44 protein-coding genes and 2 pseudogenes (1 of these 46 running past the window's edge) are annotated in these 51,157 nt (G+C 62.4%); 31 read left to right on the top strand and 15 right to left on the bottom strand.

The window, feature by feature from the left end; translation table 11 throughout:
* Window positions 1-179 precede the first annotated feature (179 nt).
* From pyrH to lpxB, 11 genes are all read left to right on the top strand, one after another.
* A complete protein-coding gene (pyrH, locus tag NKI47_RS22225) occupies window positions 180-902 on the top strand; it encodes a UMP kinase (RefSeq protein WP_023674934.1) in 723 nt (240 codons plus the stop codon).
* A gap of 91 nt (window positions 903-993) precedes the next feature.
* Complete coding sequence (gene frr, locus NKI47_RS22220; protein ID WP_084640965.1) at window positions 994-1,548, top strand: ribosome recycling factor; 555 nt, start codon at window positions 994-996, stop codon at window positions 1,546-1,548.
* Between the two features lie 32 nt (window positions 1,549-1,580).
* Window positions 1,581-2,303, top strand: a complete 723-nt coding sequence (locus tag NKI47_RS22215) for an isoprenyl transferase (protein ID WP_352448819.1) — start codon at window positions 1,581-1,583, stop codon at window positions 2,301-2,303.
* A gap of 3 nt (window positions 2,304-2,306) precedes the next feature.
* Window positions 2,307-3,140, top strand: coding sequence for a phosphatidate cytidylyltransferase (locus NKI47_RS22210; protein WP_352448820.1), 834 nt, complete (start codon window positions 2,307-2,309; stop codon window positions 3,138-3,140).
* Between the two features lie 104 nt (window positions 3,141-3,244).
* Entirely contained in the window at window positions 3,245-4,387 is a 1,143-nt protein-coding gene (rseP, locus tag NKI47_RS22205) for an RIP metalloprotease RseP (protein WP_352593679.1), read from the top strand.
* A gap of 217 nt (window positions 4,388-4,604) precedes the next feature.
* Window positions 4,605-6,959, top strand: a complete 2,355-nt coding sequence (bamA, locus tag NKI47_RS22200; RefSeq protein ID WP_352593677.1) for an outer membrane protein assembly factor BamA — start codon at window positions 4,605-4,607, stop codon at window positions 6,957-6,959.
* Between the two features lie 179 nt (window positions 6,960-7,138).
* Window positions 7,139-8,197, top strand: coding sequence for a UDP-3-O-(3-hydroxymyristoyl)glucosamine N-acyltransferase (gene lpxD, locus NKI47_RS22195; RefSeq protein ID WP_352593675.1), 1,059 nt, complete (start codon window positions 7,139-7,141; stop codon window positions 8,195-8,197).
* A complete protein-coding gene (gene fabZ / locus NKI47_RS22190; RefSeq protein ID WP_023674942.1) occupies window positions 8,190-8,654 on the top strand; it encodes a 3-hydroxyacyl-ACP dehydratase FabZ in 465 nt (154 codons plus the stop codon). The genes lpxD and fabZ overlap by 8 nt, the downstream gene beginning before the upstream one ends.
* Window positions 8,655-8,667: 13 nt before the next feature.
* Window positions 8,668-9,501 (top strand): acyl-ACP--UDP-N-acetylglucosamine O-acyltransferase, encoded by an 834-nt coding sequence (lpxA, locus tag NKI47_RS22185; RefSeq protein WP_352593673.1) that lies wholly within the window; start codon window positions 8,668-8,670, stop codon window positions 9,499-9,501.
* A gap of 6 nt (window positions 9,502-9,507) precedes the next feature.
* The gene (locus NKI47_RS22180) at window positions 9,508-10,410 is read left to right on the top strand and encodes an LpxI family protein (protein ID WP_352448825.1); all 903 of its coding nucleotides are present in this window, start codon (window positions 9,508-9,510) and stop codon (window positions 10,408-10,410) included.
* Window positions 10,400-11,566, top strand: a complete 1,167-nt coding sequence (gene lpxB / locus NKI47_RS22175) for a lipid-A-disaccharide synthase (RefSeq protein ID WP_352593671.1) — start codon at window positions 10,400-10,402, stop codon at window positions 11,564-11,566. The genes NKI47_RS22180 and lpxB overlap by 11 nt, the downstream gene beginning before the upstream one ends.
* 92 nt (window positions 11,567-11,658) lie before the next feature.
* Here the strand turns inward: lpxB and gltA are convergent, their stop codons facing one another.
* Entirely contained in the window at window positions 11,659-12,987 is a 1,329-nt protein-coding gene (gene gltA / locus NKI47_RS22170; RefSeq protein ID WP_352568691.1) for a citrate synthase, read from the bottom strand.
* Window positions 12,988-13,166: 179 nt separating this feature from the next.
* Window positions 13,167-14,588, bottom strand: coding sequence for a glutamate--tRNA ligase (gltX, locus tag NKI47_RS22165; protein WP_352593669.1), 1,422 nt, complete (start codon window positions 14,586-14,588; stop codon window positions 13,167-13,169).
* A gap of 96 nt (window positions 14,589-14,684) precedes the next feature.
* Here gltX and NKI47_RS22160 point away from each other — a divergent pair, with 96 nt between their 5' ends.
* Window positions 14,685-17,150, top strand: a complete 2,466-nt coding sequence (locus NKI47_RS22160; RefSeq protein ID WP_352593667.1) for a ComEC/Rec2 family competence protein — start codon at window positions 14,685-14,687, stop codon at window positions 17,148-17,150.
* Here the strand turns inward: NKI47_RS22160 and lexA are convergent.
* Window positions 17,144-17,878 (bottom strand): transcriptional repressor LexA, encoded by a 735-nt coding sequence (gene lexA, locus NKI47_RS22155; protein WP_023674949.1) that lies wholly within the window; start codon window positions 17,876-17,878, stop codon window positions 17,144-17,146. The genes NKI47_RS22160 and lexA overlap by 7 nt on opposite strands.
* A gap of 448 nt (window positions 17,879-18,326) precedes the next feature.
* Between lexA and kynU the strand changes: the two genes are divergently transcribed.
* The gene (gene kynU, locus NKI47_RS22150) at window positions 18,327-19,574 is read left to right on the top strand and encodes a kynureninase (protein WP_023674950.1); all 1,248 of its coding nucleotides are present in this window, start codon (window positions 18,327-18,329) and stop codon (window positions 19,572-19,574) included.
* Window positions 19,575-19,669: 95 nt separating this feature from the next.
* Window positions 19,670-20,499, top strand: a pseudogene (locus NKI47_RS22145) (hormone-sensitive lipase).
* A 7-nt stretch (window positions 20,500-20,506) separates the two neighbouring features.
* On the opposite strand, the gene NKI47_RS22140 reads toward NKI47_RS22145, so the two are convergent.
* From NKI47_RS22140 to NKI47_RS22120, 5 genes are read right to left on the bottom strand one after another with little or no spacing between them, the layout of a single operon-like run.
* Window positions 20,507-21,712: a molybdopterin molybdotransferase MoeA gene (locus NKI47_RS22140; protein ID WP_352593665.1), complete on the bottom strand. Its 1,206-nt coding sequence runs from the start codon at window positions 21,710-21,712 to the stop codon at window positions 20,507-20,509.
* Window positions 21,712-22,218: a cyclic pyranopterin monophosphate synthase MoaC gene (moaC, locus tag NKI47_RS22135; protein ID WP_023674953.1), complete on the bottom strand. Its 507-nt coding sequence runs from the start codon at window positions 22,216-22,218 to the stop codon at window positions 21,712-21,714. Before moaC ends, NKI47_RS22140 begins: the two co-directional genes overlap by 1 nt.
* 2 nt (window positions 22,219-22,220) lie before the next feature.
* Window positions 22,221-23,033 carry an indole-3-glycerol phosphate synthase TrpC gene (gene trpC, locus NKI47_RS22130; RefSeq protein WP_023674954.1) on the bottom strand — a complete coding sequence of 271 codons (813 nt, stop codon included), beginning with the start codon at window positions 23,031-23,033 and terminating at the stop codon, window positions 22,221-22,223.
* A 4-nt stretch (window positions 23,034-23,037) separates the two neighbouring features.
* Window positions 23,038-24,048, bottom strand: coding sequence for an anthranilate phosphoribosyltransferase (gene trpD, locus NKI47_RS22125; RefSeq protein ID WP_023674955.1), 1,011 nt, complete (start codon window positions 24,046-24,048; stop codon window positions 23,038-23,040).
* On the bottom strand, window positions 24,045-25,937 hold the full coding sequence (locus NKI47_RS22120) for a SurA N-terminal domain-containing protein (protein WP_352593663.1): 1,893 nt from the start codon (window positions 25,935-25,937) through the stop codon (window positions 24,045-24,047). The genes trpD and NKI47_RS22120 overlap by 4 nt, the downstream gene beginning before the upstream one ends.
* Before the next feature lie 142 nt (window positions 25,938-26,079).
* On the opposite strand from NKI47_RS22120, the gene tpiA reads away from it, so the two are divergent.
* From tpiA to NKI47_RS22095, 5 genes are all read left to right on the top strand, one after another.
* Entirely contained in the window at window positions 26,080-26,847 is a 768-nt protein-coding gene (tpiA, locus tag NKI47_RS22115; RefSeq protein ID WP_023674957.1) for a triose-phosphate isomerase, read from the top strand.
* Window positions 26,848-27,010: 163 nt separating this feature from the next.
* Window positions 27,011-27,463, top strand: a complete 453-nt coding sequence (secG, locus tag NKI47_RS22110; RefSeq protein WP_254817294.1) for a preprotein translocase subunit SecG — start codon at window positions 27,011-27,013, stop codon at window positions 27,461-27,463.
* A gap of 199 nt (window positions 27,464-27,662) precedes the next feature.
* Window positions 27,663-28,784, top strand: coding sequence for a L,D-transpeptidase (locus tag NKI47_RS22105; RefSeq protein WP_023674959.1), 1,122 nt, complete (start codon window positions 27,663-27,665; stop codon window positions 28,782-28,784).
* A gap of 147 nt (window positions 28,785-28,931) precedes the next feature.
* Window positions 28,932-30,560, top strand: coding sequence for a CTP synthase (gene pyrG, locus NKI47_RS22100; RefSeq protein ID WP_023674960.1), 1,629 nt, complete (start codon window positions 28,932-28,934; stop codon window positions 30,558-30,560).
* Between the two features lie 11 nt (window positions 30,561-30,571).
* A complete protein-coding gene (locus NKI47_RS22095; RefSeq protein WP_352593661.1) occupies window positions 30,572-31,111 on the top strand; it encodes a DUF1697 domain-containing protein in 540 nt (179 codons plus the stop codon).
* 30 nt (window positions 31,112-31,141) lie between these two features.
* Here the strand turns inward: NKI47_RS22095 and NKI47_RS22090 are convergent.
* From NKI47_RS22090 to NKI47_RS22080, 3 genes and pseudogenes are all read right to left on the bottom strand, one after another.
* A pseudogene (locus tag NKI47_RS22090) lies at window positions 31,142-32,257 on the bottom strand (cytosine permease); the annotation flags it as partial.
* A gap of 200 nt (window positions 32,258-32,457) precedes the next feature.
* Window positions 32,458-32,850 carry an MmcQ/YjbR family DNA-binding protein gene (locus NKI47_RS22085; RefSeq protein ID WP_352474256.1) on the bottom strand — a complete coding sequence of 131 codons (393 nt, stop codon included), beginning with the start codon at window positions 32,848-32,850 and terminating at the stop codon, window positions 32,458-32,460.
* Window positions 32,851-32,877: 27 nt separating this feature from the next.
* Entirely contained in the window at window positions 32,878-33,561 is a 684-nt protein-coding gene (locus tag NKI47_RS22080) for a TetR/AcrR family transcriptional regulator (RefSeq protein ID WP_502898068.1), read from the bottom strand.
* Window positions 33,562-33,706: 145 nt separating this feature from the next.
* Here NKI47_RS22080 and NKI47_RS22075 point away from each other — a divergent pair, with 145 nt between their 5' ends.
* The 3 genes from NKI47_RS22075 to NKI47_RS22065 are packed head-to-tail and all read left to right on the top strand — an operon-like array spanning window position 33,707 to window position 36,633.
* Window positions 33,707-34,717 (top strand): efflux RND transporter periplasmic adaptor subunit, encoded by a 1,011-nt coding sequence (locus NKI47_RS22075; RefSeq protein ID WP_502898067.1) that lies wholly within the window; start codon window positions 33,707-33,709, stop codon window positions 34,715-34,717.
* 6 nt (window positions 34,718-34,723) lie between these two features.
* Window positions 34,724-35,965 carry an ABC transporter permease gene (locus tag NKI47_RS22070; RefSeq protein ID WP_352593659.1) on the top strand — a complete coding sequence of 414 codons (1,242 nt, stop codon included), beginning with the start codon at window positions 34,724-34,726 and terminating at the stop codon, window positions 35,963-35,965.
* Window positions 35,962-36,633, top strand: a complete 672-nt coding sequence (locus tag NKI47_RS22065; RefSeq protein ID WP_352593657.1) for an ABC transporter ATP-binding protein — start codon at window positions 35,962-35,964, stop codon at window positions 36,631-36,633. Before NKI47_RS22070 ends, NKI47_RS22065 begins: the two co-directional genes overlap by 4 nt.
* Window positions 36,634-36,650: 17 nt before the next feature.
* Here the strand turns inward: NKI47_RS22065 and otsB are convergent, their stop codons facing one another.
* The 4 genes from otsB to NKI47_RS22045 form a co-directional block, all read right to left on the bottom strand.
* A complete protein-coding gene (gene otsB, locus NKI47_RS22060; RefSeq protein WP_352593655.1) occupies window positions 36,651-37,412 on the bottom strand; it encodes a trehalose-phosphatase in 762 nt (253 codons plus the stop codon).
* Window positions 37,409-39,190, bottom strand: a complete 1,782-nt coding sequence (locus NKI47_RS22055; protein ID WP_352593652.1) for an alpha,alpha-trehalose-phosphate synthase (UDP-forming) — start codon at window positions 39,188-39,190, stop codon at window positions 37,409-37,411. The genes otsB and NKI47_RS22055 overlap by 4 nt, the downstream gene beginning before the upstream one ends.
* Before the next feature lie 179 nt (window positions 39,191-39,369).
* Window positions 39,370-41,532 (bottom strand): amylo-alpha-1,6-glucosidase, encoded by a 2,163-nt coding sequence (locus NKI47_RS22050; protein WP_023674970.1) that lies wholly within the window; start codon window positions 41,530-41,532, stop codon window positions 39,370-39,372.
* Window positions 41,533-41,579: 47 nt separating this feature from the next.
* A complete protein-coding gene (locus NKI47_RS22045; RefSeq protein ID WP_352568676.1) occupies window positions 41,580-42,641 on the bottom strand; it encodes a glycosyltransferase family 4 protein in 1,062 nt (353 codons plus the stop codon).
* Here NKI47_RS22045 and NKI47_RS35185 point away from each other — a divergent pair.
* The 9 genes from NKI47_RS35185 to NKI47_RS22000 form a co-directional block, all read left to right on the top strand.
* Entirely contained in the window at window positions 42,531-43,199 is a 669-nt protein-coding gene (locus NKI47_RS35185; RefSeq protein ID WP_502898066.1) for a DUF982 domain-containing protein, read from the top strand. The two genes, NKI47_RS22045 and NKI47_RS35185, sit on opposite strands and share 111 nt — an antisense overlap.
* Window positions 43,200-44,369: 1,170 nt before the next feature.
* Complete coding sequence (locus tag NKI47_RS22035; protein WP_352593649.1) at window positions 44,370-44,537, top strand: hypothetical protein; 168 nt, start codon at window positions 44,370-44,372, stop codon at window positions 44,535-44,537.
* A gap of 263 nt (window positions 44,538-44,800) precedes the next feature.
* Window positions 44,801-45,025: a hypothetical protein gene (locus tag NKI47_RS22030; protein WP_023674975.1), complete on the top strand. Its 225-nt coding sequence runs from the start codon at window positions 44,801-44,803 to the stop codon at window positions 45,023-45,025.
* Window positions 45,026-45,138: 113 nt separating this feature from the next.
* Window positions 45,139-45,393 carry a DUF6894 family protein gene (locus NKI47_RS22025; RefSeq protein WP_023674976.1) on the top strand — a complete coding sequence of 85 codons (255 nt, stop codon included), beginning with the start codon at window positions 45,139-45,141 and terminating at the stop codon, window positions 45,391-45,393.
* Between the two features lie 465 nt (window positions 45,394-45,858).
* Window positions 45,859-46,401 carry a class I SAM-dependent methyltransferase gene (locus tag NKI47_RS22020; RefSeq protein WP_352568671.1) on the top strand — a complete coding sequence of 181 codons (543 nt, stop codon included), beginning with the start codon at window positions 45,859-45,861 and terminating at the stop codon, window positions 46,399-46,401.
* Between the two features lie 237 nt (window positions 46,402-46,638).
* On the top strand, window positions 46,639-48,426 hold the full coding sequence (locus NKI47_RS22015; protein WP_198023529.1) for an ABC transporter ATP-binding protein: 1,788 nt from the start codon (window positions 46,639-46,641) through the stop codon (window positions 48,424-48,426).
* 6 nt (window positions 48,427-48,432) lie between these two features.
* Window positions 48,433-49,614, top strand: coding sequence for a glycosyltransferase family 9 protein (locus NKI47_RS22010; protein WP_352593646.1), 1,182 nt, complete (start codon window positions 48,433-48,435; stop codon window positions 49,612-49,614).
* Between the two features lie 9 nt (window positions 49,615-49,623).
* Window positions 49,624-50,808 (top strand): glycosyltransferase family 9 protein, encoded by a 1,185-nt coding sequence (locus NKI47_RS22005; protein ID WP_352593643.1) that lies wholly within the window; start codon window positions 49,624-49,626, stop codon window positions 50,806-50,808.
* On the top strand, window positions 50,798-51,157 hold the 5' portion of the coding sequence (locus NKI47_RS22000) for a glycosyltransferase family 9 protein (protein ID WP_352593640.1). Its footprint extends 927 nt past the window's final position; 360 of the gene's 1,287 nt are visible here — the first part of the coding sequence; it begins with the start codon at window positions 50,798-50,800; the stop codon falls past the right edge of the window. The genes NKI47_RS22005 and NKI47_RS22000 overlap by 11 nt, the downstream gene beginning before the upstream one ends.

Raw genomic sequence — 51,157 nt, 5'->3', positions numbered from 1 at the left:
ATCGCCCGTATCTCCTCAGCCGACCCAATTTGCCGGGGTTTTGCTGAGCTCTATCGCGGACCACCAACTAAAATTTCCGGCGGGGGCGCCGGTTCAAACCGGGGCCCCCTTCGTGTATCGGAACGCCCAGTGTTTCGGGGCGCACCGAAACGCGTCACACGCACGATGACGAGGACCAGATGACGGTGAAGCCCCTCTACCGACGTGTCTTGCTGAAAGCGTCGGGCGAAGCGTTGATGGGCGAGCAGCATTTCGGCATCGACGTATCGGTGGTCGACCGCATCGCCGCCGACATCGCCGAGGCCCGCGCATTGGGCATCGAAGTCGGTGTCGTCATAGGCGGCGGCAACATCTTCCGTGGCGTCGCGGTTGCGTCAAAAGGCGGAGACCGCGTCACCGGCGACCATATGGGCATGCTTGCCACGGTTATCAATTCGCTGGCGCTGCGCACCTCGCTCAACAAGATCGGCGTCGACGCCGTGGTGCTGTCGGCGATCGCCATGCCCGAGCTTTGCGAAAGTTTTTCGCAGCGTCAGGCGACCGCCTACATGAACCAGGGCAAGGTCGTCATCTTCGCCGGCGGCACCGGCAATCCGTTCTTCACCACCGATTCGGCTGCAGCCCTTCGCGCCGCCGAGATCGGCGCCGATGCTCTGTTCAAGGGCACCCAGGTCGATGGTGTCTATTCGGCTGATCCCAAGAAGGACCCGCATGCGACACGTTTCGAGCGGATCAGCCATGACGAAGTCATCAAACGCGGGCTTTCGATCATGGATACGGCGGCGATTGCACTTGCGCGCGAAAACAACATTCCGATAATCGTCTATTCGATCCACGAGAAGGGTGGCTTCGGCGATATCCTGAGGGGCGGCGGCCGTTGCACGGTTGTCGCAGACGATTGACCGGACCATGAACCCGAAAGGGACCGGTTGCGGATGAGGCTCGAACAGGGCCTAAGCAGTGAACCCGGGTTAACGGGTCGAGGAGACGATGATGAGTGGCGAGTACGACGATCTCAAACGGCGCATGGACGGGGCGATCGCCGCGTTCAAGCATGATCTGGCTTCGCTGCGCACCGGCCGCGCGTCGAGCAACCTGCTCGATGCCGTCCAGGTGCAGGCCTATGGCACCACCATGCCGATCAACCAGGTGGCAACAGTGTCGGTGCCGGAACCGCGCATGATTTCGGTTTCGGTCTGGGACAAGTCGATGGTCAGCGCAGTCGACCGCGCCATCCGTGAAGCCAATCTCGGCTTCAATCCTATCGTCGACGGTACCAATCTCAGGATTCCGCTGCCCGAGCTCAACGAACAGCGCCGCAAGGAACTGGTCAAGATCTCGCACGGTTATGCCGAGAATGCCCGCGTCGCCGCACGCCACGTTCGCCGGGACGGCATGGACTTTCTGAAAAAGGCGGAAAAGGACGGCGACATCAGTGAGGACGACCACCGCAAACGGGCCGACCAGGTTCAGAAACTGACCGACGAGACAATCAGCACCATCGACCACCTGCTTTCCGACAAGGAAGCGGAAATCATGCAGGTCTAGGGTCTGGCCACGCCTGGCCCGGAAGCGAGAATATGGCAACGCCCGCGCATGTCGCGATCATCATGGACGGAAACGGACGCTGGGCCAAGGCGCGCGGCTTACCGCGGCTGGCCGGTCACCGCGCCGGCGTCGAGGCGCTGCGCAAGACAGTGCGCGCCGCCCCCGGCCTCGGCATCTCCTTCCTGACCGTCTACGCTTTTTCGTCGGAAAACTGGTCACGGCCGAAATCCGAAGTCAGCGACCTCATGGGCCTGCTTAAGCTTTTCATCCGACGTGACCTCGCCGAGCTGCACCAGAGTGGGGTGCGGATCAGGGTCATCGGTGACAGGGCAGGGCTGCAGCCCGACATAAGGGGGCTGCTCGAGGAAGCCGAAACGCTCACTCTCGGCAACGAGGCGCTGACACTGGTCATTGCCTTCAATTACGGCGGGCGCGACGAGATCGTGCGCACCGCGCGCAAGCTCGCAGCGGCGGTGGCGCGCGGTGAGATCGAGAGCGAGGCGATCACGGCCGATTCCTTTGCCAGCTCGCTCGATACAGAGGGCATTCCGGACCCGGAACTGGTCATCCGCACCAGCGGCGAGCTTCGGCTGTCCAACTTCCTGTTATGGCAGGCCGCCTATAGCGAACTCGTTTTCCTGCCTTGCTACTGGCCCGACTTCAGTCGCGAGCACCTGTCCGATGCACTGCGCGATTTCGCCGGCCGCGAGCGCCGCTTCGGCGGACTTGCCGCCCAAGATGTCGCCTCAGGCTGAGGAATGAGCAACCTCCAACTCCGGGTCATTTCGGCCGTCGTGCTTGCCATCGTCACGCTTGCCCTGACCTGGCTCGGCGGACTGTCCTTCCGGTTGCTTTGCGCCGCCATGGCGGCGGTGATCTTCTACGAGTGGACGCGTATGAGCCGCCCCGTTGCCCCGGCAGGTGCTGGTGCTACGGCAGGTCTCGGCTTTCTGCCCGAGGCGCTGATCGTGGTCTTTATTGGTGCCCTCGTCGCCGGCCTGCCTGCGTCTTTGCTGCTGCCGCTCGTCGCGGCTCTGGTTGCTGTCACTGCCGTCGCTTCTTCCATGCGCAGGGCAGGACCGTGGGAAGCATCCGGCCTTGCCTATGCGGCCGTGTCCGGCTTGTCGCTGGCCTTCTTGCGTGACGGCGACCATTCAGGGCTGCTGGCCATTCTGTTCCTATTCGCCGTGGTTTGGGCGACCGATATCTTTGCCTATTTCGTCGGCCGCTCCATCGGTGGTCCAAGGCTGGCGCCGTCGATCTCGCCGGGCAAGACGCGGAGCGGGGCGCTCGGTGGGTTGGTCGGCGGCGTAGTGGCCGGGCTGCTTCTGGCCGCCGTAGCCGGAACGGGCAACCTCGTCGTGCTTGGCGTGGTCGCACTGGTGCTTTCGATTGTCGCGCAGGCCGGCGACCTGTTCGAATCATGGGTCAAGCGACGCCACGGCCGTAAAGATTCCGGCACGCTGATACCCGGCCATGGCGGCATCATGGATCGGGTAGATGGGCTTGTCGCGGCGGCTTTCGCCCTATACGTCATCGGCTGGATTTCCGCGACCGCCGACCATCCGGCACAGGGGCTGTTTCCGGTTTGAACGGCATCGTCGGTGGGCCGACGCGGGGCTGCGTCATGGATTCGCCTGGATTGATGTCACAGTCGCGGCGTGATCTGTGCCGTGGATGAATTTGAGGGCATGAATTGAACGAGATTTTTCACGCGGTTTTCAGCACAGAGGGCTTTGTCCTCGGCACGCTGGTGCCTTTCCTGTTCGTGCTGACCGTGGTCGTTTTTGTCCACGAAATGGGCCATTACCTCGTCGGGCGCTGGTGCGGTATCGGCGCAAAAGCCTTTTCGATCGGTTTCGGCCCAGAGATCATCGGCTTCAACGATAGCCGCGGCACGCGCTGGAAGCTTTGCGCCATACCGCTCGGCGGCTACGTCAAGTTCGTCGGCGACATGAACGCGACGTCGAGCCAGCCCAGCTCGGAGGAGATCGAGGCGCTGAGCGAGGAGGAACGCAAGGTCGCCTTCCACACGCAGCCGATCTGGAAGCGCGCGGCGACCGTCGTGGCGGGGCCGCTGTTCAACTTCCTGCTGACGATCGCCGTCTTTGCCGTGCTGTTTTCCGTCCATGGCCGGCCCGTGCTGGAGCCGATGGTGGCTGAGGTCACCGTCGGCAGTCCGGCCGCCGCGGCCGGCATTATGCCCGGCGACCGATTCGTCAGCGTCGACGGCAGCAAGGTCGAGACCTTTGCCGACGTCCAGCGTCTGGTCTCTGGCCGCGCCGGCGACAGCATCACCTTCGTCATGCTACGCGCCGGCAAGGAAATCACCGTCACGGCGACGCCGCGCTTGATGGAACAACAAGACGCACTGGGCAATAAGGTCCAGGTGGCCGTGATCGGCGTCGTCAACAACAAGGAACTCGGCCAGCCACGGCTGATCACCTATAGTCCGGCCGGGGCGGTCGGGGCAGCGGTCCAGGAAACCGGACACGTCATCCAGCGTACCGGCCAGTTCCTGCAACGTTTCGTTGTCGGCCGCGAGGACAAGTGCCAGCTGGGCGGCCCCATCAAGATCGCCAAGATGTCGGGTCAGGCGGCAAAGCTCGGCTTTGAATGGCTCGTGCAGCTTGTTGCATTCCTGTCAGTCGGGATAGGGATTCTCAACCTTTTGCCGATTCCCCCCCTCGACGGAGGGCATCTTCTGTTCTACGGCGTGGAGGCTGTCATCCGGCGGCCGGTGTCCGAACGCATGATGGAAATGGCTTACCGAAGCGGCCTCATATTGGTGCTCGGGTTCATGGGCTTTGTTTTCTGGAACGATCTGTTTGGGTGCTGAAATCATGAAGGAATTTGGCTTCGGCACGAGCAATGTTGAGACGCCGTTTACCATGCGTGGGGATATGCGTGACGCGAAAGCCACGCCGCAGGGTTAAGTAAATACAAATTAACCAGAAGCCTTGCGTGTAGGGAAAATCCGGTTAATACGGTAGGGGAAATTACCGCACGTCCGGTTTTCTCGCCGTGGGGACTTCGAGAAAAGGTACAAAAGCCCGATGAAGGCAGCATCCAAGTTTCTGAGCGCCGCGTCCGCGGTGGCTATGTCCGCCGCTCTGGTTGTACCAGGCGCGCTCGCAGTGCAGTTCGTTGCCACATCGGCCGCCGAGGCGGCTGTCGTCTCCAGAGTCGAAGTCACCGGCAATCAGCGTGTCGACGCGGACACCATCCGCAATTACGTGACGATCAAGCCCGGCAAGGCGTTTTCCAGTTCGGATATCGACGATGCGGTCAAGGCGCTGTTTGGCACCGGGCTGTTTTCGGATGTGCAGATCAACCAGGTCGGATCGACGCTGGTCATCAAGGTGTCCGAATACCAGGTCGTCAACCAGGTGCTGTTCCAGGGCAACAAGAAGCTTAAGGACAACGCGCTTGAGGCCGCGGTGCAATTGAAGCCGCGCGGCACCTTCTCGCAACAACAGCTCGACGCCGATGTCGAGGCGGTCAAGGCCGCATACCGGCGTATCGGCCGCGACGATGCCGCCGTGACCACCCAGATCATGGATCTCGGCGACAACCGGGTAAATGTGGTCTTCAACATCAACGAAGGCGGCCGCACCCAGATTGCGGCGATCAATTTCGTCGGCAACAGCGCCTATTCGAGCCGCCGGCTGTCGGACATCATCTCCACCAAGCGTTCGTCCTTCCTGTCGTTCGTGCTGCGCGACGATGTTTATGACGAGGACAAGCTGCGCGCCGACCAGGAGCTGCTGCGCCGCTTCTATTATAATCACGGCTATGCCGACTTCCAGGTCGTCTCGGCTGTCGGCGAACTCGACGACACAACCAACAAATACACCGTCACCATCACGGTGCAGGAGGGCGAGCGTTATACGTTCGGGGATGTCAGCGTCGAAAGCACGATCCCCGAGGTCGACGCCAAGTCGCTCGAATCGGTGGTCGAGACCCACAAGGGCGATGTCTACAACGCCAAGAACGTCGAGGACACGATCATCGCCTTGACCGAAAAGGTCGCTGGATCCGGCTATGCCTTCGCCCAGGTGACGCCGCGCGGCGACCGCAACTTCGAAAACCACACGATCTCGGTGGTCTATACGGTCGATCAGGGCACCAAGGCCTATATCGAGCGCATCGAGATTCGCGGCAACGATCGGACGCGCGACTACGTCATTCGCCGCGAGTTCGATGTCAGCGAAGGCGATGCTTTCAATCAGGTGCTCATCCAGCGCGCGAAGAGGCGACTGGAAGCGCTCGATTATTTTGAAAAAGTCGAAATTTCGACCGTTCCGGGTTCTGAGCCGGACCAGGTTGTGCTGGTGGTCGATGTGGTCGAGAAATCGACCGGTGAGTTCACGGTCGGCGCCGGTTATTCGAGCGGCGGTGAAACGTCAGGTCCGTCCGTCGAAGGTTCCGTCAGTGAGCGCAACTTCCTCGGTCGCGGCCAATTCATCAAGGTGGCGGCGGGCGGTGGCAAGAACTCGCGCGACTACAGCTTCTCTTTCACCGAACCCTATTTCCTCGGACGCCGCATCGCGGCCGGCTTCGACATCTACAAGCAGAGCCGAAACTACGACCATTACGACAGCGACACGACGGGCGCAACCGTCCGCTTCGGCCTGCCGATCACCGACAATATCTCGACGCAACTCGCTTATAATATTGCGCAAGAGAAGTACGAATTCGACGAGGGCTGCGACCCATCGGCCGGTTGCGACGTGTCCCAGGCGATCCAAAACGGCGTTAACGAGAGCCCATGGCTCAAGTCCTCGGTCAGTCTCGGCCTGATCTACAATACGATCGACGACATGAAGAACCCGCATGATGGCATTTATGCCAATGTCGGCACCGAAGTGGCCGGCCTCGGCGGCGATGCCAAATTCATCAAGGTCACGGCGCGCGGCAGCATTTATCAGACGCTGTCCGAACAATTGGACCTGGTGGGCCTCATTTCGGGCGGCGCCGGCCATGTCCAAGGCTATGGCAACGGCGATCTGCGCGTCTTCGACCATTTCCAGAGCAGCGACCGCATGATCCGCGGTTTCGAATATGGCGGCATCGGCCCGGTTGCTTCGGACAACAGCAATGACCATCTCGGCGGCACCACCTACTTCAATGCCTCGGCGGAAGCGCAGTTCCCGCTGCCGGTCATCCCCGAAAGCTTCGGTTTGCGTGGCGCTGTGTTCGCCGATGCGGCAACGCTCTACGGCAGCAAAATCGCAAGTGGCCTTGTCAATTCTTCGACAACCGGCATGGAATGGCGCGCTTCCGTCGGTGTCGGTTTGATGTGGGCATCGCCTTTCGGCCCGATCCGCATCGACTATGCGATCCCGGTCAAGAAGGAAAAGACCGACGACGTGCAGGAATTCAACTTCGGCATATCGACCCGCTTCTGATGTGCGGGCAATGATGCTTCCGGCTCGTTTGGATCCGGATGGCAGTGATCCGACACTACAGCGCAGCGCGTCCTATCGGACGCGCAAAGGACGGTGTAGCACTTTGATTTGCGCATGATCCTTTCCGAGGGTCGATTTCCGATTTTCGGGTCATGCGCTAGCTGGATATTGCTTCTGGAATGACCGATCCGGTGTTCTTCGCGCCCTCACGCCGGTATACGGCCGGCGAAGTCGCGAATCTGACTGGCTCGACGCTTGTTGATTCCGGTCTCTCCGATGTATCGATCGAGGCTCTGGCGCCCGCCAACGAAGGCGGCGAGAACGCCCTTGTCTTCGTCGATGGCAGGCGCAATTTCGCCCTGATGCAGTCACTGCGGGCGGCGGCGGTTCTCTGCCCTGCCGAATTTGCCGGCAAGGCGCCGGCGGGCATCGCGGTGCTGGTGCATCCGCGCCCGCAGCAGGCCTTCGCAATGGTCGGGCGTCTGCTTTTTCCGGCGGCTGCAACGCCTGGACCGATGACCGGCGAAACCGGTGTCTCGCCGCACGCCCATATCGATGCGACCGCCCATGTCGAGGCCGGTGCGATCATCGAAGCAGGTGCGATCATCGGACCTCGCGCTGCCATCGGCAGCGGGACCGTCATTGCCCCGCATGCGGTCATCGGTCCGTCCTCGCAGATTGGCCGCGACGGCTATGTCGGTCCAGGTGCCAGCGTGCAATATGCGTTGATCGGCAATCGCGTCATCATCCATGGCGGTGCCAGGATCGGCCAGGATGGCTTCGGTTTCGTGGCCGGCGCCAAGGGTCCGGAGCGGGTTCCGCAGATCGGCCGCGTCATCATCCAGGACGACGTCGAGATCGGGTCGAATACGACCGTCGATCGCGGCGCCATGTCCGACACGATCATCGGCCAGGGCACCAAGATCGACAATCTGGTGCAGATCGCGCACAACGTTCGCATCGGCCGCAATTGCATAATAGCCGGGCTTTCGGGTATTTCCGGTTCCGTGACGGTAGGCGACAACGTCACCATGGGTGGCGGTGTCGGCCTTGCGGATCATTTGACCATCGGGTCCGGGGCCAAGCTTGCGGCAAGAAGCGGGTTTATGAGCAATGTGCCTGCCGGTGAGATTTGGGGAGGATATCCGGCGCAGCCGATGGCGGAAGCCATGCGCGAGATAGCGGCCTTGCGCAGACTTGCACGGACGCGCAAACAGGGTGAGGGGGGAAATGGCTGACATCGCAGCGGCGACGCTTGAAGCGGTTGACATAATGCGGCTGATGAAGCTCCTGCCGCACCGCTATCCGTTCTTGATGATCGACCGTATTGTCGACATAGATGGCGACGAATCCGCCATCGGCATCAAGAACGTCACCATAAACGAGCCGCATTTCCAAGGTCATTTCCCCGACCAGCCGGTCATGCCCGGCGTGCTGATCATCGAGGCGATGGCGCAGACGGCCGGCGCCATCTGCATCCGCAGCCTTGGTACGGAAAAGCCGTCGCTGGTTTATTTCCTGACCATCGACAATGCCAAGTTCCGCAAGCCGGTCGTTCCAGGCGACCAGCTGAAAATTCATGTGAAGAAAATCAAGAAACGCGGCAATCTTCTCAAATTCGCTTGCGAGGCCCTCGTCGATGGCGCCAAGGCGGCGGAAGCCGAGATCTCGGCGATGATGGTCGCAAGCGGCTGACAAACGAATGCTAATGAAAATCCAGACAGTCATCCATCCATCGTCGGTCATCGAGGCAGGCGCCCAAATCGGCGAAGGCGCCCGCATCGGGCCCTTCTGTCACGTCGGCCCCGACGCCGTGATCGGCGACCGCGTCGAACTGGTCAGCCATGTCTCGGTGATTGGCGCGACCACCATCGGTGCATCGACCAGGGTCTATCCGATGGCGATACTGGGCGGGCCGCCGCAGAACACCAAGCACAAGGGCGGCCGTACCACGCTGGTGATCGGCGAGAACTGCACGATCCGCGAAGGTGTCACCATGCATGTCGGCACCGATTCCAGCCGCGGCGAGACGACGATCGGCGACAACGGCAATTTCCTTGCCTATGCCCATATTGCCCATGACTGCGTGGTCGGCAAGAACGCCACCTTCGCCAATCAAGCGACGTTAGGCGGGCATTGCGAAGTCGGTGACAATGTCTACATCGGCGGCCTTACCGCGGTTCATCAGTTTGTCCGCATCGGCGATAACGCCTTTCTCGGCGGTTGCTCGGCGATCGTCGGCGACGTCATTCCTTACGCCATCGCCGTTGGCAACCGTGCCAGCCTTCGCGGCCTCAACATCATTGGCTTGAAGCGCGCCGGCCTGCCGCGTTCGGAGATCCACTTGCTGCGCAAAGCCTACAAGACGATCTTCGATCGCTCCCGGACCGTCGGCGAAAACATCGAATTCGCCAAGGCGGAATTCGCCTCGTCGCCGACTGCCATGAAGATCGTCGACTTCATCGCCGGTCGCGGCAAGCGGCACTACGCCGTGCCGTCGCTCAAGGGTAGCGACGGCGACGATACCGATGATGAAGACTGAGGGCAGATGACGAAGATTGAGGCTGCCGGAAAGGGCCTTGATCTCGCGCCAGATGCCAAGGTCGGCATCATCGCCGGCGGCGGCAGTCTCCCGGTCGAAATTGCCCGAGCGCTCGCCCGGCAAGGCAAATTGCCCTTCGTCGTGATGGCGGCCGGCGAGGTCGATCGCATAGCCGATTTCGAGCCCTATGAGCAGGCAACCTTGAGGCTGGAAGACGTCGGCTCGCTGCTGCCGATCCTTAAGCGGCATCACGTTACGCATCTCGTAACCGCGGGTCATATCACGCGCCGCCCCAGGCTGAGCGCCATGCGCCTCAATTTGGGCCTGCTCGCGTGGCTACCCAGCCTCTTCGTCGGTGTAACCCGGGGGGACGATACGGTGCTGAAACTGTTCGTGCGCAGGATCGAGCGCAGCGGCATCAAGGTCGTCGGCGCTCACGAGATCGTGCCGGAGCTGGTCGCCGCCGAAGGCCTGCTGACCAAGGCGGCGCCACGCAAATCCGACTGGCGCGACATCGAGGCGGCGCACGCGGCGGCAAAAGCCATCGGCGCGCTGGATATCGGCCAAGCGGCTGTTGCGGTCGGCGGCCGCGCCATTGCGTTGGAAGGCGTCGAAGGCACCGACGGGCTGCTCGAGCGGACAAGGGAGTTGCGCGGGCACGGCAGGCTGGCCGGCGGGAGCCGCGGTGTTCTGGTCAAATGCGCCAAGCCCGGTCAGGAACTGCGTGCCGATCTGCCCTCCATCGGCCCGCTGACCGTCGAGGCGGCGCATGCCGCCGGACTGGCCGGCATTGCCGTCGAAGCCGGTCGCTCGCTAGTGCTCGAAGGTCCCGCCACCATCGGACGTGCCAATGCGCTCGGCCTGTTCGTAATCGGCCTGCCTGCTGCGGAGCCGGCGCATGGCGAATGAGCGGCCGTTGAAGATAGCCGTCGTCGCCGGCGAGGAGTCCGGCGACCTGCTTGGCGCCGACCTTGTGCAGGCGCTCAAGCGCATGACCGGGCGCGAAGTTCGGCTTGTCGGCATCGGCGGCCGCCATTTGCAGGCGCTCGGCCTGGCGCCATTGTTCGACGGCAGCGAGATCGCACTGATGGGGCTTAGCGCTATCCTGCGCGACCTGCCGCGCCTGATGCGGCGGATCGGCCAGACGGTAAACGCGATTGCCGGTGAAAAGCCCGATTGCCTTATCACCATCGACAGTCCGGATTTCTCGCTGCGCGTCGCCAAGAAGGTGCGTGCCGCCGATCCGACTATCCCGATCGTCCACTATGTCTGCCCGAGCGTGTGGGCTTGGCGGCCGGGCAGGGCGGCGGCGATGAAGCCATATGTCGATCACATTCTTTGCATCCTGCCGTTCGAGGTGAAGGAACTCGCTCGCCTGGGCGGGCCGCCCGGCACCTATGTCGGGCATCGCCTTGCACACGATCCGGGCATAGTCAGTGCCGCCAGGGCGCAGGCGCAGCCGCGTAACCTCTCCGCTGACCGTGTGAAAACGTTGCTTGTATTGCCCGGTTCGCGTCGCGGCGAGGTGCGGCGCCTGGTTGGGCCGTTCGGCGAAACGCTGTCGATCCTGCGGGCGCGCGGGCACCGCTTGCGCCTGCTGTTGCCGACGGTGCCGCACGTCGCCGACCTGGTCAGGACCTCGGTCGCGAGCTGGGACGAGAAGCCGGAGATCATACTTGATGCCGAACGCAAATGGCAGGCCTTCGGCAAGGCGGATGCGGCGCTGATCGCGTCGGGGACGGTATCGCTGGAACTGGCACTGGCGGGTGTGCCGATGATCTCCTGCTACCGGCTCGATCCGGTCATGCGCATGGCGCAGCCGCTGATCAAAGTATGGAGCGCAGCCTTGCCCAATCTCATTGCCGACCGGCCGGTTGTGCCGGAACACTACAATCAATATGTGCGGCCGCATTATCTGGCGCGGCAGTTGGAAGCGCTGTTCTCCGATACCGCCTACCGCACCTGGCAGAAGCACGGTTTTGCCGACATTGCCGGGCGTATGGCAACCGCCAAGCCGTCAGGCGAGATTGCCGCGGGTGTGGTGATGGGCATGGTGAGGAAGTGAGTGAATTGTGAATAGTGGTTTCTATGGACAGGGAGCGACGCTTCGCTACTCCCATTCACCATTCACCATTCACCATTCACCATTCACCACCTTCACCGCTTCGCGATTGGCACGTAGTCCCGTTCCGGCGCGCCGGTATAGAGCTGGCGCGGGCGACCGATCTTCTGGTGCGGGTCCTCGATCATCTCCTTCCACTGCGCGATCCAGCCGACGGTGCGGGCGACCGCGAACAGCACGGTGAACATGGTGGTGGGAAAGCCCAGCGCCTTCAGCGTGATGCCGGAATAGAAATCGACGTTCGGATAGAGCTTCTTCTCGATGAAATAGGAATCGGTCAGTGCGATCCTTTCCAGCTCCATGGCGATGTCGAGCAGTGGATCGTCCTTGATGCCGAGCTCGCCCAGGACCTCGTGCGCGGTCTTCTGCATGATCTTGGCGCGCGGATCGTAATTCTTGTAAACGCGGTGGCCAAATCCCATCAATCGGAACGGATCGTTCTTATCCTTGGCGCGCGCAATGAATTCCGGGATGTGATCGACATGACCGATCTCGCCCAGCATGTTCAGGGCTGCCTCGTTGGCGCCGCCATGTGCGGGACCCCACAGGCAGGCGATGCCGGCAGCGATACAGGCAAAAGGATTGGCGCCCGACGAGCCGGCCAGGCGGACGGTCGAAGTCGAGGCGTTCTGTTCGTGATCGGCGTGCAGGATGAAGATGCGCTCCATCGCGCGGGCCAGCACCGGATTGATCTTGTATTCCTCGCAAGGCACGGCGAAGCACATATGCAGGAAATTGGCTGCGAAATTCAGCTCGTTCTTCGGGTAAATGAATGGCTGGCCGATGTGGTATTTATAGGCCATCGCCGCGATCGTCGGCATCTTGGCGATCAGCCGCATTGACGCGACCATGCGTTGATAGGGGTCCGAGATATCGGTGGAATCGTGATAGAAGGCCGACAGCGCGCCGACCACGCCGCACATCACCGCCATCGGATGCGCATCACGGCGGAAGCCGGTGAAAAAGCGCGACATCTGCTCATGCACCATGGTGTGGCGCGTCACCCGGTAGTCGAAATCGTCCTTCTGCGCCTTGGTCGGGAGTTCACCATAGAGCAAGAGATAGCAGACTTCGAGGAAGTCGCCGTGCTCGGCCAATTGGTCGATCGGGTAGCCGCGGTGCAAAAGAATGCCGGCATCGCCATCGATGAAGGTGATTTCCGATTCGCAGCTCGCCGTCGACGTAAAACCGGGATCGTAGGTAAAGACGCCGGCGGTGTTGTAGAGCGAACCGATGTCGATAACGTCAGGTCCTACCGAACCACTTCGTATCTTGAATTCATGGATTTTGCCGCCGAGTTCCAGCTTGGCCGTCGATGCCTGGGTTTTGCCGCCAAATTCCATTTTTGTCGCAGGTTCGGTCATAGCAAACTCCTTTTTGTTTCCTCAGGCCGGCAAAGGCAAAATATCTGAACCCAACACGTCAAAAGCATCGGAATACGCACATTTGCGCCCGCAATTGAATCTGCGCGGCAGATTAGGCCAAGACCCAATGTTGCACTGCGAAACACACCTTTCAATGCCAATCTTCTTGGGCCAGTTTGCTAATCGATTTGATCAGCGATCCGCGCCAGGCTTTCCTCGCGGCCAAGCACGGCAAGCACATCAAAGACACCTGGCGAGGTACTTTTGCCGGTGAGCGCGGCGCGCAAAGGTTGGGCCACGACGCCGAGTTTATGGCCGGCGGACTGCGCATAGTCGCGGATCGCGGCTTCGGCTGAGGCGGCAGACCACTCCGAAACCGTGGCTAGTGCCGCATGAGCGCCCCGGAGGATCGCGCGCGCCTCACCGCTGAGCAGCGCCGCCGCCTTCTCGTCGACCGGCAGCGGCCGCTCGACGAAAAGGAATGCAGCCCCTTCAACAAGTTCGACCAGCGTCTTGGCGCGCTCCTTCAGGCCCGGCAACGCGGCAAGCAGTTGCGCCCTGCGTCTGTCGTCGAGGCGAGCGGCGATTGCCGGGCCGCCTTCTAGATAGGGCAGAGTGGCGATGAAGATGTCGAGCAACGCCGCGTCGTTCATCCGGCGCATATGCACGCCATTAAGCGCCTCGAGCTTGGCGAAGTCGAAACGGGCGGCGCCCTTGTTGACGTCGCCAATGTCGAACCATGCAATCATGTCGGCGATCGACATGATCTCATCGTCGCCGTGGCTCCAGCCAAGCCTCGCCAGATAGTTGAGCAGCGCCTCCGGCAGGTAGCCCATGGCGCGATAGGCTTCGACGCCAAGCGCACCGTGCCGCTTCGACAGCTTGGCGCCGTCGGCACCGTGGATCAGCGGGATATGCGACATCGATGGCACCTCCCAGCCCATGGCCTGATAGATTACGGTCTGGCGTGCGGCGTTGGTCAAATGATCGTCGCCGCGGATGATGTGGGTGATGCCCATGTCGTGATCGTCGACGACGACGGCATGCATGTAGGTGGGATTACCGTCCGAGCGCAGAATAATGAAATCGTCGAGATCCTTGTTGGGAAAGCGCACGTCGCCCTGGACGCGGTCATGCACCACCGTCTCGCCGTCTGTCGGCGCCTTGATGCGGATCGCCCCCTTGGCGCCGGGCGGCGCCTCCGACGGGTCGCGGTCGCGCCAGCGTCCATCATAGCGGGGAGGCAGCCCCTTGGCCCGTGCGCTCTCGCGCATTGCCTCTAGCTCGGCAGGCGTCGCATAACAATAATAGGCCTTGCCCATACGAACGAGCTCCTCGGCCACCTCGCGATGGCGCGGCGCACGCTCGAACTGCGACACCGGCTCGCCGTCCCATGTCAGGCCAAGCCAGGAAAGCCCGTCGAGAATGGCCGCGCTTGCCGCATCGGTGGAGCGCTCGCGGTCGGTGTCCTCGATGCGCAGCAGCATAGTGCCGCCTGTGTGCTTGGCATACAGCCAGTTGAACAGCGCCGTGCGCGCCCCGCCAATGTGCAGATAGCCGGTGGGCGAGGGGGCAAAACGGGTGACGACCTTATCGGGCATGGAACTCTCAGGCGGGCGAAGGAAGTGGGTTTGCGGACTTTCGCGCGTTGCGCGTTCATGTAGCATAGGAGGTCGAGGGCGCAAGGGGCAGACCCGATGGCTGTGCGAGGCCGTGGTGCGGGCGAGGGCGTGGACGTTGGCAGCGGCGTCAGCGAACGCTTGCTGTTTGCCGCTCCCCCGCCTGTCCTGCCGGCACCGGCATTGCTACCCGCTCCGCGCTTCGATGCTCCGTCGCTGCCGGCCAGCGACCCAGCAGCGGTTCTCGTGCCCGCGGGCGAGCCCATCGTACGCCTGCCCAGGCGTTTCCGCCTCCCGTCACCGTCCCGTATCCGCAACAGCGTAACCTCGGCAGCCGGCCTGGAACTCGACCGCGGCATCGCCTTCCTGCTGGTGCCGGTGTTCCTCGCATGCGGGGTGGTCGTATATTTCGGGCTGTCGGTGGAGCCGGCCTTTCCACAGCCGATCGCAATCGCGCTCCTCGCGGCCCTTTGTACCGTCGTCTCACGGTCATGGCCCAGGACGCGCCTGTGCTTCATGGTGGCGCTGCTCTGCGCGCTTGGCGTACTTGCCGCCAAGTTCGAGACATGGCGTGTCGGAACGCATATGCTCGGTTCCGAAATCTCGACGCGGCTGACGGGTCGCGTCGTATCGTACGAGCCCATGGCGAGCGGCCGCATCAGGCTGACAATCGATGTGATCTCAACCGCCAGGCCGACACTGCGCTACATGCCGGAACGGGTCCGCGTTTCGGCGATGAAGATACCGGCTGAGCTGACCGCCGGTTCCGAGATCACCGGCTATGTGCGGCTGCTGCCGCCGACCGGCCCGGTGCGGCCCGACAGCTATGATTTCTCCTTCGACAGCTATTTCGCCGGTATCGGCGGCAGCGGCTTTTTTCTCGGCAATCCGAAAGTCGTGTCGTCGGGCAGCATGCCGCTTGCCGCGCAGCTTTCTTCCGCGATCGAAGACGCGCGCGAATCCATCGCCGACCATATCCGCAGCCGCATCGGCGGTGCCGAGGGCGAGATTGCTGCTGCGCTGATCGTCGGCGTGCGCGCCGGCATTCCCGAGGAGATCAACGAAGCGATGCGGCGCACCGGCATCTACCACATCATCTCCATCTCGGGGCTGCATATGGCGTTGGTCGCCGGCACCATCATGGCGCTGCTGCGGGGTGCCTTTGCGCTGTTTCCCGATTTCTCATCGCGACGGCCGGTCAAGAAATATGCCGCGGCCGCCGCGCTTTTTTCGATTTCGGCCTACCTCGTCTTTTCCGGCATTGTCGTGGCGGCCGAACGCAGCTTCATCATGCTGGCGGTGATGCTTATCGCCGTGCTGTTCGACCGGGCCGCGCTCACCATGCGCAACCTGGCGATCTCGGCCATCGCGGTCATCCTGGTGTCGCCGCACGAGGTGGTCGGTCCGAGTTTCCAGATGTCCTTCGCCGCGACGGCGGCCCTTGTCGGCGCCTATGCAGGCTGGTCCGATTACCGCGCCGGCAGGGCCACCACGCCGCCGCCGCGGCGGTCGCCGCTACGCTTTGCCACTCGAAAGGTCCTGCTGGGCATGTGCGGTCTGGCGATGACCTCGATCATTGCAGGGAGCGCCACGGCGCTTTTCGCCATATGGCATTTCCAGCGCGTGGCGCCTCTCAGCCTGTTCGCCAATCTGGCCATCATGCCCATCGTCTCACTGGTCGTCATGCCCTTCGCCGTTCTCAGCGCGCTGGCGATGCCGTTCGGTGCGGATGGCCCTTTCCTCTATGTCATGGGCAAGGGGCTGACGGCGATGATCGCCCTGTCCGGGTGGATCTCGGAGCGCTCGCCGATCGATGCGGTCGGGCTAATTTCGCTGAGATCCGTCCTTCTGGTGACGATCGCCCTCGTCATTGCCAGCATGGCGACGACCTGGTTGCGGCTGGCGGCACTTCCTTTTGCGCTCGCCGGCTTGCTGACGACAACGCAGACACGCATACCCGACGTATTGGTCTCGGAGGACGCACGGCTGGTCGCGCTGCCGATCGGCAGCGGTGAACTCGCGGTCAACCGGGCACGCCCGAATGAGTTCACCATCGACAACTGGAAACGCGCGCTCACATCAGAGGCTATCGTCGCGCCGGAAACACCTGGAAAGAACGACCCGCAATTCGACATTGCCGATCCGGCCGACCTACCGCCGGGCATGCCGTTCATTTGCACGGACGGCCTCTGCCTTGCCAGGCATCCATCCGGCGCGATCATCGCGCAAGCCAAGGACCGCGATACTGCGCGGCCAGCCTGCGCCTTTGCCAGCTTGATCGTCATCGACGACGCCACCGCCCATAACCCCTGCTACTACGACCGACTGGTCCTCGTCGTCACCAAACGGCAACTGGCGCGCGCGGGAAGTGCCGCCGTCTACTTCGATCCACAAGCGGCAACGCGCGCCGAAATCCGTTTCGCGGTCGAAAAATCATACCGGCCCTGGCACGTGCAGCGGAAATTTTCACGCGCGGCACGGGGCCTGCCGCCATACCGCAGGGCCGACAACCCCAAAGCCGGCGCCAAGGGCGGAGCTCAGTAGCGGCGGATCAGTCCGACGAGCTTGCCCTGCACCTTGACCCTGTCTGGTCCGAAGATGCGCGTCTCGTAGGCCGGATTGGCGGCTTCCAGGGCGATCGAGGCGCCCTTGCGGCGGAACCGCTTCAGCGTCGCTTCCTCCTCGTCGACCAGTGCCACCACGATCTCACCGGGGCTCGCCGTATCGGCATTGCGGATGATCACCGTGTCGCCGTCGAAAATGCCGGCCTCGATCATCGAATCGCCTTTGACCTCGAGCGCATAATGCTCGCCGCCCATGATCATATCCGGCGGCACCGAAATCGAATGCGTCTGGTGCTGGATGGCGTCGATCGGCACACCGGCGGCGATGCGGCCCATCACCGGGATCGAAACGGCGGCGACGACATCGTCGTCATTGCCGGCTGCAGGGACGCGCGACGATGTCGGCTTGCCCTGCCGAGGGGCGCCTTGCCCAAGACTACCCTGGATGACACTCGGCGAGAACTTGCGTGCCGCATTGAGGCCGGGGGCGATCGAGTCAGGCAGGCGCAGCACCTCCAGCGCACGGGCCCGGTTGGGCAAACGGCGAATGAAGCCGCGCTCCTCCAGCGCCGTAATCAGCCGATGGATTCCCGATTTGGAAGCCAGGTCGAGCGCCTCCTTCATCTCGTCGAAGGAGGGCGGAATACCGCTTTCCTTCAACCTTTCGTGGATGAACATAAGCAGTTCGTGTTGTTTGCGTGTCAGCATAGCGACCCCCAACAGAATCAGAAAAACAAACCCAGAACAAACACTATCTGTTCCAGTTGTGTTCCGCAACCGTTTAAAGTTTAATGAATGCGTTAAGGCTTGGGAAACAAACCACGCCCCTACCGGAATGCCGCATTTTCACCGTCGCGAGCGTCATCCCCTTGATTCTGCTTTCGTTTGCGCCTTCTGGCTTCCCAGAAGGCAGCACTGACATCGGCCGTCGGTCGGCAAAGGGCACGGAATTGAACCCGTATCGACTGCGCGGTTCGGTCAATGCACCGTGAACGAAACGAACTCAAAACGCCAACCTCGGGTTAACTCCTGGTTTCCAGTCGCCTGGTCAGGCTGCTTCTCGCCGGTGGAGCCTTGCTGCGCGCAACCAGGTGATGGAAGAACAGTCGATGCGTGTCCGGCGTTGCGTTGAATTTTTGGGGGGAGCAGGCACATCATGACAGGAATTCCCGATCTCGCCGCCATAAAGGCGATGGATGCCGCAGATCCGCTGCGCGCGATGCGCGACCGCTTCGTGTTGCCGCAAGGAGTGATCTATCTCGACGGCAATTCGCTAGGAGCTGCTTCACGTGCCGCTTTCGATGAACTGCACAAGGCCGCGACCGAAGAATGGTCGCATGATCTCATCCGCGCATGGAACACGGCCGGCTGGTTCAACATGCCGCTTGAACTTGGCGACCAGCTCGGGCGCCTGATCGGTGCCGCGGCCGGCCAGACGGTGGTCTGCGACACGACATCGGTCAACATCTACAAGCTGCTGCACGCCGCCATGGCCATGCGACCGGAGCGGCAGGTCATCGTCGCCGAGGGCGATAGTTTTCCGACGGACCTCTACATGGCTGAGGGTGTGGTTTCGACGCGAAAAGATACGCTGCTGCGCCTCTCGGGGATCGACGCGCCGACCATCGAAGAGCTGATCGACGAACGCACCGCCGTGGTGCTGGTCAACCACGTCAACTACAAGTCGGGCGAACTGCGCGACATGCCGGCGCTGACGCGCAGGGCTCAGGAAGCCGGGGCGATGATCGTCTGGGATCTCTGCCACACCGCCGGCGCGATGTCAGTCGAGCTCGACAAGGCAAACGCCGATTTTGCCGTTGGCTGCACCTACAAATATCTGAATGGCGGCCCGGGCGCGCCTGCCTTCATCTATGCGGCTGAGCGGCATCTTTCCGACATCCAGCAGCCGCTCACCGGCTGGTGGGGCCATGCACGGCCCTTCGCCTTCGAGCCAGGCTATGCGGCCGGCACCGGCATCCGCCGGTTTCTGTGCGGCACCCAGCCGGTCCTGTCGATGCGCACGCTGAAGGGCGCGCTCGACATCTGGAACGATGTCGACATGACGGCGGTGCGCAAGAAGAGCATCGCGCTGGCGGATCTGTTCATTGAGCTTGTCGAGGCAAAGTGCGGCACTTACGGGCTCACGCTCGAGAGCACGCGCGATGGGGAAAAACGCGGCAGCCAGATTTCATTCATGCATGAGCATGGCTACCAGATCATGCGCGCGCTGATCGAACGTGGCGTGATCGGCGATTTTCGCGCGCCATCGACCATGCGCTTCGGCTTTACGCCGCTCTATGTCGGCTATGCCGATGTCTGGCAGGCCGTCGAAGTGCTTGAGGACATCCTGCGCACCGGTGCGTGGAAGGAAGCGCGCTTCGCCATCAAGGCGGCTGTCACTTGAGATTGATGCGAGAGCTGGAATCGTGAGGCTGGCGACGACGCGCCGCGCGATGCTCACGGCTACGTTGCAAGGCCATATGCCAGGGAGGGCGCAGGGTGTTCGAACGTCACATTGCCGATTGGGACAACGCCTATGCCAACGGCGCCAACGTAGCCGGCAGCGATCGCTGGCCGGCGGCCTGGATCGAGCCCGCGCGGGTTTCCGCGACGTGCTTTCGACCGAGGGCAGGGCGCGGCTCGACATGGCCTATGGCGACAACCCACGCAACCGGCTCGATCTTTTCCTGCCGGCCATCAAGCCCAAGGGACTCGTGGTGTTCGTTCATGGCGGCTACTGGATGGCATTCGACAAAAATTTCTGGTCGCATCTTGCCACTGGCCCTGTTGATCGCGGCTATGCGGTGGCGATGCCGTCCTACACGCTCTGTCCGCAGATACGCATTGGCGGCATCGTCAAGGAAGTCGGCGCGGCGATCGGCAAGGCGGCGGCGATGGTCCCAGGGCCGCTGATGCTGACCGGACACTCGGCCGGCGGCCATCTTGTTAGCCGGATGGTTACGGCGACGACGCCGCTGGCGCCCGAAGTGGTCCGGCGCGTTCGTCACGTGGTGTCGATCTCGGGGGTGCATGATTTGCGCCCGATCATGCGCACCGGCATGAACGAGACGATCGCGATCGATGAGGCCGAGGCGCAGGCCGAAAGCCCGGTGCTGCTGCGCCCGATGGACAAGGCCCGCCTGACCTGCTGGGCCAGCGGCGGCGAGCGCGCCGAATTCCTGCGTCAGAGCGCGTTGCTGGCCAACATCTGGATCGGCCTGGGTACCGCGACCAGCTCGGTGGTCGAACCTGACCGGCATCATTTCAACATCATCGACGGTTTGGCCGATCCAGACCATCCGCTGACCCGGACCTTGATTTCGGAGTGAGGCAGGTTCAGCGTAGCATCAGCACGTCGCAGGGGGAGCCCGCCGCCGCGGCAGGAGCGAACGGCGCGCGAACGATCAGCCCGTCGGCATCGGCCAGCATTTTCAGCATCGAGGAGTCCTGGATGCCGAACGGCGTCGCCACGAGCGCGCCGGCGTTGGTGCTGACAACAGCCCGCACATAATCCTGCCTGAGATCATTGGCCGGCATGGCGGTACCGAGCCGCGCCCGACGCATATCCTGCTGAAAGGCGCGGCCGCCGAGCTGCGCCAGCAACGGCTTCAGGAAGAGCTGGGTGCAGACCAGGCTTGCCACCGGATTGCCGGGCAGGCCGATGCAGCGGATGTCGCCCAGCCGCCCGAACATCAGCGGCTTGCCGGGCCGCATGGCGATCTTCCAGAAATCGAGAGCCATGCCTTCCCCGGTCAGCACGTCATGAACGAGGTCGTGGTCTCCGACCGAGGCACCACCCAGCGTGACGATGACGTTCGCGCCCGCCTTCACCGCCTTTGTCACCAGCGCAGCGATCGCCTCCTTGCGGTCCGGCGCAATGCCGAGATCGAGCGCGCGCGCGCCGACCGACTGTGCGGCGGCGGCGACGCCATAGGCGTTTGACGAGATGATCTGGTCGGGGCCAAGCTCACTGCCCGGCGGCAGCAATTCGTCGCCGGTGGCGATGATGGCGACCAGCGGCCGCTTGACCACGCCGACCTTGGGGTGGTTGGCCGATGCCGCCAGCGACAAGGCCGCCGGATCGAGCAGGCGGCCCTCGCCCAGCAGGACGTCGTCCTTGGCGAAATCGAGCCCGAGGCGGCGGATGTTGCGCCCCTGCACCGTCGGCTCCGTCACTTCGACGCTGCCGCCGCCGTGGTCGCGGACGTTCTCCTGGATGACGATGGTGTCGGCGCCTTCGGGAAGCGGCGCGCCGGTAAAGATGCGTACGGCTTGCCCTTGCTGCACCACCCCGGCAAAGCCGCGTCCGGCTGGCGCCATGCCGACCACCGAAAGCTTTGCTGGTATGAACGCGATATCGGCGGCCCGCACGGCATAGCCGTCCATGGCGGAGGCATTGAACGGCGGCTGGGTGCGGAGCGCCACGACCGGCTCCGCCAACACGCGGTCTGCGGCATCCAGCAGTGCGACGCGTTCACCCGGCAGCGCTGCTGCGCCATCCAGCAGGCGCTCGAGCGCCTCGGCAACGGGGACCAGCGCCATTATCGGCCGGCCCCGGTGGTCCGATCTCCGGTGACCTTATAGTCGCCGGATTTGCCGCCGGTCTTTTCAACCAGCCTGATGCCGGAGATGACCATGGCGCGGTCGACCGCCTTGGCCATGTCGTAGATGGTCAGGCAAGCGACCGAGACGGCACTCAGAGCCTCCATCTCAACGCCGGTCTTGCCGGTGACGCGGGTCAATGCTGTCACCTTCAGGCCGGGCAGCGCGGCGTCCGCCTCGATATCGACAGATATCCTGGTCAGCAGCAGCGGATGGCAAAGCGGGATCAGTTCATGCGTCTTCTTGGCCGCCATGATGCCGGCAATGCGCGCGGTGCCCAGCACGTCGCCCTTCTTGGCGTCGCCGGCGAGGATCATGTCCAGCGTCTCGGGCCGCATCGCGACAAAACCTTCTGCGACTGCCGTGCGCACCGTCTCAGCCTTGTCGCCGACATCGACCATGTTGGCTTCGCCCTGCGCGCCAAGATGGGTGAGGGCGGCCGCCATCCTCAAACGGCCTCTGCCGGCGCCTTGCCCGTCAACAGCAGGCGCGTTGCCGCGGCCACGTCCTGCTGGCGCATCAGGCTCTCGCCGACCAGGAAAGTCGCAATGCCGCTCTGCTCCAGCCGGCGGCAATCGTCGTGCGAAAAGATACCGCTCTCGCTGACCAGATGGCGGTCGGCCGGCACCATCGCTACCAGCCGCTCCGAGGTCTGTAGGCTGGTTTCGAAGGTCCGGAGATTGCGGTTGTTGATTCCGATCAGCCGCGACGACAGCTGCAGCGCGCGTTCCATTTCAGCCTCGTCATGCACTTCGACCAGCGCGTCCATGCCGAGCCCGAACGCTGTCGCTTCGAGTTCTCTTGCCAACGCGTCGTCGACGCTGGCCATGATGATCAGGATGGCATCGGCGCCCCATGCCCTGGCCTCGTAGACCTGATAGGGGTCGAACAGGAAATCCTTGCGCAATGCAGGCAGCTCGACGGCAGCGCGCGCAGTGGTGAGGAATTCGGGCGCGCCTTGGAAGGAGGGTGCGTCGGTCAGCACCGAAAGGCAGACGGCACCGCCCTTCGCATAGGCACTGGCCAGCGTCGGCGGATCGAAATCGGCGCGGATCAGGCCTTTGGATGGGCTAGCCTTCTTGATTTCGGCAATCAGCGCGAACCTGCCGGATTTGCGCTTTGCTTCAAGGGCGGAAAGAAAGCCGCGCGGCGCGTCGGCATCAGTCGCCCGTGCCTTGATCTCGGCGAGCGGCACGCGCGCCTTGGCCGCCGTGATCTCGTCGCGCTTGTAAGCCTCGATCTTGCGCAGGATGTCGGACATGGTTTTAACCGTTCGAAATCTCGATCAGCCTATCGAGCACTTTCAGCGCGCGGCCGCTGTCGATGGCCTGCGCCGCCGTTACCATGCCGTCGGCAAGCGTCGTCGCTTTGCCGGCCACCACCAGCCCGGCGCCGGCATTCATCAGCACCGTATCGCGAAAGGCGCCGGCGGCGCCGCCCAGCATGTCGCGCAGTGCCTGGGCGTTGTGGGCGGCGTCGCCGCCGCGCAACTCGTCCTTGGTGTGACGCGTCAGCCCGACTGCTTCCGGGGTCAGCGTAAAGCTGCGGATCTCGCCGCCGGCCAGTTCGGCGACAAGTGTCTCGCCGGTGGTGGTGATCTCGTCATAGCCGTCGCCATGGACGATCCAGGCATGGTCGGCACCAAGTTCCTTCAACGTTTCTGCCACGGGCATGATCCATTCGGGCAGGAACACGCCGACCATCTGCCGTCTGACACTCGCCGGATTGGAAAGCGGGCCCAGCAGGTTGAAGATGGTGCGGGTTCCGAGCTCGACCCGGGTCGGGCCGACATGCTTCATCGCCGGGTGATGCGCCGGCGCGAACATGAAGCCGACGCCGGCCTCGTGGATGCAGCGGCCGATCGTCTCCGGAGGGATGTCGATCTTGACGCCCAATGCGATCAGCACATCGGCGGCGCCGGTCAGCGAGGACAGTCCGCGATTGCCGTGCTTGGCGACGGGCACGCCGCTGCCGGCGATGACGAAAGCGGATGCGGTCGAAATGTTGACGCTGTGCGAATTGTCGCCGCCGGTGCCGACAATGTCGATGGCGCCCTCGGGGGCTTCGACACGTAGCATCTTGGCGCGCATGGTGGCGACGGCGCCGGCGATCTCGCTGACGGTCTCACCGCGCACGCGCAATGCCATCAAGAAGCCGCCGATCTGGCCGGGGGTAGCATCGCCCGACATGATAATGTCGAAGGCCTCGCGCGCCTCCTCGAAAGAAAGAGCGCTGCCGGCGGCGACCTTGGCGATGTGGATCTTCAGCGCGCTCATCTGGCCAGGGCTTGGGTTACGGCCGTCTGATCGATGCGGACGTCATATTGCGTCTGCAACTGCGCCACCAACTGGTCGAGCAGGTCGTCGGACATGCCGGAGGTGAAGGACTTCTGTGCGTCCTCGGGTACTGAGCTGGCATCGGCCCCGGCAGGCTCGAACACCTCGGCAACCTTGAACAGGATCTGTCCGTCGCCCGTAGGTGAGGGGATCAGCCCGGTGCCGCCTTCGCCGACGCCGAACATCGCGGCGGCCCCTTCCTTGCCGAAATCGACGTCGTCAGCATCGCGCTTGACGCCGCGCTTGGTCTGCTTTTCGAGCTTGAGCTCACCGGTGATCACCTCGAGCGTGGCGCCGGCCTTGAGACGCTTCTCGAGCTCTTGTGCTTTTGCGGTGAGCCGTTTGGTGGTCTCCGCCGCGGTCCAGTCGGCCACGACCTTCTGGCGGACTTCGTCCAATGTGCGGTCGCGGGCAGGCGTGATCGCGCTCACGTCGTAGAAGACGAAGCCGTTATCGGCGGTGGTGAGGCCTTCATTGTCGGTTCCGGGTTCGGATTCGAACACCGCCTTGATGAGTGCCGGCGATTCCGGCAGGTCTTTGACGATGCTTCCATCCGGCCGTTGGCCGGTGCGGTCGATGGCATCGATGGTGACGACCTTCAGCTTCAATTTGGCGGCTGCCTCGGCGAGCGAACTGCCCGAGGCGCGCGTATCCTCGTAATTGTCGTGCACGTCCAGCAAGATGCGGCTTGCCTCGCCCAGTGCCAGGTCCTTGCGGATCTGCTCGGACACTTCGGCCAGCGGCTTCACCACTTCGGGCTTGATCTCGGTGACGCGCAGCAGAACGGGACCAAAGGCGCCCTGTACGACCGGGCTGACCTCATTGACGTTTAGTTTGAAGGCAGCATCGGCGACCGCCTTGTCGGCGATCTTGTCCTTGGCCAGCGTGCCGAGCAGCGTGTCGGCCGGCGTCTTGCCTTCGGCAGCGACGATCTTGTCGAAGGTCGCGCCGGTCCTGAGCGAATCGAGCGCCGCCTTTGCGGCATCAGGTGTCTTGAACACAAGCTGCTCGATGGTGCGCATCTCCGGCGTGGTGTAGCGCGCCTTGTTCTTATTGTAGTCGTCGCTGACCTGTTGGTCGGTCACCGCGCTCAAATCCATGATGTCTTCCGGTTCGAGCCTGACATAGGAGAACTTGCGGTATTCGGGCGCGGCGTAGGTTTTCTTGTTTTCCTCGAAATAGGCCGAAAGCGCGCTGTCGGACGGCGCTTCTATCGGTTCGACCAGCGATTTCGGCAAGGTCAGGTAGTCGATGGTGCGATCTTCGCCGCGATAGAGCGCGACCGCCTTGAAGAATGTATCCGGGGCCTTGAGGCCGTCCGAAACCGCCTCGACGATCTGCTGGCGGACCGCGACCTGGGCGCGGTTCTTCAAATAGTCTTCCGGCCGCATGCCGATCTGCCGAAGCAGGTACTCGAAGGTTCTCCTGTCGAAGCTTCCGGCAGGCCCTTTGAACGCCGGGTCTTCACGCGTCAGTTCGGCGAGCCGGTCCTTTGACAGGCCGAGTCCGAGCTTGCGGGCCTGCTCGTCGAGGACGGCGCCCGACACGAGTTGCGCCAGCACCTGGTTGTCGATGCCGAGCGCCGTCGCTTGCTCACGGCTGATGCGCTGGCCGAATTGCTGCGACATGACGCTGAGCTGGCGATCGTAGGCGAGGCGGTATTCGTTGATCGAGACCTTGGTGCCTCCGGCCGTGATCACGGCATCATGGCCGGCAAGACCGCCCATCAGGCGGCCCGAGATGCCCCAGACGGCGAAGCTCAACACCAACAATGACAGCAGCAGTTTAGCGACCCAGGTCCCCGCCGCGCTTCTCAACATACCAAGCATGTGTACTTCCGATTTTTGCGCATTTCGCATGCGCCGAGTCTGAAACAAGCGCAATAGCGCCCTTCCTGCCCACTGTCGATTGCTTTGTGGCCTGATTTTGATAGTGAGGGCCAGCTGGAAATTGCCCGGAGAAACAAATCCCATGACGCCTGGAATCCGCCCGCTCGTCGCCGGCAACTGGAAAATGAACGGCACTAGCGCCTCGCTCAACGAGCTCAGGATGATCGGCAACGGCTTCATGAGTGGGCTCGACGCCGAGACCGAAGCGGTGGTCTGCGTGCCGGCGACCTTGCTTGCGCACGCCGCCGAGATTCTGTCGCGCACGCCGGTGCGGGCCGGCGGAGAGGATTGCCACACCGAGGAAAGCGGCGCCTATACCGGCTGCATTTCGGCCGAGATGCTGAAGGATGCAGGTGCCAGCCATGTCATCGTCGGCCATTCCGAATGCCGCGCCGATCGCAAGGAGGACGATGCCTTGGTCCAGGCCAAGGCCTCCGCCGCATGGCGCGCCGGGCTGGTGGCCATCATCTGCATTGGTGAGACAAGAGCCGAACGAGAAGCAGGAGCCACGCTCGACGTGCTGTCGCGCCAGGTCGCTGGCTCGGTCCCGCCAAACGCCACGGCTTCCAACACCGTCATTGCCTATGAGCCAATATGGGCGATTGGGACCGGCTTGACCCCGACCGCCGCCGACGTCGCCGAGGCACATGCGCATATCCGCGAAGAACTGGCACGGAAGCTCGGCAATACGGCGGCCAAGATGCGCATTCTCTACGGCGGCTCGGTCAAGCCGTCCAACGCCGTCGAGTTGCTCGGCGTCAGGAATGTCGATGGCGCGCTGGTCGGCGGCGCCAGCCTAAAGGCGGCGGACTTCCTCGGCATCGCGGAAGCCTATCGAAACATCGCTTGATACAAGGGCTGCTTGCTGCATTTGAGCGGACGGCCGGCGCCGAAATCGTTGCAAAGGACGCATTGCTTCCCATATTCCGGCCACGGGCTTGGAAATGCCGTCAAAGCATTGTATTGAGCCGCCTCCAAATCAGCGGCCGCACAAGGCCTTGCCAGGGTAAATTATGGAAACCGTACTGATCGTCGTCCACCTCATGGTCGTGCTCGCGCTTGTCGGCGTGGTGCTGCTGCAGCGCTCCGAAGGCGGCGGCCTCGGCATCGGCGGCGGATCGGGCTTCATGACCGCGCGTGGCGCCGCCAATGCGCTGACGCGGGCGACGGCGATCCTGGCTGCCGCTTTCTTCGTCACTTCGCTGACACTGTCGATCGTTGCGCGCTATGGCGAGAAGCCGATCGACATTCTCGATCGCGTGCCGGCGACCTCGGACGGAGCAGGCAAGGGCGTACTCAACCAATTGCCTGGAACCACGACGCCGACGCCGCCTTCGGGCACCACGGCGCCGACCCCGCCGTCCGGCAATGGCGCGGCAACGACGCCGCCGGCAACCGCTCCGGCGACGCCGCCAGCGACAAACGGCGCCACCGCGCCGGCCACGCCGCAGGTCCCCAACCAGTAATAGGGCAACTTATGCCGCGATCTGTTGTCGTTTGAACACAGTCGCGGCAAATGCCGCACGATCACGAAGATTCGACTGCGCCTCACGCTTGAGGCGCTTCCGGCTAATCGATTATAGGTTGCACGCGGCATTCTCGGCGTCCTTGGGGGGCGCCGGGCGACGCCGTGGGCAACAAGCATTGAACGATCGGATCTTCCCCATGCAGCTTCGCAGCTTCATTTTTGCCGGCCTTTGTGCCGTGCTCAGCCTAGGTGCGCCCGCTTACGCGGCCATGCCGACGGCAAACTCGGCCCACAAAGCCGCAACAACAACCGACGTCGTCAAGGTCGCTGCCAAAAGCGATGCAGCGCAATTGAAGCTTCTCAAGAAGAAGAAAGATCCGACGCCGGACGACCTTGCGCAGATCCGCAAGATCGAAGCCAAGATCGCAGCCGACAAGGAAGCCGCTCGCGCCAAGGCACTCGAAGCCAGGAAGCTAGCGATGCGCGAGGCGGCGAAAGCCAAAGCCGATGCGGAACGGCAGGCGTTCCTTGCCAAGAAGAGCCAGCCGCTCGCAACGGCCAAGGTGGCTGACGCCACGCCGGCCAAGAAGAAGACCGTCAACATCATCGAACCGATTACGCCCATTGCGCCGATCCAGTCGGCCGAGCCGATCCCGGCCGAGGCCATGAACGTTGCGCTGACCGGCAACAATGGCGAGTTGCGCAGCGAACCGGTCGGGCAGAAGCCGCAGAGCGTCGGGCTGTTTGCGGGACTGTTCGGCGGCACATCCACTTCGTCGATGTCGCTGCTTCCGGAAACACGCGCGCTCGACGCCGCGCTCGAAAGGAAGCAGGCCAAGCGGCAGTTCAAGGTCAAGGCGGAATTCGTGCCGCAGGAGGTCGAATTCACCGGCTACAACCCCGGCACCATCGTCATCGATACCAGCGCCCGTCGTCTCTACCTCGTCGAATCATCGTCAACCGCCCGCCGTTATGCCATCGCGGTCGGCCGGGAAGGCCTGCAGTTCAAAGGTACGGTTGCCGTCGGCGACAAGCAGGAATGGCCGCGCTGGATTCCGACGCTGGATATGCAAAAGCGCGAACCCAAGCACTATGGCCAGTACAAGGACGGCATGCCCGGCGGCGGCGACAATCCGCTCGGTGCGCGCGCCATCTATCTTTACGACGGCAAGAAAGATACCCACCTGCGCATTCACGGCACCATCGCGCCGCAGTCGATCGGAACCAGCGCCTCCAATGGCTGCTTCCGCATGATCAACGAGCACGTCATGGACCTTTACCGCCGGGTGAAAGTAGGCACCAAAGTCGTCATCATCTGACGCTTTGACAGATCGTGCCAAAAGGGCCGGCCTCGCCGGCCTTTTTGTTTTGATACGCCAACGACCAGAGCGCCTTCTTGGGAAAAAGCCTTCGCGGCGGTTTTTTCTCTGGCGGAATCAATTCGGCCGCGTTAAGCGATGACTCCCATGGCGCGATATGTATTCATCACAGGCGGCGTGGTTTCCTCACTTGGAAAAGGCATTGCTGCAGCGGCCCTTGGGGCTCTCTTGCAGGCGCGGGGCTATCGCGCACGCATCAAAAAGCTCGATCCCTATCTCAATGTCGATCCCGGCACGATGTCGCCCTATCAGCACGGCGAAGTCTTCGTGACCGATGACGGGGCCGAGACCGATCTCGATCTTGGCCATTATGAGCGCTTCACCGGCCGCTCGGCCAACCAGCAAGACAACATCACCACAGGCCGGATCTATAAGAACATCATCGAGCGCGAGCGGCGCGGCGACTATCTCGGCGCTACCGTGCAGGTCATTCCGCACGTCACCGACGAGATCAAGAATTTCGTCCTCAACGGCAATGACGACTACGATTTCGTGCTGTGCGAGATCGGCGGCACCGTCGGCGACATCGAAGCGATGCCGTTCCTGGAGGCGATCCGCCAGCTCGGCAACGACCTGCCGCGCAACAACGCCGTCTACGTCCACCTGACCTTGATGCCTTACATTCCGACGGCAGGCGAACTGAAGACCAAGCCGACGCAGCATTCGGTCAAGGAGTTGCGCGGCATCGGCATTGCACCCGACATACTGCTGGTCCGCGCCGACCGGCCGATCCCCAAGGAAGAGCGCAGAAAGCTGTCGCTGTTCTGCAATGTCCGCGAAAGCGCCGTCATCCAGGCGCTCGACGTCCCGCATATCTACGACGTGCCGATGGCCTATCACAATGAAGGGCTGGATTCGGAAGTGCTGGCGGCCTTCGGCATCGATCCGGCGCCGAAGCCGCGCATGGAACGGTGGCAAGCGGTGTCCAACCGCATCCACAATCCGGAAGGCGAAGTGACCATTGCCGTCGTCGGCAAATATACCGGCCTCAAGGACGCCTACAAATCGCTGATCGAGGCGCTGTCGCATGGCGGCCTCGCCAACCGGGTCAAGGTCAAGCTCGACTGGATCGAAAGCGAGATATTCGAGAAGGAAGACCCGGCGCCGTGGCTGGAGAAGGTCCATGGCATTCTCGTCCCCGGCGGTTTTGGCGAGCGCGGCTCGGAGGGCAAAATCCTGGCGGCGAAGTTCGCGCGCGAGCGCAAGGTGCCGTATTTCGGCATCTGCTTCGGCATGCAGATGGCCTGCATCGAGGCGGCGCGTTCGCTGGCCGGCGTCGAGCGCGCATCATCGACCGAGTTCGGTCCAACCGAGGAGCCGGTCGTCGGCTTGATGACCGAATGGCTGAAGGGCAACATGCTGGAAAAGCGCAGGGAAACCGGCGACCTTGGTGGTACCATGCGGCTCGGTGCCTACCAGGCCGACCTCGCCAAGGGATCGAAGATCGCCGAGATCTATGGCGATACCCAGATTTCCGAACGCCATCGCCACCGCTACGAGGTCAATGTCGACTACAAGGAGCGGCTCGAGGATTGCGGCCTGGTGTTTGCCGGCATGTCGCCGGACGGCGTGCTACCGGAAACGGTCGAATATCCCGACCACCCCTGGTTCATCGGCGTGCAGTACCATCCCGAGTTGAAAAGCCGGCCGCTCGATCCGCACCCGCTGTTTGCCAGCTTCATCGAGGCGGCGGTAGAGCAGTCGCGGCTGGTCTAGACTAGCCGCCCATGCAAACTTACGTCGCGCTGCTCTACAGCATTGTCCTGGGCGAGGGGCGGCGGGTCGTCATGTCCGATCTGAAGGCGATGGCCGAAGGCCTGGGTCTGAACAACCCGCGCACGCTGGTAGCGACCGGCAATCTGGTCTTCGAGGCGCAAGAAACAGAACTTGCGGCGTTGGAGCAGCGGCTGGAGGCGGCGTTCGCAAAGACTTTCGGCCGCCACGTCGACATCATCGTGCGCTGCGCCGACGGCTGGCTAAGGCTGGCGGCCGGCAATCCGTTCCCAGCCGAATCGGCCGAGGCCGCGGACCAGGTGGCGGTGCGCGTGATGCGGGCGCCCGTTCCCGCCGAGACCGCCGCGGCGCTTGAGGCATATGCCGGCAAGGACGAGAGGCGGCGGATTGTCGGCGGCGACATCTGGATCGTCTTTTCCCGCGAGACGCCGAGTTCGCGGCTGCTTGCGGCGGTGAGCCACAGACGTCTCGGCGTCGGCACGTCGCGCAACTGGAACACCGTGCGCCGCCTGGCCAAGATGGTCGCAGAATGAACGGGGCGGCTCGCGCCGCCCCGACACCGTTCAGGCCTTGGCTATCCTGGCTCCGGCAGCGAGTGCCATCGTGCGCAGCACGTAGTAGATGACGCCGGCAATTGCCACGCCGAAGAACCAGCCATAGACGCCCCACCATGACGGCAGCAGGCTGGTGAAGTTGGGCAGGATCGAGGAGAAGACCGCGCCGATACCGGCGGCGATGAAGGCATTGACATGCCAGCCGCCCTGAAAGCGGAATTCGCCATTCTCCCTGTAGAGCGCCTCGACGTCGACCTCGCCCTTCCGGATCAGGTAATAGTCGACCATCATCACGCCGAAGATAGGCCCCATCGTCGCGCCAATGATGTTGACGAAGGAGGCGACACTGCCTTCCCAGGGCGCGAATGGATAGAGCACCAGCGCGATGAGCGCCGCGATGTAGCCGCCCTTCTTGAAGTCGATCTGGCGTGGAAAGACATTGGAGAAGTCGAAGGCCGGCGACACGAAGTTCGCCACCACATTGATGCCGAGCGTCGCCACCGCAAAGGTCAGGGCTGCGAGCGCCGCCAGGAACCAGCTGTCGAATTTCGCCGAAATCTGGTCGGGATGCAGCAGCACCTCGCCATAGACGTCGAAGGCGGCGATCGTCGTGACGCCGGCGACCAGCGAGAACAGGATAAGATTGACCGGCAGGCCCCAGATGTTGCCCTTGCGCAGCGATGCCTTGTCCGGGGCGTAGCGCGCGAAATCGCAGAAGTTGAGATAGAGCGCGGAGAAATAGGTCACCCAGATCGCGGCCACCGCGAACAGCGAGGTCCAGGAGCCTGGCGTGCCCGGCACGCCCGCGTCCTTTGTCTTTTCCAGCAGCACATCCATCGGGATGTCGCTGGTGAAAGCGAAGGTGCCTGCCTTGATGCAAAGATAGATCGCCAGGATCAGCATCATCACCCACACCGCCGGTCCGGCCCAATCCTGGAAGCGGCGCACCGTTTCCATGCCTTTCTGGATGATCAGGAGCTGCAGCGCCCAGATGATGACGAAACAGATCACCTCGAGCCCGGAGTGGCCGAGGAAATGTGTGCTCTGGTTGAAGTCGGCGAACCATTGCGAGCGGATCAGCAGGGCTACGATCGCCCCGGAGGCGGCCGCCGTCTGCGCCTTGTATTGTCATTGCTATGTCCTCCCCGTGCAATCGCACGCGCCTCCACGCATGGCACGCAGGTTAAGCCTGACGCTGGGGAACCGGCAAGCAGACGATTTGCCGGCTTTGGCCTTAAAGTCATTCAATGAGAAACGCGCTTATCGGCGTGGCGTCGTTGAGCTTCTAGCGCCGGCGATTCGTGGGGTGACACCGATCGCTCGACCTAAGCTCCCGAGTCCACCTTGTGCGTGATCAGGGCGGCAAGCTTTTTGGGCGCTTGTGCGCGATAACTCTCATCGAGCCATGACTTCAGTTGTCCCATCGGTGGCAGTTCGTCCGGTGCTGGTTCGAACGTCACCCATCCGCTCTTGCCAAGGCCGTACTCCGTCGGCGACGCATAGTGGAGCTTTCTCGCCTCGTCGCCGCTGTAGGGGAGTTTGAGGGAGATGCTGAACGGTTCGCCTTCAAGGCTCAAATAAGCAAAGGTCTTGCCTTTCACCGCGAGATCGTCGTGACCAGGCCACGGACTCTTTGTCTCGGCGCCCGGATAGGTGAGGCCGAAGGCGCGCAGTTCCTTGAGAACAGCATCGGTCGAAGCACGCGATTTCCTACTCATCAACTCTCCTCCATCGCTGTCAGCGGCTTACGGTCCGGCTTCGAGAAAAGCCCGGGCAAAACCGGGCTGCACGGCTTCTATCGTTCCATCGGGCAACTTCAAAAGCCGGTCGATTGCGATGCCGTAGAGCCGCAATCGGCCCTCGAGCAGCCGCGCTGCTTCGTCGATATTACCCTGTTCGGCCTGTAGCAGGGCGCGGTGCATCACGTCCCGAAAGGTCAGCCGGAGTTGCAGGAACATCTCGGCAAAAGCTTGCGGGTCGGGCACGTCGAGAATGCCTTCCTCGCTTCCCTTCCTGAGCAGATTTGTGATTATCGGCTCGGCCAGTTCCCTGGCCGCCTGGTCGACCCGATGGAAGAGGGCAAGGTTCTCGGGCCGGAACACGACGAAGAACGTTTTTCGCAATTGCGGGGCAAGCTCGACGTTCAGCCGTCGCGAGCCGGCAAAGAGTGCATTGAGCCGGCCAATCCCATCGAGTGACGGATCGTCGAGGAGGGGTTGCAGCTCGGCAAGGCTGTCACGTGCGAGACGTCTGGCGAGCGCCTCCAGCAGGGCCTCCTTCGACGCGAAATAGTGATAGAACGCACCCTTCGACAAGCCGGCCTCGCGGATGATGTCGTTCACCGTCGTGTTGTCGTAGCCATGCTCGAAGAAAAGCCGCTGGGCACAGTCGAGGAGCTCGGTGGATCGTATCTCCGGGGGCTTTATCACTCGGGGCAAAATCGACCTCACAAAGTACAGGGGGCAAGAGGAGCACGAACCGTTTCTTTATGTAACTTTTATAGACCGACGGTCGGTCTAATGCTATGTCTGCCACCGCTCCGACGTTCGCATTCGATGGTGGAAGGAGAGCTTCTTGCGACGGATACGCTGGACTGTCGGCATCGTTCTTGTCGCGGCGACTGCTGCTTTCGGCGCTTGGTATGTGTGGCAGCCGGCCAAGGTTTCGATCGTGACGCCACAACGCGGCGACGCGGCGGAGATCGTTTACGCGAGTGGCTCAGTCGAGCCGCGAACCTGGGCCAAGGTGACTCCCGTTGTCCGCGAGAGGATCGTCGAGCAGTGTAATTGCGAGGGGTCGAGGGTTGCACAAGGCGATGTGCTCGCCAAGCTCGACGACAGCGAGGCCCGGGCCGTGCTTGGCGAGATCGAAGCGCGTCAAGCACTTGCCCAGGAAGAGCTCCGGAGGCTGACCGTGCTTGCCGAAAGGCGTGCGGCAAGCCAGCAGGCGCTCGATCGCGCGCAAAGCGAGCTTGGCCAGATCGAAGCGCTGGTTGCCGGACAGAAAGCGCGGCTCGACACCTACGTCTTACGAGCGCCGAGCGCCGGTATCGTGCTCAGGCAGGACGGCGAGGTCGGTGAGATCGCCGAACTCGGCGCCGTGTTGTTCTGGGTCGGCGAGCCGAAGCCGCTCCTGGTGGTCGCCGAGGTCAACGAGGAGGACATTCCACGGGTCGAGATCGGCCAGCGCGCGCTGCTTAAATCCGATGCGTTCCCTCGGCAGAATCTGGAAGCGGTGGTCGACAGCATCACGCCCAAGGGCGATCCGGTGACGAAGACCTATCGCGTCCGCTTCCGCCTGCCGGACAATACGCCGCTTCGTATAGGCATGTCGACCGACGTGAACATCGTCATCCGCGTTTCGAAAAATGCGCTGTTGATCCCGTCGGTTGCGGTGGATGGGAACAAGGTGTTCGTAGTCGAAGGCGACAAGGCCTGGCGGCGTGAAATCCGAACGGGCATTCGCGGCACCAATGGCGTCGAAGTTATCTCTAGTGTCGATGAGAAGGCTCGCGTCATCTCGCCCTATCCCGCTGACCTCGGCGACGGTGCGCGCGTGAACATCGCCGCCGCGCAGGAGAGATAGGCAACGATGGCGCTGATCGTCGACATTGCCGTAACGCATATCGCCGGCCGCGGCCGCCAGACGCTGGTCGCCATAGTCGGCGTCGCGGTGGGTGTCGGCTTCTCAATTGCGATGGCGGCGCTGATGCAGGGCGGGCAGGACGATTTCGTCAGGCAGCTCGTCGACACGATGCCGCATGTCGACATCACCGACGAGCAGCGCACCGCCCGCCGGCAGCCGGCCGAGGACTACTTCGAGACCGCCGCCATCTCGGGGCTCCGGCCACGCGACGATCGGCGCGGCATCATCAACCCGACCGCCGCGACCTCCTGGCTGGAGAGCTGGATTCCCGGCCGGTTCGCAGCAAGCCTAAAGACGCAGGGCGTGATCCGCTATTCCAGCCGCGAAGTGGGCGCAGCTATCATCGGGGTCGATCCGCAGCGCGAGACCGGCGTTTCACCGATCGTCGGAGAGTTCGTCGAAGGCAGCTTTTCGGCACTTGCCGCGGGCGGCAACAACGTGCTCATCGGCGACACGATGGCGAACCGGCTCGGCGCCGGGTTCGGCGACACGATAACGGCGGTTTCCTCCGAAGGGCTGACGCGCAATTTCAAGATCGCCGGACTTTTCCACACCGGCACTACCGCGCGCGACGAAGGCGAAGCTTATGTGCTTTTGAAGAACGCGCAAATCCTCTCCGCGCGTCCGAATGCCATCAACGAGATCCGCATCAAGCTCGACGACCCCAACCGCGCTGCGGCGGTGGCGCATCGAGCCGAGGCCGAACTGGGCTACAAGGCCGTGGCGTGGCAGGAGGCGAATGAATCGATCCTTGAAGCGCTCGTCGTGCGCAACGTCATCATGTACACCGTCGTCGGCGCGATCATGCTGGTTGCTGGCTTCGGCATCTACAACATCATCTCCACCATCACGCACGAGAAGGCGCGCGACATCGCCATCATGAAGTCGCTTGGCTTCCCGGAGTCCGACATGCGCCGGCTCTTTTTGCTGGAAGGCGTGGCGATCGGCGCTGCCGGCTCTGTGCTCGGCGGGGTGCTTGGCTTCTCCATGACCTATGCACTGTCGCTGGTGCGTTTCGAGATCGCCGCGACTGGCCAGGAGATGACCCGGCTGCCGATAGCCTGGAGCCTGACCCACTATATCATCGCCTCGGCCTTCGCACTGGGCTCGGCGGCGGTGGCTGGCTACCTGCCGGCGCGCCGTGCAGCGCGCCTGAATCCGGTCGACATAATAAGAGGCGCGACATGAGCGCACTCATCGAGACCGAGAGACTGACCCGCATCTTGCCAGAGACGGTCCCCGTTACGCTGGTCAAGGACATCACGCTCACGATCAACGACAACGAATTCGTCGCCGTCACCGGTCCCTCCGGCTCCGGCAAGTCCTCGCTGCTCTATCTGCTTGGGCTGCTCGACCGGCCGACAGGCGGGACCTTGAGGATAGGCGGACGCGATAGCGAGCCTATGAATGAAAGGGAGCGGGCGCAGACACGGCTTTCGACGCTGGGCTTCGTCTTCCAGTTTCATTTCCTTCTGCCGGAATTCACGGCGCGCGAAAATGTAGAAATTCCAATGCGCAAGCTTGGTCGGCTGGCCCGACCCGTGATGCGCGAACGGGCTGGCGAGTTGCTGTCATCGCTGGGGCTCGGCGAACATCTCGAAAAGCGGCCGGACCAGCTTTCGGGAGGCCAGCGTCAGCGCGTCGCGGTGGCACGCTCGCTCGCCAACGACCCGCCGCTTATCCTGGCAGACGAGCCGACGGGGAGCCTCGACAGCAAGAGCTCGGAGCAGGTGTTCACAATCCTGCAGAATTTGGTGCGCGAACGCGGCAAGACGGTCGTGGCAGTCACGCATGACCTCGACATGGCCGCACGCATGGATCGCCGCATTCACATGGTGGACGGGAAGATCAGCTGAACCGGGCCACGGCGCGATCAGGCCACCGCCGACGTCTCGAAACTGGCCTCGAGCCAGGCTATTGCGCCGGTCACGTCGTCGAGGGCATAGTTTGCGGCCGTCGGTCCGTTCGGCTTCACGCGGATGGAGATGCCGCCAATTTCATTGATCGCCTCGAAACCGTGTTCGTCCGACGTATCGTCTCCGAGGAATATCGGCCGCCGGCCGACAAAGGGCGGAATGTCCATGAAACGCCGGATGGCAGCACCTTTGACGGCTTCCAAAGGCATGAGCTCGACGCCGGCGTTTCCCGGAAGCACCCGATAACCCTTCGGAAGCCGGGCCAATGCCTGTTCGACGAGCTGGATTGCGGGTGCAAGCAGTTGCGGTGCTGCTCTTGTATGAACGGCAAGGACCGGCCCCTTGCGCTCGACATAGACCTTGCCGCTGCCCAATTCGGCCTCGATCTCGTCCGCAAGGGCGGCGATGTCGGCCGGCGCGTCGGCGGCATCGATCGGACCGCTCGGCGTCAGCCGGTGCTCCAGCCCATACAGTCCGGCGATCCGCAGCTTCAGCGGATGGAACAGCTTGTCCACGGCGGGAATCGACCGGCCGGTGATGAAGGCGACCGCACCATCCAGCCGCCGCTCGATGCGTTCGAGCAGATTGCGCAATTCCTCGCCGACGAACACCGCGTCGGGATGGGCAGCGTGTTCCAGCAGGGTTCCGTCGATGTCGAGGAAGAGCGCCCATTGCCCTTCCGACAGGTTCAACGCCGGCGGTTGTTCAAAGCTTTTCACGACGCTGCCTTCCGAGCCCGCTCGAACATCGAGATGACGTTGTTGGTGTTCGATGGCGGGCGCTCGCCGGTTCCGGTCACCCTGTCGAGATCGCCGCGTTTGCGCAGGCGCGCGGCGTCCAGCAGCATACTGCCGGCCCAGCGGTAGACATTGTTGTCGCGGACCATCTCGCGCATCGGCCGCAAACGTTCGCGCTGCTCTTCCGGCGTCATCGTCAGCGCCTGCAACAGCGCCTCGCTCATCATGGCCGCATCGTAGGGGTTGACGATCAGCGCTTCCAGCAGTTCGCGCGAGGCACCGGCGAAGGTGCTGAGCAAAAGCACGCCCTGTTCGTCGTCGCGCGCTGCGACGAATTCCTTGGCGACAAGGTTCATGCCGTCATGCAGACTGGTGACCATACAGATGTCGGCGGCGCGATAGACCTCGTAGACCTGCTCCTGCCGATGATGTTCGGCGACCATCAGGATAGGGCTGTATGTCTCGCTGCCATAGCGCCGGTTGAGCTCCTCGGCACAGCGGCGGCATTCGTCGTGGAGTTGCTGGTAGGCGGGCAATGTCCCCCGGCTCGGCGCGGCGATCTGCAGGAAAACCACCTTGCCTATCCATTCGGGATATCTCGTGAACAATTCGTCCAAGGCATGGAAGCGATCGAGAATGCCTTTCGTGTAGTCGAGGCGCTCGACGCCAACGCATAGTTTGGTATCCGCAGACAGGCCGAATCTGTCGCGCACGCTGGCGCGGCACTCCTCCACAGACGGCAGTTTTGCCAGCAATTGGGCCGGCCATTCTATGGAAATGGGATAGGCGTGGACCAATGTGGTTTGCCCACCATAGGAGATTGCCGCGTCTGCCCGTTCGATCCGGCTCTCCAGAAAGCGGTCGACACTTTCGGTGAAGTTGTTGGCATGGAATTGGGTATGAAAGCCGATGATCGAACTGCCGAGCAGTCCTTCCAGGATCCGCTCACGCCACGGACAGATGCTGAACACTTCCGAATTGGGCCAAGGGATGTGCCAGAAGGTGATGACTATCGCGTCCGGCAGGCGCTGGCGAATCATGCGTGGCAGCAGCGCAAAATGGTAGTCCTGCACCAGCACGATCGGCCGTTCGTTGCGGGCTTCGGCAACCACCGTATCGGCGAATTTGCGGTTGACGGCCTCGTAGGCGTCCCAGTCCGAGGCGCGAAACACGGGGCGGGTGAAGGCGATATGGCAAAGCGGCCATAGGCCCTCATTAGCGAAGCCCAGATAATAGCCCTGATATTCCTCCTCCGTCAGCCAGACCCTGCGCAGCGTATAGGACGGATTGCCTGGCGGCACCTGCACCCGGTCGTCCTTGTCGACGGTGAGGCGGTCTGCCGTGCCGCCGCCAAAGGCGATCCAGGTGCCGGCACAGGCGCGGGTGATGGGCTCGAGTGCCGAAACCAGCCCGCTGGCCGGCACCAAAAGTTGAACCCCGTCATCCTTGATGTTGTGGATGTAGGGTTCGCGGTTGGACACCACGATGACCTGTGCGTCCGGCAGGTCGTCGGCCAGGATCTTGCGCAAAGTGTCGGGCGACCATGTGACCAGTGCCGCATCGGCCGATTGGCCGTTCTTTTCGAACTCGCGCAGCACCTTGCGTGCCGCTTCCGACGCGACATCCTCGCTCGGCGTGTATGCGGCCGCCGTTGCGCGGCCGCGACGCTGGCGGGATATCGACAGGAGAACGGCAAAAGCGGAAAAGCCAAAACTTGCAATCAGCAAAACCCAGAGCAGGTTTACAGTATAATCTGACATGGAATGTGATCTCGCCTCCGGCCGGCCGATAGCCGTTTTTTTATTTGTTTTCTGGTTCGCCGCCGTATAACAACGGCAGCGTTCCCGCGCCGCCCATTTTTGCAACGCACAAAGAGGCTATCGGTTCCGGACGATTGCAATGCCGCGCGTCATTTTCGACGCGCCGCAGTGCGGCGGCATCAAGTGCGCACGATGAGCGGCACCATCCCCTCATACCGATCGGCGAGAAAGGCGACGACCCGGTCGCCGACACGCTGGAATGTGAGGTCGACCACTGTCGAGCCGACACCTAGATGCCGCAATGTCAGCGTGTCGATGCCGATCGGCAGCCTTGGGCGGGTGACCCGGATTTCGCTGTTCCAGCCGTCGATTTCGAGCCCAAGGCAGGCCTGCATCAGCATGAAGGCCGATCCCGCCGACCAGGCCTGCGGCAGGCACGCGACGGGATAGGCGATGGGCGCTTCGCCCGGCGACCGGGTAAAGCCGCAGAACAGTTCCGGCAGCCGCATGTTGAAATGGACAGCCGATTCGAACGTGCCGCTCATCAGCCTGACTACGCTGTCGCGCACGCCATAACGTGCCAGGCCGGCACCGCACATGGCGGTGTCGTGCGGCCAGATCGAACCATTGTGGTAGGACATCGGATTGAAGAATATCGCATCGTCGGCCAGCGTCCTCACTCCCCAACCAGAGTGGAACGACGCAGAGAGCAGCTGATCGGCGACCATCTGCGCCCGTTCCGGCTCGGGCAGCCCGACAAAGAGAAGATGGCCGGCATTCGACGTCCGTACCTTGCAGAGCTCGCCTGCACCATCGATCGCCAGTGCATAGAAATTGAGATCGTCCATCCAGAAATGGCGTTCCACCGCGGCGCGCATGGTTTCGGCGCGTTCCTCCCAATGATCGGCCTTGTCGTCCTCGCCGCGGCGGCGGGCGAGCGCCGCCAGCCCACGGAACGCGGCAAAGACGTAGCCTTGCACCTCGACCAGGGCGATCGGCCCCTTGGGCATGCGGCCATCGGCATGGAAGACGGAATCGAAACTGTCCTTCCAGCCCTGGTTGGCAAGGCCGGTCTCGGCGCCGCGCTGGTAGGTAACGAAGCCGGTCGCGCGGCTTGTCTCCTCCGTCCATTCGGCCGCTGCACAGAGCGATGGCCACAGGCTGTCGACGAACGCCATGTCGCCGGTACGATCCGCATAGGCGCAAGCGAGATGAATGTAGAGCGGCGTGGTATCGACGCCGCCGTAATAGCGGCCGAACGGGAGCTCCCGCAGTGCCGCCATCTCGCCCTTGCGGGTCTCGTGCATGATCTTGCCCGGCTGCGAATCGCTGAACGGCGACGTTTCGGTCGCCTGATGCTGGGCGAGAAAGGCGAGTACGCCGCGCGCCAGCCCAGGATTCAACCACAGCATCTGCAGTGCGGAAATCACCCCGTCACGGCCAAATGCCGTCGAGAACCAGGGTATGCCGGCATAGGGGTAAGGTCCGGTTGAAAGCTCGGTGGTCAGCAACGCCACGTCCGCGCGCGCGCGTTCGATCCAGTCGTTGAAGACGCGGCCGGAGCTGTGCACCGTCGCGCCGTGGCGGCGTTTGGCGCGCATGCCGAAGCGAGCGCGGGCGGCAGCAGCCCGAAAACGGTCGCGGTCGGGTGTCTCCGCCACTTCCGGGCCGACCTCGATATAGAGGACCTCGCTGCTGCGCTTCGTCACCGCAACCAGGAAATCCGCGCGGCTGGCGGTCAAATTGTCCGGCGCCTGCGAGAACGAGATCGCCGACAGGCGCACGAGCTGGTCCAGCCCGTCATATCGAAGCACCACGGATGTCGGACTGGTCTCGGCGGCGTGGGCTATTCCGCGCTTGAGCCGGGTCGAACCGCGCACCTCGAACATGTCGCGGAAATCTGCTGCGAAATGCAAGGAAACCCGAATGGCCGACGATTCCTGGCTGTAGTTGGAAAGGGTGATGCGCTCGAACAGCCGGTCCTGCCAAAGCAGCCTGACGCGTTCTATGTGGATCGCGCCCTGCGGAATGTCGCGACCACCGACACTCTGGATCGGCAGATTGGTCAGGTTCGAGGTGAAAAGCACATTGTCCTGGCTGAGCGAGGCGCCGAGCAACGACATTTGCCGGCCACCGACCGTCAGCCGGAATTCCGAAAGCACACGCGTGTCGTCTCGGAAAAAGCCATCGCCGGCGCCGCGGATGTCGCCATAGGCGTCGGCCACCGCGAAGCAGTCGGCTTGCTTGAGGGCGAACAGCCGGTGCGGCTCCCGGGGCGCAACCTCGTCGAGGGAGGCAAGGGCTACGGCGGGATCAAGCTTACGCTCGTCGAGTTGATTCATACGTCACAAGCTCTGTCGTTTCGTTCCAACGTCCACAATGACGCCGATCAGGACGCTCTCGCTTCACCGGGAGTACCGATCAGGCGCGCATAGGCAGCCACATAGTCGTGGGCCATTCTCGTGGCAGAAAAACGGTTTTCGAACACGGCTCTCACCTGTCGCCTGTCGAGGCGCAGCAATTCCGGTATCGAGGTGACTGCGGCATCGACCGTATCGACAAGGAAACCGGTCACGCCGTGGTCGATGATCTCCGGCAGGGCACCGCATTTCCAGGCGATTACCGGCGTGCCACAGGCCATAGCCTCTATCGCGGCAAGACCGAACGGCTCCGGCCAATCGATCGGAAACAGCAGGCCGGCCGCCTTGCCGAGGAATTCCGCTTTTCTGTCCTCTTCGATCTCGCCGATATAGTCGACACGGTCGCCGTCGATCAGCGGCTCGACCGTGTCGTGGAAAAAAGGGCGGTCGTCGTCGCCGATCTTTGCTGCAAGCTTCAGTTTCAGCCCGGAGCGCAAGGCGATCTCAATGGCACGCTCCGGGCGCTTGTCGCGCGACAGCCGGCCGAGAAAGGCCAGATACGGCTCGTCCGCATTCGTCTCGAAAGTCGGCTCGTACATATTGATCGGCAGCCCGTGATGGATGGTCGCCAGCCAATTGGCCCTGGGTAGCCCGGTTCTCTGGCTGCGGGAAATGGAGATCATCGGAAAGCGCGGAAAATGTTCGTAGGCCGGGGCTAGGTCGACATAGTCGAGCCTGCCATGCGGTGTCGTCACCGTCCGGTCGGGCATGTGTTCGAAGAAAGGAAAATGCAGGAAGTGGCTGAGATGGAAATGGATGATGTCGAACTGTTGCGCACGGCTCCTCACCTCGGCGAGCATCGAGAGATGCGCCGCGGTTTCGGATTTGTGCGGGCGCGGATCGAGACGGAGCGCGCGCTCGCGACACGCCACCAATTTCGCCGACGTCTTGGTATCGCCACTGGCGAACAGGGTCACGTCATGGCCAAGCTCGACCAATCCTTCGGTCAGATAGGAGACGATGCGCTCCGTCCCTCCATAGAACCGGGGTGGCACAGATTCATGGAGCGGCGCCACATGGGCTATTCTCATGTTTTGGCATTTCCCTCAAAAAGACTGCTCGTGGCATCGAAATGCATCAGCCGCGCTAACGTTCCCGTACAATGGCAAGATGTCACCCAATTGGGGCAAGATGTCACCCAATTGGAGCTGCCGGGCGCGTCCACCGCTGCTCGTCTCGTGCAGCCAACATTTTTCAGGCCAAGCCCTCTTTTGCCGGGAACCAAAGTCGGGTTCGCGAGTTTAGTGGGGTTCGATCGCACGCATCCGGTCGACGGGGAGGAAATGATGGACCGCTTGCAATTCTTTTCGCCCGTGCGGGTTTTGCGCGGACAGGGACAGCCTGTGGAGGAGATCGACAGCGTTGCCGAAGCAATGGCATTCTTGCGAAAATGGCCGGCGGGGCGGCGCGGGCCGGTTTACCAGTGCGCCGTGAATTGCTGCGCTGCGGCCATGGCCGGCCGGATGTCGGCCGAGGAAGCGAGAAAGGCTTTTGCCGGCTTCGCCCGGATCACCCGCCTGCTCGAGGGCGATCGGCCGTTGCCGATGAGCGGCGAGGATCGGCATCGCGATCACGCCTTGAGGCGATAGCGCCGACTGCCGCAGATGGTCCGAGCAAGGGTGGCATTCAGCCGGAGCGCCCGATCGGCGACCGACGAGCAGCGCCGGCAAGGTGTCGTAGAGCGCTGCCCAGTAGGGGGCGTAAAACTCACGCCGGTATTCCGGCACTATCCAGTAGACTGCGGCAATGGTCGTGAGCGTAACGATGAAGCCGATGAGCTTGCGCACGACACGCTCGACTTCAAGCGCTCGCATCGGCTTCGCCTGCAATCCCGTTGAACGCCTTCGAAACGTCTGGAAATAAGCCGTGTCGACCGCGATCATTGCTGCAGTAGTAGCTGCAATGACAGTCATGGCCTGCAAATGCACAGGCCAGCTTCTGTCGGCGAGCATCGCGACGGTGAGCGCAAGACCAAGCAATCCTGCAAGGCCAGTGAGGGGCGCGGTCGCCGATTTCGGTCGGAGCGTCATACTACTACTCCCGTTGTCGTGAGGATCGATCGTCGTTGCCGGCCGCGTGGTCGCCGCCACGGTTCAACTCGAGTGGCGCCGCCACCGGAGCCGCTTGAGCAGCCGCTACACTCCGCCGCTGCCGTTAGACCCGCCGCTGCTTGTTCCGTCGTTGCCGCCACTGGATCCGCTGCTGCCGCTCGAACCGCTGCTGCCGCTCGAACTGGTAGTACCGCTTGAGCCGCTGGCGCCGCTCGATCCGCTCTGCTGCTTGAGCCGCCGATGGGCCCCTTGTTGACATTGTGCGGGGAGGGATGATTGTTAGCGCCCTCGCTTACATTTTCGCAGGTGCATTTGCGCTGATATTTGGCGCCGAAGGCACTGCCTTCATTGCTCGCCTTCTGGCAGACCAACCCATGGCAAATCAACGTCGCTTCGGTTGTCTCGGGGGTAAGGCCCGTGATGACTAGTGCGGTTGTCGTGGCCGCCATGGCCGTGATCGTGAACCGGAGTAAATTCCGAAAATTTTGCATAGATACCTCGCTTTCTGACGCCTCGCTTCTCGGGCTCGCGCCCAAGCTTCCTCGTTGTCGAGTGGATGTTTGCGACAAGGCCGCATACGGATCGCTTACGCCTCAGCGGTCGGGGCTCAGGGGCGGCATAAAAAGTTGGACGAAACGCAGACAATGGTGCCGCATTGCGGTATTTCGACCGGAAAAGGCCAAAGATGCACTTTTGGGGGAATGGATAATGTCGAAACGGCTTAGACTGGTGCTGGGAACGGCCGGCGCAATTGCCGTCGCCATTGTCTGGGGGATCGTCGCCACGTCGATGGGGGTGCCATCGATTCTGATCACTGTAGGAGCGGTCGCGATCGGCGCGGGCATCTACAGCTATGTCGATCGAAGCCGAAGCTGATCCGGTTATCAGGCTACGGGCATAGCGCAAAAATCCCACGGTCGCAGACTGTCTGCGGCAATGCTCAGTGTACGAAAATTACCAACGACAGCGTTCTGTGGAACGAGTGGCCTGCCGAAGCTATTGTGGTGGCGGTCCGAGACACCCCCGCCTCGGGTCATTGGCTCACCCAGCCGAGTGGTCCGCTGCTACCCGATGGCAGCGGACCTTCATCCGGAGGACAGACCCGGAAGACGGACATTGTGCCGAATCGAGGGAGAACGATGGTCGTTGACGAGATTGCCGCGCGGCGCCTGAAAATTCTGCTCGAGCAGTACATGGAGACCAGCAAGAGGCGCCACGATGCGGTTTCCACCGCAGCGGCTGAGATCGCGATCAGGGCCGTCATGCCGAATTGCCCGGCCTCCGGAAAAGCCCTGGACGACATGATTGCGGCATGTGCGTTCGAACACGGGCTGGGGGTACTGTTCGATCGACCTGACGCATGAAGGCCTAAACGCCATGAATCCCAACGCCAAAATCGCACGGTGCTGTCGTGCACAAATCCGACGCTGTTCCTGAGACCGCTTGCGACTAGATAAACCAACCAACCGGAGCAGGCATGCCGAGATATTTTTTTCATTTCCGAAACAATGACGGCCGCTTGACGGAAGATTTCGAGGGGCAGGAGCTGGATGGCCTGTCTGCCGCCCAGGACAACGCCATGGCTTCGGCCAAGGAAATCCTGGCCGAGGGTCTGCTCAGCGGCAGCCCGGTCCTGACAGGTCTTTCCTTCGAAATCTGCGACGAGAACCGGAACCTGCTTTTCCGATTTCCATTCTCGGAAGCTGCCGAAAAGGCTGGCACTCGGCCGTGATTCGCCGAAGGCCCCGCGATGCGGGCGAGCTTTGATCGAGCCTGGCTGAAAAACCACATGTCGCGGCAAGACGGTCGTTGGTGCAAATCAGCACCATAGGCAAATTAGTAGCATAGCTGCCGGCACAAAGCAAGAACAAATATGGGCTTGCCTTGCCTACGGGGCATTACTTATGTCCCTGCGTGTGCCGGCCCGGGCTATCGTGCGTTTCAGGAACTCGAGGGCAGGCACGGGTAGGGGGCACCAAGCGACGTTGCCATTTCCAACCAGTATGTCGATTTGTCGGGCCGGGTGTTCGTCAACTTACCGAAACGTCTTCGCAGGATGCTGTGATCAGGAGTTCCTTTCTCCCGCGGTTGCGTTTACAGGACGCTCAGGACAGTGTCGTTTGCGCGCCAGCAACTGGACCGAGTTAGGCCGGGCGCACAGTCCCCCTCCGTCAAGGTAACCAGTCCGGCGCCGTTTTTGGAGAACAATGATTTGTGGTGGTCAAATAAGCAAAAGAGATTCAAGGGAACGTGGGACGACCGACTGGACGGCCTATTCTCAGCAGAGGTCGACTACGCCGGGAAATCCATTCTCGATGTTGGCTGCAACATGGGTGTTGTCGCCTATGAGATATCCAAGCTAGGACCGAGTTCGATCCATGGGATCGACATTCTCAAGCCGCATATCGAGACGGCCAGGATGATCTTCCTGGGTTGTCCGGTCCAAAGCCGGTTCGATTGTCTCGATCTTGGCAGCCGGAAGCTGCAAAATGTTCTCCAACCGCAGTACGACATCGTCATGCTGCTGGCGGTCTACCATCACATGCAGTGGAGCCTCGGCGCGGACAAGGCGCGACGCGTGCTGTGCGATATCGCCGGGCGTGCTCAAACGATCGTTGCCCGCGTCCCTCCTGGCAAGGATAAGGAGATGATCGCGGTGCTTTCGGATGTGGGCTTTTCAATCAAAAGCAATCACACATCGCCTCTTGGAAGCCATCTCATGGTCCTCGCGAAACACTGACCAGGCATAGCGCGGCCGACGACGAATGGCGCAAGAGCCGCGTGGCTGGGGTCCGCTATGCTCGCATGCGAGGAACCGACGGTCATAGGCCGATGACGTGCAAGGATCCGGTTCGGCATTGACTGCGGTCGGGAACGAAGCCACAGACAGGTGATCGAAACCGTCTCGCGCTTCAAGATAACGCGAAGACCGGACGGGATCGCAACGGGCGGCGACGAGATGATTACAAAGAAACGAGTGTCAACGGCCCCAGCATATCCGCTGATCAAGCGTCTGATTGGCGAAAATCTGCCGCCGCACAAGATGCTGTATGTGACAGGTTTGCTGTGCTCGATCGCCGCTGCTGCGGCGACCGGCGCGGCGGCCTGGATCATGAAAGTCATGATCAACACCATCTATGTCGAGCGAGACGCCGCCGCTGTATCGGGTATCAGCGCCGTCATCATCGGCATTTTCTTGGTCAAGGGCATAGCTGCCTACTGCCAGACCATCACGACGGGAAAGATTCGCCGGGCTATCGTTTCGGACCTGCAAAACCGGCAATTTTCCCGAATGGTGTATTTCGACATCAGCCGTTTCGCGAACCAGCATCCGGCAAAATTCATCTCCAAAATCATGTTCAACGCGCGCGCCGGGGCGACCGTTATTCTCACCCTCACGAGCAGCGCCGTCTCTGATCTGCTGACCCTGATTGCCTTGGCCAGCGTCATGGTCAAGCAGGACCCGGTGATGTCGCTGATATCCGTGGCGGTTCTGCCGATGCTGTTCCTGTCAGTCGGCGCGATAACAAGGAAGCTCAAGGCGCTGGCGAGGGGCGAGACGGAATTGGCGGCACAAGTCCAGTCGATCGGCACGGAAGCCGTCGAAGGCATCCGCACCATCAAGTCCTTCCAGCTCGAGGACAAGGCCGTTGCCAGCTTTGCAAAGGCCGTCCGCAAGATGGAAAGACGTGGCATCCAGATCAACCGGACGTCAGCATTGATGAGCCCATTGATGGAGACCGGCGGCGGCGTGATCATCGGGCTTTTCGTTATGTACGCCAGCTGGCAGACCCTCGGCAACGGCAAGACGCCCGGCGAATTCATGGCCTTCATTACCGCGTTCCTGCTTGCCTATGAGCCTGCCAAGCGGTTGGCCCGGGTCAATGTCGACATCCAGAAGCAAATGGTCGCCGTCGAGCAGATGTATGATTTGATCGACACGCCCGAGCAACGGCGACTCGCGATTGCGGGCGAGCGTCTGACCGACGTCGATGGTGGTATCCGCTTTGAAGATGTGGCCTTTTCCTATGACGGCAACAGCCCCGCGCTCGAGGGTGTTTCCTTCGACGTGCGACCTCGTGAGAAGCTGGCGATCGTCGGCCGCTCCGGCGCCGGCAAGACCACCATCGTCAATCTGATCCTGCGCCTGATGGAGCCGGACAAGGGCAGGATCCTGATCGACGGAAAGGACATTTCGAAGATCAGCCTGGCCGACGTTCGCGATAACATCGCACTGGTATCCCAGGACGTCTTCCTGTTCGAAGGCTCGATCCGCGACAACATTCGCGACGGCCGCCCGAATGCCACGGATCAGGAAATCGAGTCTGCTGCGAACCTCGCCCGGGTCACCAGCTTTGCTTCGGCGCTCGAAAACGGGCTCGACACGCTTGTCGGGCCAAGCGGCACCAACCTGTCCGGCGGCCAGAAACAACGCGTTGCCATCGCGCGCGCCCTGCTCAAGAATGCTGCGGTAATCGTCTATGACGAAGCGACATCCGCGCTTGACGGTGAAAACGAACGGGCGGTTATGGAGGCAGCCTTCGACAACACATTTCAGCGCACGGTGATCTGCATTGCGCACAGGCTGTCTACAATCAAGGCGGCCGATCGTATTCTCGTGTTTGACGCCGGACAGCTCGTCGATGCTGGAACGCATGACCAGCTTGCCAAGCACAGCGAGATATATCGTTCGATATTCCACCTGGAGACGCCCGATCCGATGGTCGAAAGCGGCAAAAAGCTGCGGCAGAGCGTATTGCGCTGACGGCCGATGACCAGCTTTTATCACGGTTCCTATGTCCGGTATGTGATTGGTGGACTGGGCCTTCAGGTGCGCCGGTACAAAAAGGCGGTGCGCAGGTTGTTTTCCGGTCCCAAGCAGCCTCGTTCCATTCTTGAGCTGCAGGCCAAGGTTGAGGCCCTGATCGTGCGCAGGGACTGGAAAGGCCTTGAAGCAGGTACCAATGAGATGGCTGTCACGGCCGATCATAATCGCGACCCGGAGCTGATGCAGAAGGCGGGCCAGGCGTTCGAACGCCTTGGCAACTTTGCGCGGGCAGCTGAGCTTCGGCTTTCCGCTCGCCGGCTGCGGAAAGGGAAGAGCGCCAACGAGTGGACCGGCGAGAATCTCGGATCGGATACACTGCTGATCGATCTTGTGGAGGATGACCCGCGCAGCCTTGGCCGGGTTATCCGCCACGCGCGACTGGCCGGCGCTGCCGCTGCCTATGCCCAAAGCGCAACAATTCGGGTCGAGCCGCGCCTGGTATCAATTCTGCAGCGAACGTTCCCGAAGGCGACCGTGGTCCCGGCGCAGCGGGATGTGGTCGGCGACAAACACGCGACTTTCGAAGATCTCGCCTGGGTGTTCGGACGCGACGCCGAAAAGCTTGCTGCCGACTTCGTACCGCTGCGGGCAGATCCTGAACTCGTCGAGGCATTCCGCAAGCGCTATCGCTCGATGACGGATCTGCCGCTGGTCGGTCTCTCCTGGGGCAGCAAGTCCCACACCAAGGACGTGCCTGATTTTCCTGAATGGGCACGGTTCATCGCCCAGACACAAGCGACATTCGTTTCGCTCCAGTACGGACAGATCAAGCCGGCGTTGCGGCGCCTTCGCAACGGCAACGACGCGCGTCTGATCTTTGACGACAGCGTCGACCAAATGGTCGACATGGACCGTTTCGCCGCACAGGTCGCCGCACTCGATGCTGTCGTGACGATCAGCAATACGGCGGCCCATCTTGCCGGAGCCATTGGCGTGCCGACTGTTTTCCTCATCGACGATAATTTTCAGATGGCATGGCCGGTGACCGGCGACCGGACACCCTGGTATCCGAAGGGCATTGTCATTCGCAAGGAGGGACGCCCTTGGTCGCTGGTGCTCGACGAGGCCGGCCGGCGGCTCTCGTCGATCCTGACGACGCTTTCCGACGCTCCCCGAGGACGATAGAACATCGCCGTGCAGAACAGACGAACCATCCTTCAGAAGGCAAAAACCGCCGATCTGCGCCCGCAAGGCGCCGTCGGCAAGCGGCTGCAGAAGGTTCTCGAGCGGGCAAAGGAACTTCTTAGACGTCCCTCGCGCCACGCCGACGAAAGCGCCGAAAGGCATATGAGGCTGATGGAGGAAAGCGTGCAGCGTGGTGACTGGCAAACTGCTCGCGACCATGCACTGGCGCTTGGCGCGCTTGGTGAGCAGCTTGGCGATATCGGCCTGATCAAGAAAGCGGGGCGCGGACTGAGGCGTCTCGACGGAGGAAATCGCATCTGGCAGTTGATGGCGGCGAGCAAGCAGCGCGGCAGACCCGATTGGGACGGCAGTGATCTTGCGGGTCGCACGCTTCTCGTCGATCGTCGCGAAGGCGACCTGGCGATCTTTTTCCAGTTCGCGTCTTTGCTTGGTCCAGCAGCTGCGGCTGCCGGTCGATGCATCGTCTTCGTCGAGCCGCGACTGGCACCGCTTTATCGCAGAACATATCCTGCGCTCGATGTCAGGATTGAAGGGGAAGAGGACATGGCGGCGGTGGACGCCGATGTCGTTGCCGGTTTCGAGACGCTCGCAAAGCATTTCTGGCCGGACGACCCGGCGGCACGCGCGCCCTTCGTTCCGCTGGAGCCGGACCGCCGACTGGTTGCCGAGCTGCGCGGCACCTATCTCGATGGCGGCCCAGGTCCCCTGATCGGATTTGCTTGGGGAAGCCTCAACAAGAGCAAGGATCTGCCGGCCCTGGACGATTGGCGGACGCTGTTCAGCAGTCTGCCGGGGCGCCTCGTCAGCTTGCAATATGGCGATGTCGGGCCGGCCCTCTCCGAGTTCGAGCGCCACGCGCCGGGGCGCATCATCCATGACGCTTCCGTCGATCAGTTGACGGACATGGACCGCTTTGCCGCCCAAATTGCGGCGCTCGACGCGGTGGTGACGATCAGCAATACCGGCGCCAACCTGGCCGGAGCGCTCGGCGTGCCGACGATTGTCATGCTCGACGACGGGTTTCGACTGTCCTGGCCTGCCTTCGGCGAGACCGTCGCCGCATATCCGAGCGTTCGACTGGCCCGAAAAGGCGGCCGAGCCTGGGCGTCGGCAGTGCAGGAAGCAGGCGGACGGGTCATGCAAATCATCAGCGGAGCTGGCGATGGAAGGTAGCCTACTTCCCGGCCGGTTGCGCCGCGCTGTCGCGCTTGCAGGCTACAAATACAAGGTCTGGTTCCGACGTCACCGCCGACAGCTCTTCCTTCGCTGGCGCGACGGCGACATTGCCGATCAGATGGCGGATTATCGGCGAAGCGTCGAGTCCCGCGATTGGCCGGCGGCCCTGCCGAAAGCCATGGCTCTTGGATCCATTGCGAAGTCGAGGGGCGAGGTCCACCTGATCGACGAGCTCAGCAAGGCGCTGATGCGGATGGGCGCTTATGGCGCAGCCGCCGAACTCAGGATCGCCCGACGCCACATCGTCAACGGCCGCGTCGATGGCGAGTGGCTGGGCCAGGATATT

The organism is Mesorhizobium sp. M0633, from assembly GCF_040320645.1.
GTDB lineage: Bacteria > Pseudomonadota > Alphaproteobacteria > Rhizobiales > Rhizobiaceae > Mesorhizobium.
Note: the sequence above shows the minus strand (reverse complement) of the source record. Positions and strands in the feature narration are given on the sequence as shown.

Bases quoted from the DNA above. Each gene is read 5' to 3' on its own strand.
- NKI47_RS22180 (WP_352448825.1), top strand. From the start codon at position 9,508: ATGACGAAGATTGAGGCTGCCGGAAAGGGCCTTGATCTCGCGCCAGAT.
- NKI47_RS22140 (WP_352593665.1), bottom strand. From the start codon at position 21,712: ATGGCGCTGGTCCCCGTTGCCGAGGCGCTCGAGCGCCTGCTGGATGGC.
- pyrG (WP_023674960.1), top strand. From the start codon at position 28,932: ATGGCGCGATATGTATTCATCACAGGCGGCGTGGTTTCCTCACTTGGA.
- frr (WP_084640965.1), top strand. From the start codon at position 994: ATGAGTGGCGAGTACGACGATCTCAAACGGCGCATGGACGGGGCGATC.
- lpxB (WP_352593671.1), top strand. From the start codon at position 10,400: ATGGCGAATGAGCGGCCGTTGAAGATAGCCGTCGTCGCCGGCGAGGAG.
- NKI47_RS22050 (WP_023674970.1), bottom strand. From the start codon at position 41,532: ATGAATCAACTCGACGAGCGTAAGCTTGATCCCGCCGTAGCCCTTGCC.
- NKI47_RS22070 (WP_352593659.1), top strand. From the start codon at position 34,724: ATGGCGCTGATCGTCGACATTGCCGTAACGCATATCGCCGGCCGCGGC.
- NKI47_RS22010 (WP_352593646.1), top strand. From the start codon at position 48,433: ATGACCAGCTTTTATCACGGTTCCTATGTCCGGTATGTGATTGGTGGA.
- moaC (WP_023674953.1), bottom strand. From the start codon at position 22,218: ATGGCGGCCGCCCTCACCCATCTTGGCGCGCAGGGCGAAGCCAACATG.
- NKI47_RS22055 (WP_352593652.1), bottom strand. From the start codon at position 39,190: ATGTCAGATTATACTGTAAACCTGCTCTGGGTTTTGCTGATTGCAAGT.
- NKI47_RS22095 (WP_352593661.1), top strand. From the start codon at position 30,572: ATGCAAACTTACGTCGCGCTGCTCTACAGCATTGTCCTGGGCGAGGGG.
- fabZ (WP_023674942.1), top strand. From the start codon at position 8,190: ATGGCTGACATCGCAGCGGCGACGCTTGAAGCGGTTGACATAATGCGG.
- NKI47_RS22030 (WP_023674975.1), top strand. From the start codon at position 44,801: ATGGTCGTTGACGAGATTGCCGCGCGGCGCCTGAAAATTCTGCTCGAG.
- NKI47_RS22065 (WP_352593657.1), top strand. From the start codon at position 35,962: ATGAGCGCACTCATCGAGACCGAGAGACTGACCCGCATCTTGCCAGAG.
- lpxA (WP_352593673.1), top strand. From the start codon at position 8,668: ATGAAAATCCAGACAGTCATCCATCCATCGTCGGTCATCGAGGCAGGC.
- NKI47_RS22045 (WP_352568676.1), bottom strand. From the start codon at position 42,641: ATGAGAATAGCCCATGTGGCGCCGCTCCATGAATCTGTGCCACCCCGG.
- gltX (WP_352593669.1), bottom strand. From the start codon at position 14,588: ATGCCCGATAAGGTCGTCACCCGTTTTGCCCCCTCGCCCACCGGCTAT.
- trpC (WP_023674954.1), bottom strand. From the start codon at position 23,033: ATGTCCGACATCCTGCGCAAGATCGAGGCTTACAAGCGCGACGAGATC.
- secG (WP_254817294.1), top strand. From the start codon at position 27,011: ATGGAAACCGTACTGATCGTCGTCCACCTCATGGTCGTGCTCGCGCTT.
- NKI47_RS22025 (WP_023674976.1), top strand. From the start codon at position 45,139: ATGCCGAGATATTTTTTTCATTTCCGAAACAATGACGGCCGCTTGACG.
- NKI47_RS35185 (WP_502898066.1), top strand. From the start codon at position 42,531: ATGGCCAAGCTCGACCAATCCTTCGGTCAGATAGGAGACGATGCGCTC.
- NKI47_RS22210 (WP_352448820.1), top strand. From the start codon at position 2,307: ATGAGCAACCTCCAACTCCGGGTCATTTCGGCCGTCGTGCTTGCCATC.
- bamA (WP_352593677.1), top strand. From the start codon at position 4,605: ATGAAGGCAGCATCCAAGTTTCTGAGCGCCGCGTCCGCGGTGGCTATG.
- NKI47_RS22120 (WP_352593663.1), bottom strand. From the start codon at position 25,937: ATGCTTGGTATGTTGAGAAGCGCGGCGGGGACCTGGGTCGCTAAACTG.
- lexA (WP_023674949.1), bottom strand. From the start codon at position 17,878: ATGCTGACACGCAAACAACACGAACTGCTTATGTTCATCCACGAAAGG.
- NKI47_RS22085 (WP_352474256.1), bottom strand. From the start codon at position 32,850: ATGAGTAGGAAATCGCGTGCTTCGACCGATGCTGTTCTCAAGGAACTG.
- trpD (WP_023674955.1), bottom strand. From the start codon at position 24,048: ATGAGCGCGCTGAAGATCCACATCGCCAAGGTCGCCGCCGGCAGCGCT.
- lpxD (WP_352593675.1), top strand. From the start codon at position 7,139: ATGACCGATCCGGTGTTCTTCGCGCCCTCACGCCGGTATACGGCCGGC.
- NKI47_RS22160 (WP_352593667.1), top strand. From the start codon at position 14,685: ATGGCTGTGCGAGGCCGTGGTGCGGGCGAGGGCGTGGACGTTGGCAGC.
- kynU (WP_023674950.1), top strand. From the start codon at position 18,327: ATGACAGGAATTCCCGATCTCGCCGCCATAAAGGCGATGGATGCCGCA.
- NKI47_RS22215 (WP_352448819.1), top strand. From the start codon at position 1,581: ATGGCAACGCCCGCGCATGTCGCGATCATCATGGACGGAAACGGACGC.
- NKI47_RS22105 (WP_023674959.1), top strand. From the start codon at position 27,663: ATGCAGCTTCGCAGCTTCATTTTTGCCGGCCTTTGTGCCGTGCTCAGC.
- gltA (WP_352568691.1), bottom strand. From the start codon at position 12,987: ATGACCGAACCTGCGACAAAAATGGAATTTGGCGGCAAAACCCAGGCA.
- pyrH (WP_023674934.1), top strand. From the start codon at position 180: ATGACGGTGAAGCCCCTCTACCGACGTGTCTTGCTGAAAGCGTCGGGC.
- tpiA (WP_023674957.1), top strand. From the start codon at position 26,080: ATGACGCCTGGAATCCGCCCGCTCGTCGCCGGCAACTGGAAAATGAAC.
- NKI47_RS22035 (WP_352593649.1), top strand. From the start codon at position 44,370: ATGTCGAAACGGCTTAGACTGGTGCTGGGAACGGCCGGCGCAATTGCC.